The 57,671-nt window shown below is 54.5% G+C and carries 55 protein-coding genes (1 of these 55 running past the window's edge); 44 read left to right on the top strand and 11 right to left on the bottom strand.

Annotated features, from left to right (window positions below; genetic code table 11):
• The 7 genes from ACI2J2_RS18470 to ACI2J2_RS18440 all read left to right on the top strand — a co-directional run.
• Positions 1-331, top strand: partial view of a site-2 protease family protein gene (locus ACI2J2_RS18470; protein ID WP_404760586.1) — the final stretch only. The gene continues 788 nt to the left of window position 1, outside the view; only the last 331 of its 1,119 coding nucleotides appear in the window; the start codon falls outside the window, past its left edge; it ends in the stop codon at positions 329-331.
• A 10-nt stretch (positions 332-341) separates the two neighbouring features.
• Positions 342-476, top strand: coding sequence for a TglA family RiPP precursor (locus ACI2J2_RS18465; protein WP_404760585.1), 135 nt, complete (start codon positions 342-344; stop codon positions 474-476).
• A gap of 45 nt (positions 477-521) precedes the next feature.
• Positions 522-1,445: a DUF692 family multinuclear iron-containing protein gene (locus ACI2J2_RS18460; protein ID WP_404760584.1), complete on the top strand. Its 924-nt coding sequence runs from the start codon at positions 522-524 to the stop codon at positions 1,443-1,445.
• On the top strand, positions 1,435-2,226 hold the full coding sequence (locus ACI2J2_RS18455) for a hypothetical protein (protein WP_404760583.1): 792 nt from the start codon (positions 1,435-1,437) through the stop codon (positions 2,224-2,226). The genes ACI2J2_RS18460 and ACI2J2_RS18455 overlap by 11 nt, the downstream gene beginning before the upstream one ends.
• Positions 2,213-4,645 carry a lantibiotic dehydratase gene (locus tag ACI2J2_RS18450; protein WP_404760582.1) on the top strand — a complete coding sequence of 811 codons (2,433 nt, stop codon included), beginning with the start codon at positions 2,213-2,215 and terminating at the stop codon, positions 4,643-4,645. Before ACI2J2_RS18455 ends, ACI2J2_RS18450 begins: the two co-directional genes overlap by 14 nt.
• Positions 4,635-5,900 (top strand): MFS transporter, encoded by a 1,266-nt coding sequence (locus ACI2J2_RS18445; RefSeq protein ID WP_404760581.1) that lies wholly within the window; start codon positions 4,635-4,637, stop codon positions 5,898-5,900. The genes ACI2J2_RS18450 and ACI2J2_RS18445 overlap by 11 nt, the downstream gene beginning before the upstream one ends.
• A gap of 98 nt (positions 5,901-5,998) precedes the next feature.
• Positions 5,999-6,364 carry a DUF2500 domain-containing protein gene (locus ACI2J2_RS18440; protein ID WP_404760580.1) on the top strand — a complete coding sequence of 122 codons (366 nt, stop codon included), beginning with the start codon at positions 5,999-6,001 and terminating at the stop codon, positions 6,362-6,364.
• On the opposite strand, the gene ACI2J2_RS18435 is transcribed toward ACI2J2_RS18440, so the two are convergent.
• Positions 6,365-6,637 carry a DUF1145 family protein gene (locus ACI2J2_RS18435; protein ID WP_006317223.1) on the bottom strand — a complete coding sequence of 91 codons (273 nt, stop codon included), beginning with the start codon at positions 6,635-6,637 and terminating at the stop codon, positions 6,365-6,367.
• Positions 6,627-7,247, bottom strand: a complete 621-nt coding sequence (gene rsmD, locus ACI2J2_RS18430) for a 16S rRNA (guanine(966)-N(2))-methyltransferase (RefSeq protein WP_209637743.1) — start codon at positions 7,245-7,247, stop codon at positions 6,627-6,629. The genes ACI2J2_RS18435 and rsmD overlap by 11 nt, the downstream gene beginning before the upstream one ends.
• A 222-nt stretch (positions 7,248-7,469) precedes the next feature.
• Here rsmD and ftsY point away from each other — a divergent pair, with 222 nt between their 5' ends.
• From ftsY to rpoH, 4 genes are all read left to right on the top strand, one after another.
• Positions 7,470-9,125 (top strand): signal recognition particle-docking protein FtsY, encoded by a 1,656-nt coding sequence (gene ftsY, locus ACI2J2_RS18425; protein ID WP_404760579.1) that lies wholly within the window; start codon positions 7,470-7,472, stop codon positions 9,123-9,125.
• A gap of 5 nt (positions 9,126-9,130) precedes the next feature.
• Positions 9,131-9,802: a cell division ATP-binding protein FtsE gene (ftsE, locus tag ACI2J2_RS18420; RefSeq protein ID WP_020824813.1), complete on the top strand. Its 672-nt coding sequence runs from the start codon at positions 9,131-9,133 to the stop codon at positions 9,800-9,802.
• A complete protein-coding gene (gene ftsX / locus ACI2J2_RS18415) occupies positions 9,792-10,745 on the top strand; it encodes a permease-like cell division protein FtsX (protein WP_209637738.1) in 954 nt (317 codons plus the stop codon). The genes ftsE and ftsX overlap by 11 nt, the downstream gene beginning before the upstream one ends.
• Before the next feature lie 315 nt (positions 10,746-11,060).
• Positions 11,061-11,918: an RNA polymerase sigma factor RpoH gene (rpoH, locus tag ACI2J2_RS18410; protein WP_020824815.1), complete on the top strand. Its 858-nt coding sequence runs from the start codon at positions 11,061-11,063 to the stop codon at positions 11,916-11,918.
• A 59-nt stretch (positions 11,919-11,977) separates the two neighbouring features.
• Here the strand turns inward: rpoH and ACI2J2_RS18405 are convergent, their stop codons facing one another.
• From ACI2J2_RS18405 to panM, 3 genes are read right to left on the bottom strand one after another with little or no spacing between them, the layout of a single operon-like run.
• Positions 11,978-14,059: a hypothetical protein gene (locus tag ACI2J2_RS18405; protein WP_404760578.1), complete on the bottom strand. Its 2,082-nt coding sequence runs from the start codon at positions 14,057-14,059 to the stop codon at positions 11,978-11,980.
• Positions 14,046-15,263 (bottom strand): DUF3142 domain-containing protein, encoded by a 1,218-nt coding sequence (locus ACI2J2_RS18400; protein ID WP_265556390.1) that lies wholly within the window; start codon positions 15,261-15,263, stop codon positions 14,046-14,048. The genes ACI2J2_RS18405 and ACI2J2_RS18400 overlap by 14 nt, the downstream gene beginning before the upstream one ends.
• Entirely contained in the window at positions 15,260-15,652 is a 393-nt protein-coding gene (panM, locus tag ACI2J2_RS18395) for an aspartate 1-decarboxylase autocleavage activator PanM (protein ID WP_209637732.1), read from the bottom strand. Before panM ends, ACI2J2_RS18400 begins: the two co-directional genes overlap by 4 nt.
• A 406-nt stretch (positions 15,653-16,058) precedes the next feature.
• On the opposite strand from panM, the gene ACI2J2_RS18390 reads away from it, so the two are divergent.
• The 11 genes from ACI2J2_RS18390 (at position 16,059) to ugpQ (ending at position 27,811) form a co-directional block, all read left to right on the top strand.
• Positions 16,059-17,174 (top strand): branched-chain amino acid ABC transporter substrate-binding protein, encoded by a 1,116-nt coding sequence (locus ACI2J2_RS18390; protein ID WP_209637724.1) that lies wholly within the window; start codon positions 16,059-16,061, stop codon positions 17,172-17,174.
• A gap of 309 nt (positions 17,175-17,483) precedes the next feature.
• Positions 17,484-18,410, top strand: coding sequence for a high-affinity branched-chain amino acid ABC transporter permease LivH (gene livH / locus ACI2J2_RS18385; protein WP_209637722.1), 927 nt, complete (start codon positions 17,484-17,486; stop codon positions 18,408-18,410).
• A complete protein-coding gene (locus ACI2J2_RS18380) occupies positions 18,407-19,690 on the top strand; it encodes a high-affinity branched-chain amino acid ABC transporter permease LivM (RefSeq protein ID WP_209637720.1) in 1,284 nt (427 codons plus the stop codon). Before livH ends, ACI2J2_RS18380 begins: the two co-directional genes overlap by 4 nt.
• Entirely contained in the window at positions 19,687-20,457 is a 771-nt protein-coding gene (gene livG, locus ACI2J2_RS18375; protein WP_209637718.1) for a high-affinity branched-chain amino acid ABC transporter ATP-binding protein LivG, read from the top strand. Before ACI2J2_RS18380 ends, livG begins: the two co-directional genes overlap by 4 nt.
• Entirely contained in the window at positions 20,457-21,158 is a 702-nt protein-coding gene (gene livF / locus ACI2J2_RS18370; RefSeq protein WP_209637716.1) for a high-affinity branched-chain amino acid ABC transporter ATP-binding protein LivF, read from the top strand. The genes livG and livF overlap by 1 nt, the downstream gene beginning before the upstream one ends.
• Positions 21,159-21,260: 102 nt before the next feature.
• Positions 21,261-22,448: a PLP-dependent aminotransferase family protein gene (locus tag ACI2J2_RS18365; RefSeq protein ID WP_265556388.1), complete on the top strand. Its 1,188-nt coding sequence runs from the start codon at positions 21,261-21,263 to the stop codon at positions 22,446-22,448.
• A gap of 315 nt (positions 22,449-22,763) precedes the next feature.
• The gene (gene ugpB, locus ACI2J2_RS18360) at positions 22,764-24,083 is read left to right on the top strand and encodes a sn-glycerol-3-phosphate ABC transporter substrate-binding protein UgpB (RefSeq protein WP_209637712.1); all 1,320 of its coding nucleotides are present in this window, start codon (positions 22,764-22,766) and stop codon (positions 24,081-24,083) included.
• 162 nt (positions 24,084-24,245) lie between these two features.
• Positions 24,246-25,133 carry a sn-glycerol-3-phosphate ABC transporter permease UgpA gene (gene ugpA / locus ACI2J2_RS18355; protein ID WP_209637710.1) on the top strand — a complete coding sequence of 296 codons (888 nt, stop codon included), beginning with the start codon at positions 24,246-24,248 and terminating at the stop codon, positions 25,131-25,133.
• Positions 25,130-25,975, top strand: a complete 846-nt coding sequence (ugpE, locus tag ACI2J2_RS18350) for a sn-glycerol-3-phosphate ABC transporter permease UgpE (protein WP_209637709.1) — start codon at positions 25,130-25,132, stop codon at positions 25,973-25,975. The genes ugpA and ugpE overlap by 4 nt, the downstream gene beginning before the upstream one ends.
• A gap of 16 nt (positions 25,976-25,991) precedes the next feature.
• Positions 25,992-27,068 (top strand): sn-glycerol-3-phosphate import ATP-binding protein UgpC, encoded by a 1,077-nt coding sequence (locus ACI2J2_RS18345; RefSeq protein ID WP_209637707.1) that lies wholly within the window; start codon positions 25,992-25,994, stop codon positions 27,066-27,068.
• Positions 27,065-27,811 carry a glycerophosphodiester phosphodiesterase gene (gene ugpQ / locus ACI2J2_RS18340; RefSeq protein WP_209637705.1) on the top strand — a complete coding sequence of 249 codons (747 nt, stop codon included), beginning with the start codon at positions 27,065-27,067 and terminating at the stop codon, positions 27,809-27,811. The genes ACI2J2_RS18345 and ugpQ overlap by 4 nt, the downstream gene beginning before the upstream one ends.
• On the opposite strand, the gene ACI2J2_RS18335 is transcribed toward ugpQ, so the two are convergent.
• A complete protein-coding gene (locus tag ACI2J2_RS18335; protein ID WP_404760577.1) occupies positions 27,808-28,137 on the bottom strand; it encodes a hypothetical protein in 330 nt (109 codons plus the stop codon). The two genes, ugpQ and ACI2J2_RS18335, sit on opposite strands and share 4 nt — an antisense overlap.
• A 155-nt stretch (positions 28,138-28,292) precedes the next feature.
• Here ACI2J2_RS18335 and ACI2J2_RS18330 point away from each other — a divergent pair, with 155 nt between their 5' ends.
• On the top strand, positions 28,293-29,156 hold the full coding sequence (locus ACI2J2_RS18330; protein ID WP_209637702.1) for a carboxylate/amino acid/amine transporter: 864 nt from the start codon (positions 28,293-28,295) through the stop codon (positions 29,154-29,156).
• Positions 29,157-29,189: 33 nt separating this feature from the next.
• On the opposite strand, the gene metR is transcribed toward ACI2J2_RS18330, so the two are convergent.
• Positions 29,190-30,140 (bottom strand): HTH-type transcriptional regulator MetR, encoded by a 951-nt coding sequence (gene metR, locus ACI2J2_RS18325; RefSeq protein WP_265556385.1) that lies wholly within the window; start codon positions 30,138-30,140, stop codon positions 29,190-29,192.
• 90 nt (positions 30,141-30,230) lie between these two features.
• Between metR and metE the strand changes: the two genes are divergently transcribed.
• Positions 30,231-32,522 (top strand): 5-methyltetrahydropteroyltriglutamate--homocysteine S-methyltransferase, encoded by a 2,292-nt coding sequence (gene metE, locus ACI2J2_RS18320; protein WP_265556384.1) that lies wholly within the window; start codon positions 30,231-30,233, stop codon positions 32,520-32,522.
• Positions 32,523-32,616: 94 nt separating this feature from the next.
• Here metE and ACI2J2_RS18315 read toward each other — a convergent pair whose 3' ends face one another.
• Positions 32,617-33,453 carry a dienelactone hydrolase family protein gene (locus tag ACI2J2_RS18315; protein WP_209637696.1) on the bottom strand — a complete coding sequence of 279 codons (837 nt, stop codon included), beginning with the start codon at positions 33,451-33,453 and terminating at the stop codon, positions 32,617-32,619.
• 508 nt (positions 33,454-33,961) lie between these two features.
• Here ACI2J2_RS18315 and udp point away from each other — a divergent pair.
• From udp to hemB, 12 genes are all read left to right on the top strand, one after another.
• Entirely contained in the window at positions 33,962-34,723 is a 762-nt protein-coding gene (gene udp / locus ACI2J2_RS18310; RefSeq protein ID WP_209637694.1) for a uridine phosphorylase, read from the top strand.
• Between the two features lie 318 nt (positions 34,724-35,041).
• Complete coding sequence (locus tag ACI2J2_RS18305; protein WP_209637693.1) at positions 35,042-35,824, top strand: tyrosine-protein phosphatase; 783 nt, start codon at positions 35,042-35,044, stop codon at positions 35,822-35,824.
• Between the two features lie 86 nt (positions 35,825-35,910).
• Positions 35,911-36,441, top strand: coding sequence for a DedA family protein (locus tag ACI2J2_RS18300; RefSeq protein ID WP_209637691.1), 531 nt, complete (start codon positions 35,911-35,913; stop codon positions 36,439-36,441).
• A gap of 140 nt (positions 36,442-36,581) precedes the next feature.
• Entirely contained in the window at positions 36,582-38,129 is a 1,548-nt protein-coding gene (rmuC, locus tag ACI2J2_RS18295) for a DNA recombination protein RmuC (RefSeq protein ID WP_404760576.1), read from the top strand.
• 79 nt (positions 38,130-38,208) lie between these two features.
• Entirely contained in the window at positions 38,209-38,964 is a 756-nt protein-coding gene (ubiE, locus tag ACI2J2_RS18290; protein ID WP_209637686.1) for a bifunctional demethylmenaquinone methyltransferase/2-methoxy-6-polyprenyl-1,4-benzoquinol methylase UbiE, read from the top strand.
• A gap of 13 nt (positions 38,965-38,977) precedes the next feature.
• A complete protein-coding gene (locus ACI2J2_RS18285; protein WP_209638124.1) occupies positions 38,978-39,586 on the top strand; it encodes an SCP2 domain-containing protein in 609 nt (202 codons plus the stop codon).
• Positions 39,583-41,214 carry a ubiquinone biosynthesis regulatory protein kinase UbiB gene (gene ubiB / locus ACI2J2_RS18280; protein WP_037423531.1) on the top strand — a complete coding sequence of 544 codons (1,632 nt, stop codon included), beginning with the start codon at positions 39,583-39,585 and terminating at the stop codon, positions 41,212-41,214. The genes ACI2J2_RS18285 and ubiB overlap by 4 nt, the downstream gene beginning before the upstream one ends.
• Before the next feature lie 80 nt (positions 41,215-41,294).
• Positions 41,295-41,558: a Sec-independent protein translocase subunit TatA gene (tatA, locus tag ACI2J2_RS18275; RefSeq protein WP_020824842.1), complete on the top strand. Its 264-nt coding sequence runs from the start codon at positions 41,295-41,297 to the stop codon at positions 41,556-41,558.
• 3 nt (positions 41,559-41,561) lie between these two features.
• Positions 41,562-42,122, top strand: a complete 561-nt coding sequence (gene tatB / locus ACI2J2_RS18270) for a Sec-independent protein translocase protein TatB (protein WP_209637684.1) — start codon at positions 41,562-41,564, stop codon at positions 42,120-42,122.
• 3 nt (positions 42,123-42,125) lie between these two features.
• A complete protein-coding gene (gene tatC / locus ACI2J2_RS18265; protein ID WP_404760575.1) occupies positions 42,126-42,896 on the top strand; it encodes a Sec-independent protein translocase subunit TatC in 771 nt (256 codons plus the stop codon).
• Between the two features lie 51 nt (positions 42,897-42,947).
• The gene (tatD, locus tag ACI2J2_RS18260) at positions 42,948-43,730 is read left to right on the top strand and encodes a 3'-5' ssDNA/RNA exonuclease TatD (RefSeq protein WP_404760574.1); all 783 of its coding nucleotides are present in this window, start codon (positions 42,948-42,950) and stop codon (positions 43,728-43,730) included.
• 14 nt (positions 43,731-43,744) lie between these two features.
• Positions 43,745-44,767, top strand: coding sequence for a porphobilinogen synthase (gene hemB, locus ACI2J2_RS18255; protein ID WP_209637678.1), 1,023 nt, complete (start codon positions 43,745-43,747; stop codon positions 44,765-44,767).
• Positions 44,768-44,813: 46 nt separating this feature from the next.
• Here hemB and rfaH read toward each other — a convergent pair whose 3' ends face one another.
• Entirely contained in the window at positions 44,814-45,302 is a 489-nt protein-coding gene (gene rfaH / locus ACI2J2_RS18250; RefSeq protein ID WP_209637676.1) for a transcription/translation regulatory transformer protein RfaH, read from the bottom strand.
• 244 nt (positions 45,303-45,546) lie between these two features.
• Here rfaH and pepE point away from each other — a divergent pair, with 244 nt between their 5' ends.
• The 3 genes from pepE to fre all read left to right on the top strand — a co-directional run bounded on the left by pepE (position 45,547) and on the right by fre (position 48,609).
• On the top strand, positions 45,547-46,272 hold the full coding sequence (gene pepE / locus ACI2J2_RS18245; protein ID WP_404760573.1) for a dipeptidase PepE: 726 nt from the start codon (positions 45,547-45,549) through the stop codon (positions 46,270-46,272).
• 64 nt (positions 46,273-46,336) lie between these two features.
• Entirely contained in the window at positions 46,337-47,857 is a 1,521-nt protein-coding gene (ubiD, locus tag ACI2J2_RS18240; protein WP_209637672.1) for a 4-hydroxy-3-polyprenylbenzoate decarboxylase, read from the top strand.
• A 50-nt stretch (positions 47,858-47,907) separates the two neighbouring features.
• Positions 47,908-48,609 (top strand): NAD(P)H-flavin reductase, encoded by a 702-nt coding sequence (gene fre, locus ACI2J2_RS18235; protein WP_404760572.1) that lies wholly within the window; start codon positions 47,908-47,910, stop codon positions 48,607-48,609.
• A gap of 171 nt (positions 48,610-48,780) precedes the next feature.
• Here the strand turns inward: fre and fadA are convergent, their stop codons facing one another.
• Entirely contained in the window at positions 48,781-49,944 is a 1,164-nt protein-coding gene (gene fadA / locus ACI2J2_RS18230) for an acetyl-CoA C-acyltransferase FadA (protein ID WP_209637668.1), read from the bottom strand.
• A 10-nt stretch (positions 49,945-49,954) separates the two neighbouring features.
• A complete protein-coding gene (gene fadB / locus ACI2J2_RS18225) occupies positions 49,955-52,144 on the bottom strand; it encodes a fatty acid oxidation complex subunit alpha FadB (RefSeq protein WP_209637666.1) in 2,190 nt (729 codons plus the stop codon).
• A gap of 233 nt (positions 52,145-52,377) precedes the next feature.
• On the opposite strand from fadB, the gene ACI2J2_RS18220 reads away from it, so the two are divergent.
• The 5 genes from ACI2J2_RS18220 to hemG all read left to right on the top strand — a co-directional run.
• Positions 52,378-53,574, top strand: coding sequence for an MFS transporter (locus ACI2J2_RS18220; RefSeq protein ID WP_265556377.1), 1,197 nt, complete (start codon positions 52,378-52,380; stop codon positions 53,572-53,574).
• Positions 53,575-53,691: 117 nt separating this feature from the next.
• Positions 53,692-55,023, top strand: a complete 1,332-nt coding sequence (gene pepQ / locus ACI2J2_RS18215; protein ID WP_209637662.1) for a Xaa-Pro dipeptidase — start codon at positions 53,692-53,694, stop codon at positions 55,021-55,023.
• The gene (locus ACI2J2_RS18210) at positions 55,023-55,637 is read left to right on the top strand and encodes an IMPACT family protein (protein ID WP_404760571.1); all 615 of its coding nucleotides are present in this window, start codon (positions 55,023-55,025) and stop codon (positions 55,635-55,637) included. Before pepQ ends, ACI2J2_RS18210 begins: the two co-directional genes overlap by 1 nt.
• 34 nt (positions 55,638-55,671) lie before the next feature.
• The gene (gene trkH, locus ACI2J2_RS18205) at positions 55,672-57,123 is read left to right on the top strand and encodes a Trk system potassium transporter TrkH (protein WP_012004734.1); all 1,452 of its coding nucleotides are present in this window, start codon (positions 55,672-55,674) and stop codon (positions 57,121-57,123) included.
• Between the two features lie 22 nt (positions 57,124-57,145).
• On the top strand, positions 57,146-57,671 hold a 526-nt coding region (gene hemG / locus ACI2J2_RS18200; RefSeq protein ID WP_209637657.1), incomplete at its 3' end, for a menaquinone-dependent protoporphyrinogen IX dehydrogenase.

Below are 57,671 nucleotides of genomic sequence, written 5' to 3'. Positions count from 1 at the left end.
GGCGGTAGGCATTGCCATATGGGGGGCTACAGGACCCGGATCTCCGTTCCATGATATGGCGGTCGTGATGATCGTCGCTTCCTGCTTGTCATTAATTCCTACGCTGTTGCCAATTTTTAACGGTGACACTTATCTCGCATTGACGGAGTTTTTTGACCAACCCCGTTTGCGGCAACGTGCGTTGCGTTATTGCCGTCAACGGCTGGCCGGTAAACCCACTGAAAATGATAAAGATAGCTGTCTCTACTGGTTGGTAAGCCTGTTTACCGCATTTGGCTGGGTACTGGCCTGGTGCGGGATTGCCATGATGATTTTTCGTCTATTGCCCTAAGGAGAAGCTGATGAAGCCTGAAATGAAAGACAGTGAACAAAACCAAGTCGTAGAGCAACAGCCTGCGGATGAGCAGGTTGATAATGTGTTTGAAGAGTTTGATCTGGATGATATCGAAGTGATTGAAAGCAAAGTCTTTGCATAAACACCGCCGCCCTGGAAACAGGGCAGCTTTGTTCCGACGGGGATTATGGACGATATGACAGCAATGGCAAAACCCACAGCGGTTGGGGTGGGTATTCAATATAACCCAGAAATACTGGACTGGTTTCCGTTTGAAACCTTGCACGTCGATTTGTTGGAAATACTGTTAGACAACATTATGGCTCCAATGGACGGGCCGCATATTATGCGTCCGGAAGTGCGTGCGACGTTGGAAAAACTTGGCGAACGTTTCACTTTGCTGGCACATTCAAACTACGGCTGTGACTTTGGCTTTAACCCATTAGACAGTACCGCCGCGGTGCAACGTCATATCCCACTGGCCAAAATGATCAACAGCCCATGGGTCGCTAACCATTGTTTTTACGGTGATGATTCCTGGTTGGACATTTGGAGCAGCCCACTGCAGTTTTCGCAGCGAGAAGTGCTCCGCTGCGCCGATCGCGCCGCCGAATTGCAACAGCGTTACGGTATGCCGCTAGCCCATGAGAATGCCGCTTATTATCTGCCTTGTCCCGGAGCCGAAATGCGTGAAGCGGAGTTTCTGGCACGTCTGGTACAGCGCTCAGGCACCTTTCTGCACCTGGATTTACACAACATTTATACCAATTCTATCAATCTGCCGGGTTTTGATCTGGCTGATTATCTTGACACGTTACCGCTGGATCGTGTGATTTCGGTTCATTTGGCCGGGGGGAGTTGGGCGGATGGCCTGTACCACGACTGGCACGATGCCGCCGTACCTGAACCGGTATGGGATCTGTATGAAGATCTCCTGTCGCGCACCTTGCCTTCTGCGATTGTACTGGAGTACCAGGGGCAGGCGCACCACGCGTTGACGCGGGTCATGGACGCTAATGATGAATCGATGATTGTCAAAGACGTGAAGCGTGCCCAGGCTATTTGGCAGCGGGCGGTGAGCGGCCAAGAGGGGGTAAGCGATGGATGCTAAAATTGCTTGGCATACCTGGCGTAAGATCCTGCGTGATGAAGCGTTACAACAGCAGTTGGTTGACCGCCAATGGCAGCCACAGGCTTGTGATGTATTTACGCCGGAAGAGCAAACGGTGATCGCGGCCTATGCTGAGAATATTGATCGTGCGAAGTGGTTTATTGAGAACTACCAGTTTCGATTGGTGAATTCCTTTATTAATGCACTGGAAAATGGTGCCCCCTTGACGTTGCGAGCGCTGCTTAATCGTGGTGTGGAAATGCCGCAGCTGTCGCGCGACTTTTTACACGCGCATCAATGGCATGATTATGGCCCACGTGTTTATACCTATTGTCGGGATATCCTCAATTGGTTGAGAGCGGATGGGGAAAACCAGGTATGGCCCGCGCCGCTGTTGGATTTAATGGGCCTGGAATACCAAGTGGTGTCGTTGTATCTGTCACTGCAACACGGGGTGCCTGATGCTTCTGGCCCTGCGGGCTATGCACACACTGGCATGGCTCGCCTGTACCGTAGCCAGTTCCGCCTTTCACAGTGGTTGCGCGATAAAAAAACGCTGGGGCAGGTCATGCCTCCTCCCGGTGAAGAGCACCTGCTGGTAACGTTGCCGGATTTGAACAGTCGCCATAAGTACCTGTTGTTGCCACCTCGCTGTGCCGCATTGTTTAACCAGCCGCCCGTGGTCGGCGTACCTCTGGATGAAAGTGACTCACCGTTTTTGGCACGTTTGGTGGCAGCCAATGCGCTGGTGTTGCGGGAGGCCATGCATGAAGTGCGCTGATTATTTTTGGTTGCGTTCTGCGGGGTTTCCGGCCGATCACCTGATGCAGGCTTCTGCATTCTCCAGCTTACCGGCGTTCACCTCACTGATGGCGTTATATCAATGGCGTGGGCGGCTACTGCAGACGTTTGAGCAGCAGATGGCCATCGTGGGAGAAGATCAATGTCGCAAGTTCGCACGTAAACTGGCGGCTCAACAGGCGGTGAGCGTGAGTGACTTGCCGTTGCCGTTGCGTGATGTTTTGCAACAGCCGCTCGAGGAGTGGCACAGCATCAACGCGAAGATTATCGAGCAAGAGGCAGCCCTGCGCCCCGGATTTACTGCCTTTAGCGAGCAGATGCGTCAGCAGTTGATTGATTTTCTGTCACGGGCCGACGTGTCGGAGGCGATATTCATTTCTAATCCCGAGGCCGCCCAGCGAATTAATGCACTGATCACCGAACGCCATACGCCTTATGACAGCCGTAAAAAACAAAAAATTCGCCTGGGATGGAGTTATGCCCAGCGCTTTTGTACCAAGAATGATACCTGCAGCTTTTTTGGCCCGATAGCCTGGGGACGGTTTGACGATCAACAAACCATGCTAGCCGATGTTAATTGGAGCGCAGGCCCGTGGCTTTCTCAGCGGGAAACTTTTTTTGAAAGCTGGGTCATGCAGCGGCTCGTGGCCCAGGTCAACACACAGTGTCCCGAGCCGGCGTGTTTACCGCTATCGGTGAACCCTGGCTGCTATCTTCAGGGCGATGTATTGCACTATCCGCTGGATAAATCACGCCGCCTGGCAGGCCCGGTTTTGGATGTGTTGAAAGCGTTGACGTTGGAGGCTGTCAGTGAAAAACAGTTGCGTCATCGCCTAAATAGCGACCCGGGTCCGGTCGTTGAACACCTGATCGAGGCCGGTATTGTGCAACGCGGCTTCCAGCTTTCGCCACGCGATCCTGCTGCGTTAACCACGATCTTACAGGCAATGCGCACCGCCGCGTTGCCTGTCAATTTTATCGCCCACTGGTCCGAGTGTTTCCGGCATTTGGAAGGGCTGCGTGAAACCTATGCTGGCGGCGATTTACACCAACGCCAGCAGACATTGGTGGAGATGAACCAGACACTGAGTGACGCAGGGGTTTCGTTAGTGCGGGAAAGCGGGAAGATGTATGTCGGGCGTTATCCGGTTTATGAGGATTGCGCCCGCGCCAGTACCCTGACGTTTAGCCGGACGATGCAACAGGCACTTGATACGGACTTTGCTCCGCTTATGTCGTTGTATCAATGGCTCACGCGTGCCACAGGTGTTTTGTTGCACCAGGCCTGGCTGGATATCTATCAGCTGATCCCACCACGCAAGGATGGGCAAGCCATCAGTTTGTTGGCGTTCTTGCATCGATTGCATCCGCAACAGGCAGCGATTCAACAACAGGTTTGCGAACGGATCCGCGGCATGCTGAATGAAGCCTGGCAGCCGTTACTCAGCGCGGTACATACAGAAGAGCTGCAGCTCAATGCGGGACAATTGGCACAGGTGTTAGCGGCATTGCATCAACAATGTCCTGCAGCGGCTGATTTTTCGGTGTTTGGTGATGACTTCCACTCGCCGGATTTTATGTTGGCGGCGGAAGATCTGGAGGCGTTGAATCGCGGAGAGTATTTGGTGGTGCTAGGGGAAACGCACCCAGGGGTTCATACGCTGAGTCAACCGGTCGCTGCGCCATTTTGCCCCGTTACGGCGGAGATTGAACAGGAGGTTAATAGGCTACTGGGTCGGGAGCGGCTGGTATTGGCCGACTCGCCCGAGAGTTATCAGCGTTCGCATATCGATTGGCCCTTGGTACCGCATTATGCTCAGTTATTATTGCCTGGCTGCGGGGGCAGTGTGGCCGCTGAAAAACGTTATCCCGTGGGGCGTGCCCGCTTACATTGCAAGGCTGGTCGCCTGACGGTAGAGGACATGGAGGGTGCTTTTCACGAGGACTTGCTTTGTGTCAACAGCACTGCGCTGCATCAATTGCTGTTTCAACTGGCGGGAGATATGTTGCCACGCCACGAGCCACGCCGCATTCGCGTGAACCGTACCCTATACAAGCGGCGTACCTGGGCGTTTAACATCGGTGGGTGGCCTGAAGCAGTTTCCGATGAGTTTCTGGCGTTTATCCAGTGGCGTGAATGGCAGCAGCAACAGGCACTACCGCGTTGGGTATTCATCAAGTGTGACAGCGAACCTAAACCTTTATTTATCGATTTCGATAATCCGCTTTCTTTAGACACGCTGACGACGGCGCTGAAAAAAGCACGGGTGATTCACGTATCGGAAATGCTGCCGACACCTGATGAGCTATGGCTCAATGATGCTCGTGGCCGCGTCTGTTGCGAGATACGTACCACATTCTCCCCCATTAAGCAGGAGGCTTCTGAGAATGCCAAATGAACAGGTTTCTAGCGTAGCGGTACAGGAAGCGAAAAAAAGCTTCGCCATGCTGTTCTTAACGATTTTTATCCCCTTCGGTATGGGCCATTTTATCTCTTACCTGTACCGTACCGTGAACGCCGTGATTTATAACGACCTTGCCAATGAGTTACACCTGCCGGCGGAAAGTTTGGGGGTGTTGACCGGGGTCTATTTCCTCACGTTCGCCGCGGCTCAATTGCCCCTTGGTGTGATGCTGGATCGCTATGGTCCCCGGTCGGTGCAAAGCCCGATGCTGTTGATCGCGGCTGCCGGCTCAGTGATTTTTGCAATGTCACATAGCGAGGCGGGGTTGCTGATTGGGCGTGGTTTGATCGGTTTGGGGGTTGCCGGTTCCCTGATGAGTGCCATCAAGGCATGCTCAATCTGGCTGCCGGTCGACAGGCTGCCACTCAGTACCGCCTGTCTACTTTCTGTTGGCGGTTTGGGAGCCATGGCGTCGACGACGCCGTTGCATGCAGCGTTAACGTGGATTACCTGGAGAGAAGCATTCCTGCTGTTGGCTGTATTAACCGTATTGGTGAGTGCGGTGATTCATTTTTCGGTACGTGGTGCCTTTACCCCGAAAAATACGCGTTTTAGCGATATGTGTCGCGAAGTGGGACGCTTATATCGCTCATGGACTTTCTGGCGATTAGGGCTCTATTCGGTGTTTGCCCACGCGACTTACATGGCGATCTTGGCGCTTTGGATGGGCCCTTGGCTACACGATGTTGCTGGCCTGAGCAATGCACAAATGGCCAATGCATTGATGCTAGGTACGGTCGCTATGGTTGCAGGATCACTCAGTTTTGGTTGGTTGACGGATTACCTGCGTAAATATACCGTGCAGCCGATTATGATCTGTGGCTGCGGCGTAGCGATTTTTGTGCTGTTTCAGGTGCTGATGTTAAGCGGGATTTCCGTATCACCTTATGTAATCACGATGGGATTCAGTTTCTTTGGTACGGCAGCTACCATGAACTATGCCATTGTGGCTCAGTCCGTCGAACCTGCGCTAGCTGGCCGGGTAAGCGCTTCATTTAATCTGGTTGTCTTCGTGTTGGCATTTGTCGTGCAATGGCTGGTGGGCTCGGTGATCGGCAATTGGGCTACGGTGGCTGGTAGCTACCCGGTGGTGGCTTACCAGTGGTCGTTGGCCTTATTGATCGCGCTGCAATTGCCCGGTTTGCTGCTGTGGCTAACCTTTAAACCCTGGAAACTCACGCGCGCTTAATGTGTCTGGTGAGGTAATGACAAAAAACGGGTGGCACTCCAACGTGAAAGTTGTTGTTATGGTTATGCTGATACAGCTAACAGGGAATAGAAATTAGGATGAGCAAACCGCCACTGTTTTTTATTGCTGTGATTGCATTGATCGCTGTGCTGGCGACACAGCGCTATTTTCATCAGCGCCGGCTGGAAGCGGAGAACGATCGCGCGTCGGTGCGCAATCTGCAGGTCATCGTGAGCGATAAGCACGAATTTCCCGTCGCCAAGACCCGCTCGCCACAGCGTGAAACCATGGTCAACGAACCAATGCACTATGAAGTTGTGTTCAGCCCATTGGCTGGCGGTGAGGCGATTCGGCTACGGTTGAAACAGTGGCAATACAATCCGATCGAAAAGGGCGCGCAGGGCACGCTGAGCATGCAAGGAACGCGTTACCTCTCCTTTACCGCCCAGCCTGCGCCGCAATAACTATTTTCTTTTGATAGGAGGCTGTTTTTTCTGCCAGGCCAGAAGCTCGAAAACGCCAAAGATGAAGATCTTGGCTTCCTGCCAGTAGCTTATCGGTTGATCTTTCGGTTGAGTGGACTTCAACAAAACTAATTGCAGCCCGTGCATCACCACCATAAAGAACAGCGCCACGTCGATGAAGTACTTCAGCGGCTTGGGAAAAGGGTGGAACAGATTGGAGAGCAGAAAGCCCCACACGCACAGCATCAGCAGGCGACCCAGATTAATCAGCATTGTCGGTTTTCTCTTGCGAACGTATATAAAGACGGTAAGCCACCTGACCGGCGACTTTTTCACGGTGTAGCTGCCAATTGGCCGGGACGTCAGTTGCGGCGCTTTCGGCTTCGGCTTCTACGTAAATCCAGGCCTCATCGGCCAGCCAGCCTTGGTGCTCCAGCAGCGCAATAGTTTCAGCCAACAGCCCTTTGCGAAACGGCGGATCGAGGAACACCACGTCAAAGGGTTGGGCATTGCGTGCCAGCCAGGTCAGGGCGTTAGTGTTGACCACATCGCCTTTCCCTTGCAGCAGCGCCAGATTTTTCTCCAGTTGTTGTGCCACTGGGCGTTCGAACTCCAACAAGGTGACGCTGCCGGCATAGCGCGATAAGGCTTCCAGCCCGAGTGCACCGCTACCGGCAAAACAATCCAGGCAGCGTGCGCCCTGGATCACCGGTGCCAGCCAGTTGAACAGAGTTTCACGAACGCGATCGGTCGTCGGGCGCAGCCCCGGGCTGTTCGGTACGGGCAGTTTTCGTCCGCGCCATTGGCCACCGATAATACGGATCTGCCCGGCCGCAGCCTGGGACGGTTTTTTTGCCGATGCCCGTGGCGATATTCTTGTCATAGGTTTGCTTTATTTCTTTCTATGGCCGTGAGGCCTCATGATTTAACGAAAAGTTGTCTCTATTCTACCGGTGAGACGCGCCGGGGGAAACGGTAAAACTTTGTTGCCTGATTTCACAGCGGAAAGCATACCGGATGCGTGTTGCTGCGCGAGGGAAAGTGATAGACTCGGCGGAATAATTATCAGTATAAGCAAGCCTTCGGTACGGAGTAGAGTCATAACATGGCAAAAGATAAGAAACGCGGATTTTTCTCCTGGCTGGGCTTTGGCCAGAAGGAAGAAGAGCAACAGCAACCTGAGACGTCGGTAGAACCGGCGGATAATCAGGCCGTGGAGACGCCGGCTGAACCGGTTTCCCCCAAGCTGGATGACCAGCTCCCCGCCCAGGAATCTGAACCTGCCGCTTCCGTAGATACCCCAGGAGAATGGGACGGTAGCCTGACCGGTGAACATATAGCAGAAAGCGTGCCGGTTGTTGCCGAGCACCCTGCACCGGCAGACACGCTGGCGGAAGACATTGTTACCGTTACTGAACAGGTGGCCTTGGAACAGAAGCCGGCAGCAGTAGAAGAGACCGCAGAGCAGAATACTGACGTTGAGCCAGAACCGGTTGCAGTGGTTGTACCTGAGCCGGTGATTGTGTCTGAACCCGAAGTGGTTGAGCCTGAGCCGGTTATCGAGGTTGCGCCGGACGTGGTCGAGCCTGAACCGGTTATCGAGATTGCGCCGGACGTGGTCGAGCCTGAGCCGGTTATCGAGATTGCGCCGGACGTGGTTGAACCGGAGCCCGTTGTTGAGGTTAAGCCGGAAGTGACTGCATCGGAGCCAGAGCCTTTACCGGCTAAGGTGGCTTTGGAGCCGATTATCGCCGCCCCGGTCGTTGCAGAAGACGTTGAAGAAGAAAAAGAACCTGAGCTGCAGGCACCTGTAGTGACTCAGGAGCAAGAACGCCCGACCAAAGAAGGCTTCTTTGCCCGTCTGAAACGCAGCCTGGTAAAAACCAAGCAAAATTTGGGTTCAGGCTTCATCGGCCTGTTCCGCGGCAAGAAAATCGACGACGATCTCTTTGAAGAATTGGAAGAGCAATTGTTGGTGGCCGACGTTGGCGTGGAAACCACGCGTAAAATCATTACATCCCTGACTCAACATGCCAGCCGCAAGCAACTGAAAGACGCCGAGGCGTTGTACGGTAAGTTGAAGGAGGAAATGTCTGAAATTCTGGCTAAAGTTGATCAGCCACTGGATGTTGGCGGTAAAAACCCGTATGTCATTCTGATGGTTGGGGTGAACGGCGTCGGTAAAACCACCACTATCGGTAAACTGGCTCGCCAATTCCAGGCTGAAGGCAAATCGGTGATGCTGGCGGCAGGGGATACCTTCCGTGCGGCGGCCGTGGAGCAACTTCAGGTGTGGGGTGAACGTAACCGTATTCCGGTTGTGGCGCAGCATACTGGCGCGGACTCTGCCTCGGTGATTTACGATGCCGTGCAGGCCGCCAAAGCCCGTGGTATCGACGTACTGCTTGCCGATACGGCGGGGCGTTTGCAGAACAAAGCGCACCTGATGGAAGAGCTGAAGAAGATCGTCCGCGTCATGAAAAAACTGGACGACCAGGCCCCCCATGAGGTTATGCTGACTCTAGATGCCAGCACCGGACAGAATGCTGTCAGCCAGGCGAAATTATTTAATGAAGCTGTGGGCTTAACCGGTATCACACTGACTAAATTGGACGGTACCGCCAAGGGCGGGGTGATCTTCGCCATTGCCGATCAGTTCTCTATCCCGATTCGTTACATCGGCGTTGGGGAAGGCATCGAAGATTTGCGGCCGTTTAAGGCTGACGATTTTATTGAGGCACTTTTTGCCCGAGAGGATTAATACGGATGATTCGCTTTGAACAGGTCAGTAAAGCTTATCTGGGCGGACGGCAGGCACTGCAGGGGGTAGATTTCCATCTGCGCCCGGCAGAGATGGCGTTTCTGACCGGCCATTCCGGCGCGGGTAAAAGTACCCTGCTTAAACTGATTTGTGGTATCGAAAGGCCAAGCGCCGGCCATATCTGGTTTGGTGGGCACGACATCAGTCGGTTAAAAAACCGTGAGGTGCCGTTCCTGCGCCGCCAGATCGGCATGATTTTCCAGGATCACCATCTGCTGCTGGATCGCACGGTGTATGACAACGTGGCAATGCCACTGATCATCGCGGGTGCCAGCACCGAAGACATTCGCCGCCGCGTTTCCGCTGCGTTGGATAAGGTTGGGCTGTTGGATAAGGCGAAAAACTTCCCCATTCAACTTTCGGGTGGTGAACAACAACGTGTGGGCATCGCCCGTGCGGTGGTGAACAAGCCTGCCGTGCTGTTGGCGGATGAGCCAACCGGTAACCTGGACGATGCGCTGTCTGAAGGCATTCTGCGTCTGTTTGAGGAATTTAACCGTGTCGGCGTTACCGTACTGATGGCTACCCACGATACCGGGCTGATTGCTCGTCGCAATTACCGTATTCTGCGTCTGAGTCAGGGTCGCATGGCTGGAGGAGCGCATCATGGCGAATAATGCAAAAACCGCCAAGAGCAAAGCGCTGCGCGGCGGCTGGCGTGAACAATGGCGCTACGCGTGGATGAACGCCATCAAGGATATGCTGCGTCAGCCGTTGGCGACGTTGCTGACGGTAATGGTGATCGCCATTTCCCTGACGTTACCGAGTGTGTGCTACATCGTGTGGAAAAACGTCAGCACCGCGGCGACCCAGTGGTACCCAACGCCGCAGTTGACGGTGTATCTGGATAAATCCCTCGATGACGACGCGGCGGTGAAAGTGCTCGACGCCATCAAGGCGGAAGCCGGCGTAGAGAAAGTGAATTACCTGTCGCGTGAAGAGGCCCGGGGCGAATTCCGCAACTGGTCCGGCTTTGGCGGCGCACTGGATATGCTGGAAGAGAACCCATTGCCAGCGGTCGCGATTATCACGCCGAAAATGAGCTTCCAAAGTTCAGATACCCTTAATACCCTGCGCGATCGCGTGGCAGCGGTACAGGGTGTGGATGAAGTGCGGATGGATGACAGCTGGTTTGCCCGTCTGGCCGCACTGACCGGGCTGGTGGGGCAAGTGGCCGCGATGATCGGCGTGCTGATGATTGTGGCGGTCTTCCTGGTGATCGGCAACAGCGTGCGGTTGAGCATCTTCAGCCGTCGGGACACCATAAACGTGATGAAACTGATCGGCGCGACCGACGGCTTTATTCTGCGGCCGTTCCTGAATGGCGGTGCGATGCTGGGTTTCTTCGGCGCATTGCTGTCGCTGTTCTTGTCCGGTGCGATGGTGTGGCGGTTGGAGTCGGTAGTGACCGGCGTGGCCAAGGTCTTTGGTACCACCTTTACGTTACACGGTTTAGGTTGGGATGAAGCCTTGCTGCTGCTGATTGTCTCTGCGATGATCGGCTGGATCGCCGCCTGGTTAGCCACCGTGCAACATTTACGTCGATTTACACCACAATAACGTTTTTTTGGTATACTCTTCTTCTGCTGCTCTGAGCGTGTTGCGGGAGAAGAGTTACCGACAATAACTTAAGCATCATCCAGTCTCTTCTTTGCGCACAAATTCCCTATCGGCTTAAGTCTTCGTCACGTATTGTCATGCACAGCGTGATCGAAAAACTGTGAACTAATAGGGCGGAACGCGGTCAAAATCTGCAGCAAAATGTTATGGTGCCCGGCGTGTGGACCGCTTTTGCAATAGCAACTGCCGTAGAATCAATCATTTCCCCGCCGTGATAATCACCTGCATGACCTGTTTTTTCAAGAGAGGGTTTGAATGACCAAAGAAATGCAAACTTTAGCTTTAGTGCCCCAGGGCAGTTTGGAAGCCTATATTCGGGCCGCCAACACCTATCCTATGCTGACGGCAGAGGAAGAGCGGGAGCTGGCTGAACGGCTGCATTATCAGGGCGATCTGGAAGCCGCTAAGCAGCTGATCCTGTCTCACCTGCGCTTTGTCGCTCATATTGCCCGGAATTATTCTGGTTATGGCTTGCCGCAGGCGGACTTGATCCAGGAAGGTAATATCGGCCTGATGAAAGCTGTTCGCCGCTTCAACCCAGAGGTTGGGGTGCGTTTGGTTTCCTTTGCTGTGCACTGGATCAAGGCAGAAATTCACGAGTACGTACTGCGTAACTGGCGTATCGTCAAAGTTGCCACGACTAAGGCTCAGCGTAAGCTGTTCTTTAACCTGCGTAAAACCAAGCAGCGTTTGGGCTGGTTCAATCAGGATGAAGTGGAACTGGTGGCCCGTGAATTGGGTGTGACCAGTAAAGACGTGCGTGAGATGGAATCCCGCATGGCGGCGCAGGATATGACTTTCGATCCAACACCGGATGATGAAGCCCGTGATGGTCAATCGATGGCACCTGTGCTGTACCTGCAGGATAAAAGCTCGGACTTCGCCGAGGGTATCGAGGAAGATAACTGGGAAAGCAACGCAGCAGACAAACTGGCCTATGCGCTGGAAGGTCTGGACGAGCGTAGCCAGCATATCATCCGCGCCCGTTGGTTGGATGACGACAACAAGTCTACGCTGCAAGAGCTGGCCGATCAGTACGGCGTTTCCGCTGAACGTGTGCGTCAGCTAGAAAAGAACGCCATGAAGAAACTGAAAATGGCGATCGAAGCCTAATTCCGCATAAGCGTTAAAAAGCCCGGCTAGCCGGGCTTTTTTGTGCCTGAAATTCGGCGTTATCGCGTTACGGCGGAGAAGTCCGGTGCAGGGCAGTCATAACCAAATTTGTTGGCCCAGCTATACCGGGTCCCGGTAGTGATATAGCGCTGATACAACGCTCGACCCGTTTTGGCATCACGTTTGATCACCCACCCGGCAGCATTACACAGCACGGCGGCATAGGCTTGGCTCGCCGGTGGCAGTAAGTCAGCCGCCTGTTGAGCCAGATCGACCGCTTGCCAACGGTAGTGCAGGAAGCGATTGTCTTGCGACGGCAATGCCGCTTTAGCTCGCGCGGCTTCTGCGCTGCTGATCCAACTTTTATGCTTCAGCGCTCGGGTATCAAAAGCATCGCCCAGATAGGAATAACCTGCGTCATAAATGGCGTAATCCGGTGTCATTTCATAACCGGTAAACTCCAGTCCTTGGGTGCGCAGCAGCGTTGCGGCTTGATAATAGGCTTTGGCCCGCACCAGTTTGTCGGCAGTTTTGTCCTGGGCTGTTTTCAGCGTATCTGCGTACTGTTGGGCAACCTGACGGTAGTTAGGGATGTCAAAATAGCCCATTGCCTCTTGAGGGCGTTGGGCACGCATCAGCCGCCGCGCCAGCAGTTCGCGTAGTTGCACGTCCGGTGTAAGCGTTTGGCCGTTATACTCGTCCGGATTAACAGGTTTCAGCGGTGTAGCAGGTGCCGGCACATGCTTATCGACAAAGCCTTTAAGTTCGTCGACGGTAAGCACGCGCTCCGCCACGTCGGCGACGTCCGCCCAGTAAATATCTTTGCCGCGATACAAGAAGTCCATGGCTTGCAGATAGTCGCCGCGATCCAGGGCCAGGATGGCCTGTTCCCCCGCAACCCGGCACTCGGGTACGAGGGTTTCTGGCGTAAAGTCCGCATTGCGCTGTTCACCCCAGCTTTCACTGGATGGGAAAGCGGCTGCTGCTTTGGCGTAGTCTGCGGTAGCGGTTTTAACATCCCCGTCCCGCAACGCCATCTTGGCACGGAGCCACCAGGCCAGGCCGCTGTCTCCGGCGTGTTTCAGCAGGCTGGCTGCCATCGGATATTGCCCTGCGCGGTACGCGAGTGCCGCCAGTCGATCGCTGCCGCTGAAACCGCTTTTCACCGAGGCATCCAACAGCGTCAGAATTTGGCTGACAATCTGTGTAGAACGGCTGCCGGTGCCGTCAGTGTCTGCCATTTGTAAATTACTGCTGCGGGCAAACAGTTCAATGGTCACCAACTGTTGGATCAACGGATCGGTAATGGTCTGTTTAAGCACATCGAAGTGGTCAGGGTTGACCAGATAGCTGGAGACGTACTGCAACGACAACCCACCGTCTTGGTCGCCTTGTGCTGCCTGCTGCGCATACAGATGAGCCGCTTGAGCGACCTCACCCAACCACAGGTGGATACGTGCTTGCTGGCCAAGGCTGCTTAGCGCCAGTTGGTCAGGGTCAGTCGTGCCGCTTTTCACCCGCTCAATCACCTGCTGGAATGCGGCTAACGCTTGCTCGAGCTGCGGTTTACCAGGGTGTTTGACCGCCACGGCCGATGCGCCAGTTTCATTCTCTGGCGTGCCGTGATCACCCATTAGCAATCGGCCGAGTGAATATTGTGCCCGCAGTCCCCAGTCGCCCTGGTCTGCGGCGGGTAGCGCCAGTACCTGCTGGAAATACTCACCCGCGCGTGGGTCTTCACCGGCAAAAGCCACTGCGCCCAGTTGGTAAAGACGGGCGGCGTCAGATAACCCTTGAGTATTGACGGCATCGGCCTCTTCAACGGTCTTGGCCGCCCGCATTTTATCGATGATGAGGGTTTCCGGTGACAGTGGCATAGGTTTCGGCGGCATGGCCGGCGGTGGCGCTTTCCACAGCGGTAGCTGCTTATCCACGGCGACCAGACGGCCTGCTTCAAAAGCGAAGTTACCTTCCGGCATGTACAGCAGTGTGCCGTTGCGATCGACCAGCAGGCGATTAGGGAAGTCCGGCCCGCAAGCATAGCTGTTAATCGGCATCGCCAACGCAGAACCGATCAGGGCTGCCAGAGAGAGAGAACGTCCGCAGAGACTCCGTCTGGCGTGCGCATTAAGGTATGACAAGGGTGCCTCCTGGCATCAGTTGTTGGCATCGCAGCCAGCCCAGCGGCCGGGATTGTCCGGCGCGAAGCTGGTCGCTGTGAATGAGCACAAAGCGTTGCCGTTGAGGCTCGCTTTCCAGCCGGTAGTTGCCTGCCGCGTCCGCCGCCAGGCACTCACCCGCGGTGATGATGATTTCATGTGGCAATGGGGCGTCAACAGGGCCGTTATTGTGAATTATCAGATCATTTAGCCCATTTTGCTGTGGTTGAGGGCTAAATTTTACCTGCCAGCTGGCGTCGAGCGGTTGCTTTTCTATTACCGCCCGCAGCGTAGCCAGCGACCAGGCGCGGCGATCGTCAGCCAAGGGCAGTCGGAACCAGATAATCCCACGCAAGCGCGGCGTGGTCCGCGAATTCAGTTGATGCAGAAAATCAGCCACCTGTTGCGGTGCAACGGTTAACTCACGCGATGTGCCCGCAACGCGCAATGACGCTTCGCTTTCAACCTGGGCACCCTGAGCATCGACCCCCATCAGACCCATACCGTAGGCTGGTAATGCCACCCGGAAAGGTTTTGGCGTGATTTTCGCGTATTGATTTACCCAACGCAGTGCCAGCGGGCTGACGAAGAGTCCTTGCTGAGGCGACAGCACCGCATGCACTTGCAGTACCGAACTGTCGACTTGTTGCAATACACCGGGCAACGCGGCTGAGCCGATCCAGGTCGGTAATGCCGTGATGCCTAGCGCTAAGGTATGGGGCAATTGCTGACGCAGTTGCTGCAAGAAATGTTGATACGCGGGCAGTCGAGCGGTTGCGGCGTCATGATCTATTTCAACGCCGATGACCCGCAGCCCGGCGCGTTGCCACTGCTGCACTGTTTCGAGTAGACGCTGGCGAATGGCAGACTCATCCAGTTGCGCCAACTGCCCGTCCAGACGGACCACCAGCCACAACGGGCGGCCATCTTGTTTCAGTAACGGGAGGTTAACCGGGATTTCCCGCCAGCCTTCACGCGGGTGGGCCTGCATTCCCAGCACCCGCAACACGGGGAACAAATCACGGCTTTGCGCCAATGCGGCGGCATGCTGTGGGGTCCAGACCCGTTGCCAGACATAAACCTGGTTATCCCAAGGTTGTGATAACCCTAGCGCCTGATGACGGCCACCGAACCATGAGGTTAACGCCAGCGCCAGTACGAATAGCGTTATTAGCCCCCGCTTCATTGCTGCCAGAGTTCGCCTTGCTGAGTGAAACCGCAGGCGCGCATAAAGTTATCCACCTCACCGCGTTCGCGGGGCGTCAGGCCTGCAGTTGAAAGCTGCCAGTGCGTTATCTGCGGCAATTGGCGCTGCGCGTCCTGCACCAGATAGAGGCCAACCCCACGGCGGCGTGTGACTTCGCGCACCAGCAGATCCCGTAACTCGGCCTTTTCACCCTCTATCGCAATTTTCACTGCGCCTAACAGTCGCTCGTTAAAACGGGCGGCGAACAGCGCTTTGCCATCGTTCAGCCAGCTCTGCCACTCTTCCGGCTGCTGATGCGGCCAGATTTTGCCGAGGTCGATAAGATCTTGCGGGGACAGCGCGGTCAGGCGCTCAATGGTCAGTTTCATGCAGAATTTCCGCGCAGTTAAATGATGCCGACAGTGTAATAGATCTTGTGCAGAGCGTTGTGTAAGTTTTTCTGTACGATTACTGCGCAAAATGTTTTTTGCACGGACCATTTTCCGAGTAAATAGTTAGTAAATGGATTGTTAACCAGCACGATGCGCTACGCCACGGGCTAAATGGCGCGGATTTAATCCGAATTTTATCCTGTTTACACCGCTTGTTTCTGAGCAATGAAGTTGATTTGCAGAAGAAAATTCCTGTTTAATGATATGAAAAATAAAGTCTTATTAGAAAATATTGCCTGTAAAATACCTAAATCATTATTACTTATGAATAAAAGCAGTAAATAAGGGTCAGGTGCGGGTAAACACAACAGGTACGTTCACAACGACAGATGGGGATTTGCGGATGAAATTAACAAAAGGTAAGGCGCTGTTGGCGGGTTGTATTGCGATGGCTATCGGTCATACGGCAATGGCGAAAGACATTAAAGTGGCCATTGTTGGGGCGATGTCAGGCCCAGTCGCACAATATGGCGACATGGAGTTCACCGGTGCTCGTCAGGCCATTGCCGATATCAATGCCAAGGGCGGTATCAAGGGCGATAAGCTGGTGGGTGTGGAATACGATGATGCCTGTGATCCGAAACAGGCGGTCGCAGTCGCTAACAAGGTGATCAACGACGGTATTCGCTATGTGATTGGCCACCTGTGCTCGTCTTCGACGCAGCCGGCTTCCGATATTTATGAAGATGAAGGCGTGATCATGATTACCCCGGCGGCCACCAACGCCGATCTGACCACCCGTGGTTACAAGATGATCATGCGTACGACCGGCCTGGACTCCGATCAGGGCCCGACGGCGGCGAAATACATCCTCAGTGAGATCAAGCCTAAGCGCATTGCCGTGGTTCACGACAAGCAACAGTATGGTGAAGGTCTGGCACGCTCGGTGCGTGATAGCCTGAAAAAGCAGGGTACCGACGTGGTGATGTTTGAAGGTATCACGGCCGGCGATAAAGACTTCTCCACTCTGGTGGCGCGTCTGAAGAAAGAAAACGTCGATTTCGTTTACTTCGGTGGCTACTACCCAGAAATGGGCCAAATCCTGCGCCAGGCAAAACAAGCCGGCCTGACGACCCGCTTTATGGGGCCTGAAGGTGTGGGTAACTCTTCACTGTCTAACATTGCCGGCGCGGCTTCTGAAGGCATGCTGGTGACCTTACCTAAACGCTACGATCAGGTGCCAGCCAACAAACCTGTTGTTGATGCGCTGAAAGCCAAGAAGTTGGATCCGACCGGTCCGTTTGTCTGGACTACCTACGCCGCACTGCAATCTCTGACCACCGGAATGGAACGCAGTGGCAGCCAGGAACCGGCTGATATCGTCAAGGATCTGAAAACCGGTAAGCCGGTGGATACCGTGATGGGGCCGTTGAGCTGGGATGAAAAAGGCGACCTGAAAGGTTTTGAATTTGGCGTGTTTGAATGGCATGCCGACGGCACATCAACGCCGATTAAATAATATACCCGTCGTCTTTCACGTTGCAGCGTTGTTGGCTTCACGGGCGCACCCCAGTCACTTAGCTTACTAAGCTCCTGGGGATTTACCCGCTTGCCGCCTAGCTGCAACGCGAAATCCATTGGGTATAAGCGTTTTTAATGATTGTCATTTCAGGTTTGCTTTACCCAAAATAATTGGAGTTGCATCAAGGCGGCAAGGGACTGAGTCCCGATGAGCTTACTTAAGTAAGTGATTCGGGTGAGTGAGTGCAGCCAACACAGATGCAGCTTCAAGTATGATGGGTATAAAAGCGAAGCCAAGGGTCAGAGTATGTCAGAGCAGGTTCTCTATTTTCTGCAGCAGATGTTCAACGGCGTCACGTTGGGCAGCACCTATGCATTGATCGCCATCGGTTACACCATGGTCTACGGCATCATCGGCATGATCAACTTCGCCCATGGCGAGGTGTATATGATCGGCAGCTATGTCTCCTTTATTGTGATCGCCGCCCTGATGATGCTCGGTATCGACGTCGGCTGGTTGCTGATTGGTGCCGCTTTCCTGGTGTCGATCGTCATTGCCAGCGCCTATGGCTGGAGCATCGAACGAGTGGCCTATAAGCCGGTGCGTAATTCCAAGCGGCTGATCGCACTGATTTCCGCCATCGGGATGTCGATATTCCTGCAAAACTACGTCAGCCTGACACAGGGATCGCGCGATCTGGCGTTACCAAGCCTGGTCACCGGCCAATGGGTACTGGGTGAAAGCAACGGTTTCGCGGCCACTATCAGCACCATGCAGTTGATTATCTGGGGCGTGACCTTCCTGGCGATGCTGGCGCTGACGATGTTTATTCGCTATTCACGTATGGGCCGCGCCTGTCGTGCCTGCGCCGAGGATTTGAAGATGGCCAGCTTGCTGGGCATCAACACCGACCGGGTGATCTCACTGACCTTCGTTATCGGTGCGGTAATGGCAGCGGTCGCCGGTGTACTGCTCGGGCAATTCTACGGGGTGATTAACCCCTATATCGGCTTTATGGCCGGTATGAAAGCCTTTACCGCGGCAGTGCTGGGCGGTATCGGCAGCATCCCCGGCGCGATGATTGGGGGTTTGGTTCTGGGCGTGGCGGAAGCGCTGACTTCGGCTTACCTGAGCACTGAATATAAAGACGTGGTGTCATTTGCGCTGCTGATTGTCGTGTTGTTGATCATGCCAACCGGCATCCTTGGACGTCCGGAGGTTGAGAAGGTATGAAACTCAATCTGCTCAATGCGTTGATCGCCACTCTGGTGCTGTTTGTGATGGCTTCATTCCTGATGGGAATGCAGCTGAGCCTCGAGGGTACCAAACTGGTGGTGCATGGCGCGGCGGAAGTCCGTTGGATGTGGATCGGTATCGGCTGCGTCATCGTGTTTTTCTTCCAGTTGCTGCGCCCGCTGATGCAGCACGGGCTGAAAAAAATCTCAGGCCCGTCATTCGTATTACCGAGCTTTGACGGTACGACGGCACGCCAGAAACTGCTGGCGGCAGCGATTATTGTCGCTGCGGTTGCTTGGCCGTTTTTGGTGTCGCGCGGCACGGTGGATATTGCCACGCTGACGCTGATCTACGTGATGCTGGGGTTGGGGCTGAATGTGGTGGTTGGGCTATCCGGCTTACTGGTGCTGGGCTACGGTGGTTTCTACGCCATAGGCGCCTACACCTATGCGCTGTTGAACCATTACTATGGCCTCGGCTTTTGGGAAAGCCTGCCGCTGGCGGGCATTGTTACCGCTATCTTTGGTTTCCTGCTCGGCTTCCCGGTGCTGCGTTTGCGTGGAGACTACCTGGCGATTGTGACGCTGGGCTTCGGTGAAATCGTGCGTATCCTGTTGTTGAACAACACCGAGATCACCGGCGGGCCTAACGGCATCAGCCAGATCCCGAAACCGACCTTCTTTGGGCTGGAGTTCAACCGCAGCGTGCGTGATGGCGGTTGGGATACCTTCCACAACTTCTTTGGCCTGAAATACGATCCGAGCGATCGCATCGTGTTCCTGTATCTGGTGGCACTGCTGCTGGTGGTGCTGACGCTGTTTGTGATTAACCGGCTGCTGCGCATGCCGCTAGGGCGCGCCTGGGAAGCCCTGCGTGAAGACGAAATCGCTTGCCGCTCATTGGGCCTCAGCCCGACCAAAATCAAGCTGACCGCCTTTACCATCAGCGCCGCCTTCGCCGGTTTTGCCGGTACGCTGTTTGCCGCGCGTCAGGGCTTTGTCAGCCCGGAATCCTTTACCTTCGTCGAGTCGGCCTTTGTATTGGCGATCGTGGTATTGGGCGGCATGGGGTCGCAGTTTGCTGTGATCCTGGCGGCGATTCTGCTGGTTGTGTCGCGCGAATTGATGCGGGATCTTAACGAATACAGCATGTTGCTGCTGGGTGCCCTGATGGTGTTGATGATGATTTGGCGGCCGCAGGGGCTGCTGCCGATGAAGCGGCCACAGTTAAAACTGAAGACGGCGGATATCCACGCAGGTAAGGGGGAGCAAGCATGAGCATGCAACCTTTACTGAAGGTCGAAGGGTTGTCGATGCGTTTCGGCGGCTTATTGGCGGTCAATAACGTGGCGCTGGAGCTCAATGAAGGCGAGATTGTTTCGCTCATCGGCCCGAATGGCGCGGGTAAAACCACGGTGTTTAACTGCCTGACCGGTTTCTACCGCCCGACCGGCGGCACCATCAAACTGCGCGAACGCCATCTGGAAGGGTTACCTGGCCAGACGATTGCCCGTATGGGCGTAGTGCGAACTTTCCAGCACGTGCGGCTGTTCCGTGAAATGACCGTGATTGAAAACCTGTTAGTTGCACAGCATCAACATCTGAAAAGCGGCGTTTTCGCCGGGCTGTTGAAAACCCCGGCCTTTCGCCGCGCCGAAGCCGACGCGCTGGAACGTGCCTCGGTGTGGCTGCAACGGGTTGGCCTGTTAGAGATGGCTAACCGGTCTGCAGGTAACCTGGCGTACGGCCAACAACGTCGCTTGGAGATTGCGCGCTGCATGGTTACACGGCCGGAGTTGCTGATGCTGGATGAGCCGGCGGCGGGTCTGAACCCGAAGGAAACCGACGAGTTGGATCACCTGATTATCGAACTGCGTCATCAGCATAAGGTCTCGGTGTTGCTGATTGAACACGATATGAAGTTGGTGATGGGCATTTCCGATCGCATCTACGTGGTAAACCAGGGTACGCCGCTGGCACAGGGCACTCCGGCAGAAATTCGTAACAACCCGGACGTGATCCGGGCGTATTTGGGGGAAGCTTAATGTTGTCATTTAATCAGGTGTCCGCCCATTACGGCAAAATCCAGGCGTTGCATCAGGTTAGCCTGAACATCAATCAGGGTGAGATTGTCACCCTGATTGGCGCGAACGGTGCCGGTAAAACCACGTTACTCGGCACGCTGTGCGGTGAACCGCGTGCCAGCGAGGGGAGTATCACTTTTCTCGATCAGGACATTACCCAGTGGCAAACGTCGCGCATCATGCGTGAGGCCGTGGCGATTGTGCCTGAAGGGCGGCGGGTGTTTTCGCGCATGACCGTGGAAGAGAATCTGGCGATGGGCGGTTTCTTTGCCGATCGTCATCAGTATCAGCAGCGAATTGAACGGGTATTCAGCCTGTTCCCGCGCCTGTTGGAGCGCCGTACTCAGCGCTCTGGCACCATGTCCGGCGGTGAACAGCAGATGTTGGCGATTGGTCGTGCGCTGATGAGCCAGCCGAAGTTACTGTTGCTCGATGAACCCTCTCTGGGGTTGGCGCCGATCATCATTCAGCAGATTTTTGACATTATTCAGCAACTGCGCGAAGAGGGTATGACGATCTTCCTGGTGGAGCAAAACGCCAATCAGGCGCTGAAATTGGCCGATCGTGGTTATGTACTGGAAAACGGGCGCGTGGTGTTGGAAGATACGGGAGCCGCATTGTTAGCAAACGAAGCAGTTAGGTCGGCGTATCTGGGCGGTTGAAATACCCGTCAAAGCCGTAGGGGACGAATATATTCGTCCCGAGTGATTCGGGCGCAATATACAGCGCCCCTACAAAGTTTTTAACGATTACGAGAAGAAGAAATGAACACAGAAGGGTTACTCGCGCAGCGCATCGTAAAAGTAAAAAGCTCGGCAATTCGTGAATTGCTCAAGCACAGTAAGATGGAAAATGTCATTTCGCTGGCGGGCGGCATCCCCTCTGATGCCCTGTTTGATTTCGAAGGGTTGAGTATCGCAACCCATCAGGCAATCACTGAGCAACCGAAGAGTGCCTTCCAGTATGGCTTGACCGAAGGTAGCCCAGTGCTGCGCGAGCGTATCTGTGCGCTGTGCGCCCAGCGCGGTGTTTCTGCTACCGCCGACGAAGTGATGGTGACTGCGGGTTCCCAGCAGGCGCTGGATCTGGTGATGCGTGCCATCGTTAACCCAGGCGACGTGTTTGTGGTGGAGCGCCCGACGTATCTGGCGGCATTGCAGACGCTGGAACTGGCAGAGGCCAACATCATGTCGGTGTCATCCGACAGTGATGGCATGGTGGTTGAAGAACTGGCAGAACTGCTCAAGACACAGCGCATTAAAGGTGTGTATGTTGTGCCTAATTTCGGCAACCCAAGCGGCATTACGCTGAGTGCACCGCGCCGCGAGCTGTTAGTGAAGCTGGCGGCCGAGCACAACTTCCTGATTATTGAGGATGACCCGTACGGTGAGCTGCGTTTCACCGACGAGCGTAACGCCACCTTGCACCAGGTTTCCCAACAGCTGCTGGGCCATACCGATAATATTATCTACACCTCGACCTTCTCCAAGATCCTGGCACCGGGCTTGCGTTTGGGTTGGGCGATTTTGCCGCCGTTTTTGCTGCATAAAGTGGCGATCATCAAGCAGGCGGCAGATCTGCATGCCAGTGCGTTGTCACAGAGCATTGTAGAATGTTATCTGGGACTGGATCGTTTACCGGCGCAGATCGAAAAGATCCGTGCGGCGTACAAGCAAAAAGGTGAGATCCTGGCTGGCCTGGTGGAGAAAGAGTTGGGCGAGCATATCAGCTTCGATATGCCGAAAGGCGGAATGTTCCTGTGGGCACGTTTCCGTCAGCCGTTCAACGCCACCGAATGGCTGAAAACCACTCTGCAACAGGGCGTGGTATTTGTGCCAGGAGAATACTTCTTCTCTGACAACCCGGACCGTTCGACTTTCCGCCTGTCGTTTGCCACGGCCACTGAACAGCAGATGCAAGAAGCTGTAGCCCGCCTGCGTCGCTCACTGTAATTCCCGCGGCGGCGGGGGAGTATTCCCTGCCGCTGACATCAAACCGCAACCTGCACTTCACCCTCTCGTCACATTACTGTCATCTCACGGTTATTTTTCTGTCATTCGAACATGGCATGTTAGCTTCCGAACAAAAAACTGATTCTTTTCGCTCACGCGCTTATTGCCCCAATAGATTTCACGTTGCAGCAAGGCGGCAACCGCCATAATTCCCTGGAGCTTACAGAGGTAAGTGACAGGAGTGATGAAGGGAAGCCAACGCAGCGGCAACTGGAAAGATGCAGGGGATACACCAGCTTTTTTCAGGAGTTAGGCATGCTCACCTACGCTATTCGCAAAACTACGCTGTGCGTCGCGTTGACCCTGGCGGTCAGCACTCATGCACTGGCGGCGACCGAAATCCCGTTCTGGCATTCGATGGAAGGCGAACTGGGTAAAGAAGTGGACTCCCTGGCGGACCGCTTTAACCAATCGCATCCCGACGTCAAAATTGTTCCGGTTTATAAAGGTAACTACGAACAGAACCTGGCGGCGGGCATCGCAGCCTATCGCTCTGGTAAAGCGCCGGCGATTTTGCAGGTGTATGAGGTGGGCACGGCAACCATGATGGCCAGTAAGGCGATCAAGCCAGTGTATGAAGTGTTTAAAGATGCCGGTATCAATTTTGATGAGTCGGTGTTCGTGCCGACGGTGGCAGGTTATTACACCGACAACAAGAGCGGTCACCTGCTGTCTCAGCCGTTCAATAGCTCTACCCCGGTACTGTATTACAACAAAGATGCCTTCAAAAAGGCTGGCCTGAACCCGGACCAGCCACCAAAAACGTGGCAAGAGCTGGCTGCGGATACCGCTAAACTGCGTGAAGCCGGTATGAAGTGCGGCTACGCGAGTGGCTGGCAGGGTTGGATCCAACTCGAGAACTTCAGTGCCTGGCACGGTGTGCCGTTCGCCACGGAAAATAACGGGTTCGGTGGCACCAGCGCTCAGTTGACGTTCAACAAACCGCTTCAGGTCAAGCATATCCAACTGCTGGAAGACATGAACAAGAAGGGTGATTTCACCTACTTTGGCCGTAAAGACGAATCTACCGAGAAGTTCTACAGCGGTGATTGCGCCATTACTACCGCCTCCTCCGGTTCGCTGGCAGATATTAAGCACTACGCCAAATTTAACTACGGTGTAGGCATGATGCCTTATGACGCTGATGCCAAAAATGCACCACAGAACGCCATCATTGGTGGCGCGAGTTTGTGGGTGATGAACGGCAAAGATGCCGCTACTTACAAGGGTGTCGCTGAATTCCTGCAGTATCTGGCCCAACCGGAAATCGCTGCCGAATGGCATCAGAAAACCGGTTATCTGCCGATCACAACCGCAGCGTACGACCTGACCAAGCAACAGGGCTTCTATGAGAAGAACCCTGGGGCTGATGTAGCAACGCGTCAGATGCTGAACAAGCCGCCATTGCCGTTCACCAAGGGCCTGCGTCTGGGTAACATGCCGCAGATCCGTACCGTCGTGGATGAAGAGCTGGAAAGCGTGTGGACCGGCAAGAAAACGCCACAACAGGCGCTGGATGCCGCTGTGCAGCGTGGTGATGTCCTGCTGCGCCGTTTCGAGTCTCAGACTAAGTAATAACGGCTACTGCGTTTCGCCATTCTGGGATTGGGCAGTGCTCGCTTTCCTCGTGGACGTTGTGTCCGCTCCGGAAGCCGTGCGCTGTCCGTACCCAGACTGGCTTTGCTCGCGACGCCATGGGCCGAGTCGTCCGTCTTTTGTCTTCATGAGTCCCTGATTATGAGCTCACATCGTCCCGGTTTCGGCTGTAGCTGGTTGCCCTATGTATTGGTGCTGCCGCAGCTGTTGATTACCGCAATCTTCTTCCTGTGGCCTGCCGGTGAGGCGCTGTGGTATTCAGTGCAAAGCCTCGATCCGTTTGGTCTGTCCAGCCAGTTTGTCGGGCTGGATAACTTTACTCAGTTGTTCCACGACCCGTACTACCTCGATTCGTTTTATACCACGCTGATTTTCAGTTTCCTGGTCGCAGGTATCGGGCTGGTGGTGTCGTTGTTCTTCGCCGCGTTGGTGGATTATGTGCTGCGCGGCAGCCGGATTTACCGGACGCTGATGATTTTGCCTTATGCCGTGGCCCCTGCGGTGGCGGCGGTGCTGTGGATCTTCCTGTTTAACCCGGGTCTGGGGTTGATTACCCACTTCCTCAATGGGGTGGGCTACAACTGGAACCATGCGCAGAACAGCGGACAAGCGATGTTCTTGGTGGTGCTGGCGTCGGTATGGCAGCAAATCAGCTATAACTTTCTGTTTTTCCTGGCGGCGTTACAGTCCATTCCGCGCTCTCTGGTCGAAGCGGCAGCCATTGACGGTGCTGGCCCGGTACGTCGTTTCTTCAACCTGGTATTGCCGTTGATCACGCCGGTGAGCTTTTTCCTGCTGGTCGTGAACCTGGTGTATGCCTTCTTCGATACCTTCCCGGTGATCGATGCCGCGACTGGCGGCGGGCCGGTACAGTCCACGACCACGTTGATCTACAAGATCTACCGCGAAGGCTTTGCGGGCCTGGATCTGTCCAGCTCAGCGGCGCAGTCGGTGATCCTGATGCTGTTGGTGATTGGTCTGACGGTGATCCAGTTCCGTTTTGTCGAACGTAAGGTGCGTTACCAATGATTGAGAACCGACGCGGGCTGGATATCTTCAGCCACGTAATGCTGATTATCGGCGTGCTGGTGGTGTTGTTCCCGCTGTACGTGGCCTTTGTCGCCGCTACGTTGGACGATAAAGAGGTGTTTCAAGTGCCGATGACCCTTATCCCGGGGGGGCATCTGTGGGAAAACATCAGCAACATTTGGCAGGGCGGTGTGGGCAACCTTAAGGTGCCGTTTTCGCTGCTGTTGCTCAATAGCGTGATCATGGCGTTGGCCATCACCTTCGGCAAAATTGTGGTGTCGGTGCTGTCGGCCTACGCCATCGTGTATTTCCGTTTCCCGCTACGCAGCCTGTTTTTCTGGCTGATATTCCTCACCCTGATGCTGCCGGTGGAAGTGCGCATTTTCCCAACGGTAGAGGTGATCTCCAACCTCAACCTATTGGACAGCTACACCGGCCTGACGCTGCCGCTGATGGCATCTGCGACGGCCACCTTCCTGCTGCGACAATTCTTTATGACGCTACCGGACGAGCTGCTGGAAGCCGCGCGTATTGATGGCGCTGGGCCGATGCGCTTCTTTTGGGACATCGTACTGCCTCTGTCGAAGACCAACCTGGCGGCGTTGTTTGTCATTACCTTTATCTACGGCTGGAACCAGTACCTGTGGCCGATCCTGATCACCAGCGATGCCTCAATGGGTACTGCGGTGGCGGGCATCAAAAGCATGATCTCCACCTCTGGTGCCCCGACCCAGTGGAATCAGGTTATGGCGGCGATGATTCTGACTTTAATCCCACCGTTGGCGGTGGTTCTTCTGATGCAGCGCTGGTTTGTGCGCGGTCTCGTCGACAGCGAGAAGTAATGAGAGAAATGTTCACATGGCAGGTTTAAAACTACAGGCAGTCACCAAATCCTACGACGGAAAAACGCCGGTGATTAAGCAGATCGATCTCGACGTGGCGGACGGTGAATTTATCGTGATGGTCGGTCCGTCCGGCTGCGGTAAATCGACGCTATTGCGCATGGTCGCCGGGTTGGAACGTACCACCAGCGGCGATATTTACATCGACAGCCAGCGCGTGACGGATATGGAGCCCAAAGATCGCGGCATCGCGATGGTGTTCCAAAACTACGCGCTGTATCCACACATGAGCGTGTATGACAACATGGCCTATGGCCTGAAAATTCGCGGTTTTGGCAAACAGCATATCCAACAACGGGTCGAAGACGCGGCACGTATTTTGGAGCTGGAGCCGCTGTTGCAACGCAAACCGCGTGAGCTTTCCGGTGGCCAGCGTCAACGGGTGGCCATGGGGCGCGCTATCGTGCGTGAGCCCGCGGTGTTTCTGTTTGATGAGCCATTGTCTAACCTGGATGCCAAACTGCGCGTGCAGATGCGTCTGGAATTGCAGCAATTGCATCGCCGACTGAAAACCACCAGCCTGTACGTGACGCACGATCAGGTGGAAGCGATGACGCTGGCGCAGCGGGTGATTGTGATGAACAAAGGCGTGGCGGAGCAAATTGGTACACCGAGCGAGGTTTATCAGCGCCCGGCATCGTTGTTTGTCGCCAGTTTTATTGGGTCACCGGCCATGAACCTGTTGCCCGGAACGTTGAGCGCTGACGGCAGCCAGCTGCGGTTGGCGGATGGCATGATGCTGAAATTACCGCAGGCAAAAGCACAGTGGGGGGGACGCCAGTTGACGCTCGGCATCCGCCCGGAGCATATTCAACTGGCCCCTGATGAACAGGGTGGCGTGCCCTTGACGATGCAAACGCTGGAGCTGTTGGGGGCGGACAATTTGGCTCATGGGCAGTGGGGCGGGCACGGTGTGATCGCCCGGCTTTCGCATGAGGCTATGCCGGCAGCGGGCAGCACGCTATATTTGCATCTGCCTGCACAGGCGCTGCACTTTTTTGATACCGATAGCGGATTACGGATGGAACAATGACCACAGCCTGGCCTTATCCACATATTGTCGCCCATCGCGGCGGCGGTTCTCTGGCGCCGGAAAATACCCTCGCGGCGATCGACGTTGGCGCGCGTCACGGCCACAAAATGATTGAGTTCGACGCGAAGCTGGCGCAGGACGGGCAAATTTTTCTCTTGCATGACGACACCCTGGATCGCACCAGCAACGGCTGGGGTGTGGCGGGTGAGTTACCTTGGGACAAGCTGGTTCAACTCGATGCAGGCAACTGGTATAACTCCGCCTACAAGGGCGAACGTTTGCCTTTGTTGTCTGAGGTGGCTGAACGCTGTTTGCAGCATGGCATGATGGCGAACATTGAAATCAAACCCACTACCGGCAGTGACGACGAAACAGGTCGGGTGGTGGCGCTGGCAGCACGCCTGCTGTGGCAGGGGCAGACCGATCCTTTGCTCTCTTCGTTCTCGGTTGAAGCGCTTGAGGCGGCACAGCGCACCGTACCGGAATTGCCGCGTGGTTTGTTGCTGGATGAGTGGGATGACAACTGGCAAGCGCTGACACAACGGTTGGGTTGTGTGTCATTACACATCAACCATAAAGAGCTGACTGCCGAACGCGTTGCGGCACTGAAAGCCGCAGGCTTGCGCATTCTGGTTTATACCGTTAACCAGCCGGCGCGTGCGCGCCTGCTGTTGAACTGGGGCGTTGATTGCATTTGTACTGACCGGATCGATTTAATCGGGCCTGATTTTCCAAACGGTTAACCTCTGTTGACAGGCGTCGGCAGCGGCGCCTGGGGTACCGAAGGTGTGGTGCGATCGAACGGGTTGCGCGGTTGGTTACCATTTGGCAGCAGTTGGCCACCGTTCGGCGATTTTCGCAGCAATTGTTGTTGGTTGTTGTCAAATTGCCGCTGTTGCTGCAAACGGCGCTGATCCAACTGCTGGTTATTCAGCATACGCTGTTGTTGTACGTGTTGATTACGTTGGTTGAGAAACTGCTGCTGCGAGCTGAGATCGGTGACACCGTTGGCCGCAGTGGCCAATCCTGACAGTAATAACAGGCTGTACAGCATGTGATAGCTTTTCATGGTATTTACCTCGACTTCGTTTTCATTAAGCCTAACCTATTGGTGAAAACTTGCTGATAGTTTGTATTTTGCGCAGATGTAAACTGCCTTTTCGTCGCGACCTATCCCGCCTTCCGTTACAATCGCCCTTTCCGACTTTCTAGGGTGAACCCATCGTGCTGCTTCTGGTAATTACTACCATCCTGTGGGCGTTCTCTTTCAGCCTCATTGGCGAATATCTGGCGGGCCATGTCGACAGCTGGTTCTCGGTGCTGATGCGCATTGGCCTGGCTGCACTGGTGTTCCTGCCTTTCCTGCGTTGGCGCAATATAAAACCGAAAGTAATTCTGATGTACATGCTGGTGGGGGCCTGTCAGCTTGGCATCATGTACCTGTTCAGCTTCCGTGCGTACATGTATTTAACTGTGCCAGAATTCTTGCTGTTTACCGTACTGACGCCGCTGTATGTCACGCTGATTTACGATCTGATCAGCGGTCAACGCTTGCGCTGGAGCTATGTGCTCAGTGCATTGCTGGCGGTATTGGGGGCGGCGATCATCCGCTACCATCAACTGAGTGAACATTTCTGGTGGGGATTACTGCTGGTGCAGGCGGCGAATATCAGCTTTGCCATCGGCATGGTGGGTTATAAGCGCTTGATGGAAGTGCACCCGTTACCACAGCATACCGCGTTTTCCTGGTTCTACCTGGGGGCGTTAGTGGTGGCGGTGGTAGCCTGGTGCTTGTGGGGCAACCCAAATCAGTTACCGACGACCAATCTGCAATGGGGCATTCTGGTGTGGCTGGGCGTGGTGGCCTCCGGGCTGGGTTATTTCATGTGGAACTACGGCGCAACGCAGGTGGATGCAGGAACCCTGGGTATCATGAATAACATGCATGTGCCTGCTGGGTTGTTGGTAAATCTGGCCATCTGGCAGCAACAGCCACACTGGCCAAGTTTTATTATCGGTGGGGCAGTGATTGTTGCTTCGCTGTGGGTACATCGCCGCTGGGTGGCGCCCAAAATAATCAGTAAATAGACAGGGCTCCCCAAGCGCAGGAAGCCCTTATCGTCAAGGTTGTGAAGCCAGCGGTTTAACGCTGGCGACACCGGCGCCTGGGCGTTCGGCATCACGCACGAAAGGCAGATGATTACAGGCGTGCTGGCGTGCCGAACGGATAAAGGCTTCCGTTACTGCCTGCCGTTGCTCCCCGTCGCGCACGGCGGCATACAAGCGGCTCCACAGACCGTCGCCCAGGGTTTTGGTCACAACCAATCCCTGGCGCTCAAAGCTTTCCACCACCCAGTGCGGCAACGCTGCAATCCCCATCCGTGCTGACACCATCTGGATAAGCAACAGGGTGTTATCCACGTTTTTCAATGCCGGGTTAATGCCTGCCGGTTGCAGGAAATGGCGCCAGATATCCAACCGTTGGCGCTGTACCGGATAAATCATCAACGTTTCGTCGCTCAAATCCTCAGGCGTAATGTGCAACTTGCTGGCCAGCGGATGATCCGGTGCCAACACCAGTCGCACTTCGAAATCAAACATCGGCGAATAGTGCAGACCGCTGCGCGGCAGAATATCGGAGGTCAGTACCAGATCCAGTTCACCCTGTTGCAAGGCGGGTTGAGGATCAAAGGTGACGCCAGACTTGAAGTCCATCACGACCTGCGGCCAGCTCTGACGGAAATTATCCAACGCTGGCGTCAGCCACTGAATACAACTGTGGCACTCGATGGCGATACGCAACGTTGTCTGATGAGGTTCGTGACACGCCTGCAACGCCTGCTGAATTTGCGGCAGCACCTGTTCTGCCAGCTGCAACAGGATCTCTCCCTGCGCGGTAAAGCGCAGCGGTTGGCTCTTGCGAACGAACAGTTTGAAGCCCAGACGTTGCTCCAGATCGCTGAACTGATGTGACAGTGCAGACTGTGTCTGATGGAGTTGGGCCGCAGCGGCCGCTAGCGAACCGGTATTGCGCAGAGCCTGCAGCGTCCGTAAGTGTTTCAGTTCGATCATGAGAGTCCTTCACAGTGACAGTGAATAAATTGCGCTTGTGGTGAATACAGTACCTGCGGATTATGGATGTGTAAACATCTGGACGGCTAAATGGGGAATATGACGATGGCAATTTTAAATCACACACTGGGTTTTCCTCGCGTTGGGCTACGACGTGAACTGAAAAAAGCACAGGAAAGCTACTGGGCAGGCAGCTCAACGCAGGAAGAACTGCTGGCAGTTGGCCGCGAGCTGCGTGCTCGTCATTGGCAACAGCAACAGCAGGCCGGGGTGGATTTGGTGCCGGTCGGCGATTTCGCTTGGTACGACCATGTATTAACCACCAGTTTACTGCTGGGGAACGTACCGGCGCGTCATCAGAATCAAGACGGTTCCATCGATCTCGATACCTTGTTCCGTCTTGGCCGTGGTCGCGCGCCGACCGGGGAACCGGCAGCAGCGGCGGAAATGACCAAATGGTTTAATACCAACTACCACTACATGGTGCCTGAGTTCCATAAAGGCCAGCAGTTCAAATTGGGTTGGACTCAATTACTGGACGAAGTTGACGAAGCCTTGGCCTTGGGCCACAAAATTAAACCGGTGCTGCTGGGCCCGGTAACCTACCTGTGGTTGGGCAAAGTGAAGGGCGAGCAGTTTGACCGCCTGTCGCTGCTGAAAGAGATCCTGCCGGTTTATCAGCAGGTGTTGGCGGAACTGGCAAAACGCGGCGTTGAATGGGTGCAGATCGACGAACCTGCGCTGGTGCTTGAACTGCCACCAGAATGGCTAAATGCCTTCAAACCGGCTTATGACGCGCTGCAGGGCCAGGTCAAACTGTTGCTGACGACCTACTTCGACAGCATTGGTCACAACCTGGATACCGTCCGTGAACTGCCGGTACAGGGGCTGCATGTTGATCTGGTTGCCGGGCACGATGATATCGCCGCCTTAAACCAGGCTCTGCCAAAAGAGTGGCTATTATCTCTGGGCGTCATTAATGGGCGCAACGTTTGGCGCGCCGATCTGAGCACCTGGTTCGAACGCCTGCACCCCTTGGTTGGCAGCCGCCCGTTGTGGATTGGTACCTCTTGTTCACTGCTGCACAGCCCAATCGATCTCAGCGTAGAAACCCGCCTGGATGAAGAAGTGAAAAGCTGGTTTGCCTTCGCCCTGCAAAAATGTGCCGAAGTGGCTCTGCTGAGCGCGGCACTGAATGCGCCTGGCGCCGCCAAACAGGCTGAGCTGGACGCCTACAGCGCGCCAATCCGTGCCCGCCGTCAATCCAGCCGCGTGCACAATGCGCAGGTAGGCCAGCGTCTGGCTGCGATTACCGCACAGGACAGCGAACGCCAGCGCCCTTACGCCGAACGTGCTCAGGCACAGCGTGAGCGCTTCAATCTGCCGGCCTGGCCGACAACCACTATTGGTTCATTCCCACAAACTACCGAAATTCGTGGCCTGCGTTTGGACTTCAAGCAGGGGCGCCTGGACGGCAGCAACTACCGCACCAGCATCAGCGAACACATCAAACAGGCGATCGTTGAACAAGAACGTCTGGGTCTGGATGTGTTGGTACACGGCGAAGCCGAGCGTAATGACATGGTGGAATATTTCGGCGAGAACCTCGACGGCTTCGTCTTCACGCAAAACGGCTGGGTGCAAAGCTACGGTTCCCGTTGCGTGAAGCCGCCAGTCATTATCGGAGATATCAGCCGACCGCAAGCCATCACCGTTGAGTGGGCGAAGTATGCCCAGTCGCTGACAGACAAGCCGGTAAAAGGCATGTTGACCGGTCCGGTGACCATTCTTTGCTGGTCATTCCCGCGTGAGGACGTGACCCGTGAAGTGATTGCCAAACAGATCGCTCTGGCGCTGCGTGATGAAGTGGAAGATCTGGAAAAGGCCGGTATCGGTATCATCCAGATTGATGAACCTGCACTGCGTGAAGGTCTGCCGCTGCGTCAATCTGACTGGGCAGCTTACCTGAACTGGGCGGTAGATGCGTTTAAACTGAATGCCGCTGTGGCGCAAGATGACACGCAGATCCACACCCACATGTGTTACTGCGAGTTTAACGACATCATGGATTCGATTGCCGCGTTGGATGCTGACGTGATCACCATCGAAACCTCGCGTTCCGATATGGACCTGTTGGAAGCCTTCAAAGAGTTTGAGTATCCAAACGAAATCGGCCCGGGCGTGTATGACATTCACTCGCCAAACGTGCCAAGCGTGGAATGGATCGAAGCGTTGTTGCGTAAGGCCGCGCAGAACATCCCGGCAGAGCGCCTGTGGGTTAACCCAGACTGCGGCCTGAAAACCCGCGGTTGGCCGGAAACCCGCCAATCATTGGCCAACATGGTGTTGGCTGCACAGCGCTTGCGTGAGCTGCAGGATTAATCGTCGCAAAAAATGGAGTGAGGGGTTGATGTGATGATTCAGGGCGCCTCGGCGCCCTTTCTTATGCCCTCAGCCGTTGCTGAGGGACTGGGCGTTATTTAATGCCAGGTACGCCATGCTGAGCAAACCATGCCAGCATGCGCTGCCAGCCATCTTCTGCCGCTTCGGCGTCATAACTTGGACGGTAGTCGGCATTGAAGGCGTGGCCGGCTTCAGGGTAAACCACGATTTCTGCGCTGGCGTTAGCCGCACGGATCGCCTGGCGCATGCTCTCTACGGTATCCAGTGGGATACTGCTGTCCTGACCGCCGTACAGCCCAAGCACGGGGGCGGAGAGCTGCGTGGCGATATCGACCGGAAACTTTGGCGAGTTAAGCGTTTTTTCACCCACCAGTTTGCCATACCAAGCGACGGCAGCCTTTAACTGCGGGTTATGGGCCGCATACAGCCAGGTAATACGCCCGCCCCAGCAAAAACCGGTAATGGCCAACTTGCCTGCGTCCCCGCCGTGACGGGTCGCCCAATGTGCTGCATGATCCAAATCCGCCAATACCTGGCGATCTGGCACTTTGTTCACCAGCTTTTGAAACAGTTCACCGATGTCGGTGTAATCTTTGGCATCCCCCTGACGGAAATACAGCTCAGGTGCAATCGCCAGATAGCCTTGCTTTGCCAAACGACGGCACACGTCCTGGATATGTTCATGGACGCCAAAAATTTCCTGTACCACCAGCACAACCGGGAATGGGCCACTGTGATCTGCCGGTTTGGCGATATAGGCCGGCAGATTGTCGCCCTGCGAAGGAATGGTGGTTTCCCCTGCATGAATGCCTTGTTCATCGGTAAGAATGGTTGAGGCAGCCAACGGTGTTACGGCAGGGGTGAATCCCCCCTGAGCCTGTTTTAATGTCATCACATGATCGGTTTTCATTGCGGTCTCCGTGCAATAGAGAAAAGCGCTGAGATTAACTATAGGAAAGATTACGCGTTATTGGCATCGAGTTGAGCATTTTCGGTCAAGTCTGTAAAAAATGGTTAATTATCTGGCTTTACTGCATTTTTGTTGTCTTTTTATCATGCTATTACGCATGTTGACACCTAGGAGTGCCATAAGGTGCGTTAGCTGCCGTTTATATGGCTAAGTTGCCGATAAACGGGGCGTATTTTCTGAGGTCGCGTAAATAGTGGGCTAGAGTACAGGCCTTTGTGATCGGAGACGCACCGCGGGAAACGGCCGTACAGTTTGTCAGCTAGACTTGTGGCAACTGAGGCGCACATATCGGCCTTTTGGCTTATTTTTGTGACTATAGTCACGAAAATTATGTAGATTGCATTTTGTTTCTTTATTCAAAGTGATGGTCGTCACTAAATTGAGTGGCGATTTTCAGTAGAGTACTTTTTTGTTCCTCCCAATAAACATGATCTATGAGGAGTCTCGCATGTCTCAATCTGACGTTTTTCATCTCGGCCTCACTAAAAACGATTTACAAGGGGCCCAGCTTGCCATCGTTCCTGGCGATCCACAGCGCGTAGAGAAAATTGCCAAGCTGATGGAAAATCCGGTGCATCTGGCTTCCCATCGTGAATTTACCTCATGGCGTGCAGAGCTGGACGGTAAGGCCGTTATCGTCTGCTCCACCGGTATCGGTGGCCCGTCTACGTCTATCGCCGTTGAAGAGCTGGCGCAGTTGGGTATCCGGACCTTCTTGCGTATCGGCACCACGGGCGCGATCCAGTCAAACATCAATGTCGGTGACGTGCTGGTGACCACTGCGGCAGTTCGCCTTGATGGCGCAAGCTTGCACTTTGCACCGATGGAATTCCCGGCCGTGGCCGATTTCACCTGTACCACGGCATTGGTCGAAGCGGCTAAAGCTGCGGGTGCGACCACGCACATTGGCGTTACCGCGTCTTCCGATACCTTCTATCCAGGTCAGGAACGTTACGATACCTACTCCGGCCGGGTTGTTAGCCGTTTCAAAGGCTCGATGGAAGAGTGGCAGTCGATGGGTGTAATGAACTATGAAATGGAATCGGCCACGCTGCTGACCATGTGTGCAAGCCAGGGCCTGCGTGCGGGTATGGTTGCCGGTGTGATCGTTAACCGCACCCAGCAAGAAATCCCGAACGCGGAAACCATGAAAAACACCGAAAGCAAAGCGGTGCAGATCGTGGTTGATGCGGCACGCCGCCTGCTGTAATTCCTCTGCAATTCAACGGGCCGTCCCGCGGCCCGTTTTGTCATTCAGTCGTAATCTGTTACGGTTATAACCCATCGTCTTTCACGTTGCAGCGTTGTTGGCTGCCGTCAGTTATGTGGCCCGTTCTTGGGTCAAACCCCTTACGGGGCCGCTGCGAGCAGCGTTCAAGTCTGCTCCCGGCAGATTTGTCACCCCAGTGACTTACCTGAGTAAGCGCCTGAGGGTGCCCGACCTGGCCACCTCTTTAATCCGTTGAGCCCGGTTCTACCGATGCTATCAGAGGTTGCGTTTTTTCAGACAGTAACAACGAGGACGTCTATGACCGCTCAGATCCTGCTTCATCCTTCATTGGCACCGCTTGATGGCGGCATTAATTTTCGTGATCTTGGGGGCAATAGCGTCACCGATGGTCGCCGTATCAAACGTGGCCTGTTGTTTCGTTCCGGCTCGCTAGAGCGCCTGACGGAAAATGACTGCACTTTCTTGGCCGGCGTGCCTGTTCGTTCGGTGCTGGATTACCGTGATGCCGATGAAGTGCAGGCCAAGCCTGATGTTCTGTGGCGCGGTGCCGATTACCATCATTTCCCGGCCAACCCGCTGAGCAATGAAGTCAACGCCAATTTGGAAAAGCTAAACAGTGAAACGCTCGCCGGTTTCGATGCCCAAATGTTTATGCTGGAACTGTACCGCCGATTACCGTTCGGCAATGCGGCGTATAAACAGTTGGCACAACTGCTGAGCAAGGCGGATCACGGGGCGATCGTCCAGCATTGTGCGGTCGGCAAGGATCGCACGGGGATAGGATCGGCGTTGGTGTTATTTGCACTGGGAGCTGATGAAGCGACGGTTGTGGAAGATTACCTGTTAACTGAAACCACGCTGGCAACGTTCCGTGAACACATGCTGGATCAACTGTCGATTCGCCTGAATGATTCTGCGTTGAAACAGTTTGCTTACGTGCTCAGCGCCCGTGAAGAGTTCCTGATGACTGCACTGAGTTGTATTCGTGAGCAACATGGCTCTACCGATCGTTGGCTTGAAGCGGAATACGGCTTGGGCCAGGAACAGCGTGAAGCGCTGCAGGCGTTTTACCTCGAGTAAACCGTGCTGATGTTTAACCGGGGTTTAATCTGCCCCGGCTGGCATTCAGTATTCTTGGGGGATAAATCCCATATCAGGAGCCTGTATTGAGCCTCAATGACATTATCCACTGGGTCAGCGAAACCGTGCGCCAGCACGAAAACTGGGCCATCCCGATTATCTTCTTCTTGGCATTTGGCGAATCGCTGGCTTTCTTGTCGCTGTTGTTACCGGCTACGGTGATTTTGCTCGCCTTGGGGGCGCTGATTGGCGAAAGCGGCATCGCATTTTGGCCGATTTGGGCTGCTGCGGCTGCCGGTGCATTCTTCGGCGATTGGCTTTCTTACTGGATTGGCTACCACTATCAGGATCGCGTTGCGCACATGTGGCCGCTATCGCGCAATCCGCAATTATTGACGCGGGGCCATGCGTTTTTTGAACGTTGGGGTGTCCTGGGTATTTTCATCGGTCGCTTTTTCGGCCCATTGCGTGCCGTGGTACCGCTGGTTGGTGGCATTTGCGGCATGCCCCAGCGTTATTTCCAGGTGGCCAATGTCACGTCGGCGATGATCTGGGCGTTCGGTATCCTCGCGCCGGGTGCGTTTGGCATTAAATGGTTAAGCCAGTGGTTTAGCTAATCTTTAGCTGAGTTGCGCAGCGTTTCGCAATATTACGCCATCGAGACACAATCAAGCTGGACATCCATACAGCCTCCCCTTAACGTGACGGGCAATAGGCGTATAAAAAGCCGGAACAGTCAGGTGTAACAGGAGGCAGGGTGGATACCAGTTTAATTTACGGTATAGGTGGGGTAGCTATCGGTCTGCTATTGGGGTGGCTTATTGCCAGCTTGCGCGTGCAACAGACACAGGCACTGCATGAAACCGAGCTACGACTGCTGGAACAATCGCTGCAACAGGCACAGCAGGAAACCGCATCCCGACAGGAAGTACTGCAGCGTAATGAGCAACATATGCGCCAGACTGAGCTGGAATTACGCAATCTGCACAGTCAGTTGGCGGCCGGGCATGAAAAGCTTCAGCAGCTTAATCACTGGCGTACCGAATGTGAGCAGTTGAACCAGGAACTGCGAGCCCAACGTGAAGTGAACAGCGCTCAGGAAGCCGAGTTGCGTGAGGTGATAATCCGTCTGGAAGAAACCCGTATGGCGGCGGAGGAAAAACAGCGTCTATTGATTAACAGCGAACAACGCCTCACCACCCAATTCGAAAATTTGGCCAACCGCATTTTTGAACATAGCGGGCGCAAGGTGGACGAACAGAATAAGCAAAGCTTGGATCGCCTGTTGCTGCCGCTGCGTGAGCAACTGGACGGTTTTCGCCGTCAGGTGCAGGACAGTTTCGGCCAGGAAGCACGCGAACGCCATACTTTGACCCACGAAATACGTAATCTGCAGCAGCTCAATGCGCAGATGGCGCGCGAAGCCATCAACCTCACCAAGGCTTTGAAAGGGGATAATAAAACTCAGGGTAACTGGGGTGAGGTGGTACTGAGCCGGGTGCTCGAAGCCTCTGGCCTGCGTGAGGGACATGAGTATGAAACCCAGGTTAACGTGCGGGTGGATCACCAGAGCCGCATGCAACCCGATGTGATCGTGCGTTTGCCTCAGGGCAAGGACGTGGTGATCGATGCAAAAATGTCGTTGGTGGCCTACGAACGTTACTTCAATAGTGAAGATGAAGCAGAGCGTGAGGCGGCGTTGAATGAACATATTGCTTCGTTGCGCGGCCATATCCGCCTGCTTGGACGCAAGGATTACCAGCAATTGCCTGGCCTGCGTTCGCTGGACTACGTGCTGATGTTTATTCCAGTGGAGCCGGCCTTCCTGTTGGCTATCGACCGTGAGCCGGAGCTGATTAGCGATGCACTAAAACACAACATCATGCTGGTCAGCCCAACCACGCTATTGGTGGCATTACGCACCATCACCAATCTTTGGCGCTATGAGCATCAGAGCCAGAATGCACAACGCATTGCTGACCGGGCGGCACGGCTGTATGACAAAATGCGGCTGTTCGTTGATGATATGTCGTCGCTGGGACAGAGCCTGGACAAGGCCCAGGGGAGTTATCGTCTGGCAATGAACAAACTGAGCGAAGGCCGTGGTAATCTTATCGGGCAGACCGAGGGGTTCCGCGCACTGGGGGTTGAGGTGAAAAGGCCGATCAATCCGCTGCTGGCTCAGCAGGCCAGTGCGCAGCATGATGAAGAATTTGAGGCGGCGGACGACGATAACGTTGACGCGCTGCCGGAGGCGGAAGGCGACGACGCCGTCGAGGAGCCACGCTCCGCATCGCAGGGATGACAACCGCTGCGAGGTGGGGTATTCCGTGGGGTTCTGGTACACTCCACCACACTAAATTGACTGAATAGCAGGCAGGACAATGGCAGATCAACCGCAGGAAACCACCGATTTCGGTTTTCGCACCGTAGCTCGAGACGAAAAGCAGGCCATGGTGGCAGACGTTTTTCATTCGGTAGCCGCAAAGTATGACGTGATGAACGACCTGATGTCGTTTGGCATCCACCGTATCTGGAAGCGTTTTACCATTGATTGCAGCGGCGTGCGCCGTGGGCAGCGGGTGTTGGATCTGGCCGGTGGCACCGGTGACCTGGCCGCCAAGTTCTCTCGCATGGTCGGTGAACAGGGGCAGGTGGTGCTGGCGGACATTAACGATTCCATGCTGAAGATGGGGCGCGAGAAACTGCGCGATCGCGGCATTGTCGGCAACATCAGCTACGTACAGGCCAATGCCGAAGCGTTGCCGTTCCCTGATAACTATTTTGACTGCATCACCATTTCCTTTGGCCTGCGCAACGTCACCGACAAAGACAAAGCGCTGCGCTCGATGTTCCGTGTGCTCAAGCCAGGTGGCCGTCTGTTGGTGTTGGAGTTCTCCAAACCCTTGCTGGCACCACTGAGCAAAGCCTATGACGCCTACTCGTTCCACGTGCTGCCGAAAATCGGCGAGCTGGTGGTCAAGGATCCGGAAAGCTACCGCTATCTGGCCGAGTCGATCCGCATGCATCCCGATCAGGAAACGCTGAAGGGCATGATGGGGGCCGCCGGTTTTGACAACGTGACCTATTTTAACCTGACCGGCGGTATTGTGGCCCTGCACCGTGGCTTCAAGTTCTGATATGGATATGCCGATGCTGTTAACCCCGTTGTTGACCGGCGTACTGGAAACATCCCTCAACAGCCTGCTGTTCCGCGATCGCAGCATGAAGGCGGCCCGTCAGCGGCTGGCCGGCAAGGTTTTGCGTATTGAGCTGCAGGAACTTGCCTCTCCGCTGGTGTTGATCTTCAGTGAACAGCGTGTGGATGTGCTTGGCCAGTCTGATGACACTGCCGACTGCACGGTGCGCAGCCGTATTTCGGTGCTGCTTAAATTGCGGGATCGCCAACAGCTTTCGCCATTGATGCGCAGCGGCGACTTGATTGTCGAAGGCGACATTCAGGTCGTGCAACAACTGGTTGGGTTGCTTGATCTGGCAGAGTGGGATCCGGCGGAATGGCTGGCACCTTACATTGGCGATATTGCCGCGCAGGGTGTCACGCAGGTTCTGGGCAAGGGCGCGAACCTGTTGAAAGCCGGCTTACAGCGTCAGCAGCATTATGTTGCTGAAACACTGACGGAAGAGTGGCGTGTGGCACCGGGCCCATTGGAAGTTGTGTGGTTCAATGAAGAGGTTGATGCCACCGTTCGCAACGCCGATGCGCTGATTGCCCGTATGGACAAGTTGGAGGGTAAACGATGACCCCTGGCGAACTACGCCGCCTGTATTTGATCGTCCGCGTTTTTCTCAGCTATGGCCTGGATGAACTGATCCCCAAGATGCGTTTGACGTGGCCACTGCGATTTGGCCGCCGTCTGCTTTTCTGGATGCCAAACCGCCATGCAGATAAACCCTTGGGTGAGCGTCTGCGTCTGGCTTTGCAGGAGTTGGGGCCGGTATGGATTAAGTTTGGTCAGATGATGTCTACCCGTCGCGACCTGTTCCCACCACAGATCGCCGATCAACTGACGTTGTTGCAGGACCGGGTTGCTCCTTTCGACGGTGCGCTAGCGCGTAAGCATATTGAATTGGCGATGGGCGGCCCGCTGGAAACTTGGTTTGATGATTTTGACCAACAGGCGCTGGCCTCGGCATCGATAGCCCAGGTGCATACCGCGCGGCTAAAAACGACCGGGCAGGAAGTGGTGCTGAAGGTGATTCGGCCGGATATCGGGCCAATCATCAAGGCCGATGTGCGCCTGATGTATCGTTTAGCGGCTTGGGTGCCCAAGCTGATGCCGGATGGTCGACGTCTGCGTCCGCGAGAAGTGGTGCGCGAGTATGAAAAGACTTTGCTGGACGAGCTGAATCTGCTGCGTGAAGCGGCTAACGCCATCCAGTTGCGTCGCAATTTCGACGGTAGTCCTATGTTGTACGTGCCGGAAGTGTATTCGGACTACTGCCGCGAAAGCGTGCTGGTCATGGAACGCATTTACGGCATCCCTGTTTCGGATATTGAGACGCTGGAAAAGCAGGGCACCAACATGAAACTGTTGGCTGAACGCGGGGTTCAGGTATTCTTTACCCAGGTCTTCCGTGACAGCTTCTTCCATGCAGACATGCATCCCGGTAATATTTTCGTCAGCTATGAACATCCTGAAGATCCCTGCTATATCGGCATCGACTGCGGTATTGTTGGCTCGTTGAACAAGGACGATAAACGCTATCTGGCGGAAAACTTTATTGCCTTCTTCAATCGTGATTACCGCAAGGTTGCGGAGTTGCATGTTGATTCTGGCTGGGTACCGCGCGATACCAACGTCGAGGATTTTGAGTTCGCTATCCGTACCGTGTGTGAGCCGATCTTCGAGAAGCCGTTGGAGGAAATTTCGTTTGGCAACGTGCTGTTGAACCTGTTCAATACCGCGCGTCGATTCAATATGGAAGTGCAACCGCAACTGGTGTTATTGCAGAAGACCTTGCTGTATGTTGAAGGTCTGGGCCGACAGCTTTACCCACAGTTGGATTTGTGGACGACGGCCAAGCCGTTCCTGGAAAGCTGGATGCGTGACCAGGTCGGTATACCGGCAGTGATCCGCGCCCTGAAAGAAAAAGCGCCGTTTTGGGCAGAGAAACTGCCTGAACTGCCTGAATTATTTTACGATAGTCTGCAACAGCATAAGCTGTTGCAACAAAGTGTTGATAAGCTGACTAATCAGATGCAGGCCCAGCGTGTTCGTCAGGGACAATCGCGTTATTTGTTCGGCGTTGGCGCTACACTGATAGTCAGCGGTACGATTTTGCTATTGGGCGAGGTTGCTGTATTCCCCGCATGGCTGATAGCAGCCGGCATCGTTTCCTGGCTGATAGGCTGGAAGCGAACTGCCTGAATTGGTTAGAAACTCTGGTAAAATCTGCCGTATAATGCGACGGATTTTGAAAAAACCCTGTAAAAATAGAGGTAATTGCAATGGGCGGTATTAGTATTACGCAATTGTTGATCATCGCAGTGATCGTGGTGCTGCTGTTTGGTACCAAAAAGCTCCGTACCTTGGGGTCCGATCTCGGTGCATCAATCAAGGGTTTCAAAAAGGCGATCGGCGATGACAACACGCCGCCGACCAACACGGCTGAGAAAAGCAGCCTGGATGACGCTGACTTCACGGCCAAGCCTATTACCGATAAGCAGCCGGAAGTGAAAGCGGAAGAGTCGAAGAACAAAGAGCAGGTATAAACCGTGTTTGACATTGGGTTTAGTGAACTGTTGCTGGTTCTGGTTATTGGCCTGGTGGTACTCGGGCCGGAACGGCTACCGGTAGCGGTAAGAACAGTTTCGGGCTGGATCCGCGCGCTGCGTTCGTTGGCGGCTTCGGTGCAGAACGAACTTACTCAGGAACTGAAACTGCAGGAACTGCAGGACAGCCTGAAAAAGGTAGAGAAGGCAGGCATGCAGAATTTGTCGCCAGAGTTAAAGGCGTCAATGGATGAGCTGAAAGACGCGGCGGAATCGCTGAAACGTTCTTATCAGGGCGACAGCAAGACCGAGCCAGCACACACTATTCATAACCCTCTGGTCACCGACCCGGAAGCCATTCATGACGGCGTGACGCCGGCAGAGGCTGCGGCTGTTGCGTCGTCTCCGGCTGCAGTACCGGAGCCGGCGGTTACGGCAACGCCGCAGGTTGAACAGCCGGCAATCACGCCCGCTAAACAACCGGTAGCGTCAGCCGTTCAGGCAAACCCAGAACCTGTTGCGGATAAAACCCCCGCGTCTCACCAACCTAGTGGCGATCGTTAAAACATGGCTGTTGAAGATACCCAACCCCTTATCAGTCATCTGATAGAACTGCGTAAGCGGTTGTTAAACTCAATTATCAGCATACTGGCGATCTTCCTGGTGCTGGTGTTTTTCGCCAATGACATCTATCAACTGGTGTCTGCACCGTTGATCAAGCAGCTACCTGCCGGCGCGAGCATGATCGCCACCGACGTGGCCTCACCGTTCTTCACGCCGATCAAGTTGACCATGATCGTTTCGGTGTTTGTCGCTGCACCCGTGATTCTGTATCAGGTCTGGTCATTTATCGCACCGGCGTTATACAAGCATGAACGCCGATTGATGATGCCCTTGTTGGTGTCGAGCAGCCTGCTGTTTTATCTCGGCATGGCGTTTGCCTACTTTATCGTGTTCCCGTTGGCGTTTGGTTTTTTTGCCAAGACCGCACCCGCCGGGGTGATGATTGCGACCGACATCAATAACTACCTTGATTTCGTCATGGCGCTGTTTATGGCGTTTGGCGTTGCGTTTGAGGTGCCTGTTGCCATTATTCTGCTGTGTTGGAGTGGCGTCACTTCACCGGAAGATTTGAAAAAGAAACGTCCGTACGTGTTGGTAGGGGCTTTCGTGGTTGGCATGTTGTTGACGCCACCGGATGTGTTCTCGCAAACCCTGCTGGCGATACCGATGTATCTGTTGTTTGAAGTGGGTGTGTTCTTTGCCCGTTTCTATACGGGTAAACGTCGTCCGCAGCCGGAAGAAGAAGATGAGGGCGATGAGCCCCCTGCATCTTGATTTCTGTTTGTCTAAAGCCGCCCGCTGGGCGGCTTTTACTTTGGGAAAACCATGTTTGATATCGGCGTCAATCTCACCAGTTCACAGTTTGCCAAAGACCGCTCAGCCGTGCTGGAGCGCGCACGCGTCGCCGGCGTGAAAGGGATGCTGATTACCGGTACGGATCTGCCGGAGAGTCAGGCCGCCAGTGAGCTGGCCCTGTTACATACCGGCTATTGTTGGTCCACCGCGGGCGTGCATCCACATCATGCCAGCAGTTGGGACGAGCGGGTTGCTGAACACATACATGAATTGGCCTCTCGGCCGCACGTCGCGGCAGTGGGTGAATGTGGTTTGGATTTTAACCGTAACTTTTCCACGCCAGAGCAACAAGAAAAGGCATTCAGCGCTCAACTTGCGTTGGCCGCAGAGCTGGCGATGCCGGTATTTCTTCATTGCCGCGATGCGCACGCACGTTTTGCCGCGCTGTTGGCATCCTGGTTAGATAAACTGCCCGCGGCAGTGGTGCACTGTTTTACGGGTACTGCTGAAGAATTAGAAGGCTGTTTGTCGCTAGGCTTGTCGATCGGTATTACCGGTTGGGTCTGTGATGAACGGCGTGGCTTGGAATTGCGTGCACTGCTACCGCAGATCCCGGCTGAGCGTCTGTTGTTGGAAACCGACGCCCCCTATCTGTTGCCCCGAGATTTACATCCGAAACCTGCATCTCGCCGCAACGAACCCTGTTTTTTGCCTCATATCGTCCGGCAGGTGGCCACCTGGCGACACGAAGACCCCGAATGGCTGGGGCAGAAAACTGATGAGAACGCCCGCCGGCTGTTCCGGCTGGAATGAGTTAGGAGAAAACTATGAGCTATGCATTTCCGGGTACCTTCCCAGGTCGTCGTATGCGCCGCGTGCGCCGTCATGATTTCAGCCGTCGCCTGGTGGCGGAGAATCAACTGACGGTTAACGATCTGATCTACCCGGTATTTGTCATGGAAGGCAATAACCGTCAGGAAGCCGTATCATCCATGCCCGGTGTATCACGCATGAGCATCGATCTGCTGATTAAGGAAGCGGAAACCATCGCCAAGCTGGGTGTGCCAGTGATCTCCCTGTTCCCGGTTATTGAGCCAGGCCTGAAGTCACTGCATGCGGAAGAAGCCTATAATCCAGATGGTTTGGTGCAACGTACGGTACGCGCGTTGAAAGACGCGGTGCCTGAATTGGGTATTTTGACCGACGTAGCGCTTGATCCTTACACCACTCACGGTCAGGACGGCATCATTGATGAGCAGGGTTATGTCATCAACGATATCACCAAAGAGATTCTGGTCCGTCAGGCATTGTCTCATGCGGAAGCCGGGGCAGAAATCGTGGCGCCAAGCGACATGATGGATGGCCGTATTGGTGCGATTCGCGATCGGTTGGAGCATCAGGGCCTGATTAATACTCAGATCATGGCTTACTCAGCAAAATATGCCTCTTGCTACTATGGCCCATTCCGCGATGCACTGGGCTCAAGCGGCAATCTGAAAGGCGGCAACAAGAAAACCTACCAGATGGACCCTGCCAACAGCGACGAAGCGTTACAGGAAATTGCGCAAGACCTGCAGGAAGGCGCGGATATGGTCATGGTTAAGCCGGGTATGCCTTATCTGGACGTTGTGCGCCGAGTGAAGGATACCTTTGGTGTGCCGACTTTTGCCTATCAGGTGTCTGGTGAATATGCGATGCACATGGCAGCGATTCAGAATGGTTGGTTGCAGGAACAGCCAGCGGTGATGGAATCGCTGATGTGCTTTAAACGCGCTGGGGCTGACGGTGTGCTGACCTACTTTGCCAAGCGAGTCGCTCAGTGGATGCATGACGACGCGATGCAACGCTAAGACAGCAGTAAGCAAAAAACAAAGGCGCCCTGGGCGCCTTTTTGCATTACAACTTTTGAAACTGCCGGTTATCGATACTCTGGGTAACCTGCTTGTTTATCAGGTTCAGTAGCAACATTGAACGTGCCTCGCCGTCAGGCTCAGTGTAAATGGCTTTGAGCCCTTCAAACATGCCGTCGACGATCAACACGCTATCGCCCGGTTGCGGTGTTTCCGGATCAAAGTAGGTTTCGCAGGTATGCGTCTGCAGCTCTTCGATGACCTTCTTCGGGATGGTGGCCGGCATTGAGCCAAAGCGCACGAAGTGGCTGACACCACGTGTTGCGCTGATGGTCGTGGTATGGATGCATTCCGGATTGAATTCCACAAACAGGTAGTTGGGGAACAGGGGTTCGCTGACCGCAATGCGTTTGCCGCGTACGATCTTTTCCAACGTAATGATTGGGCTCAGGCACTTCACTTCCTGCCGCTCCAGATGTTCCTGCGCCCGTAAAAGTTGGCCGCGTTTACAATACAGTAAGTACCAAGATTCCATAATTTCACATGCCTTTCTGCCAGCCGGTAAGCATATCAAAAGCCATTACGGATACATAGTGGTGCAAGTTTCAGCATGTAACTGCCGCTATCTACATGAATCATTAGCAATTAGCGAAGAGTCACACACTTATTCGCACGGCTCGGGTATAACAGAGGGCTAAAAATTTGTTACCGTCGCAGTATGCCTTGGCATGAGATTGCCAGATGTGACGCTATTCATCGTTTTTGATTGAGGGGGAGAAATGGAGTTGTTTCTGTTGAGTAACGGCAAGCTGTCCGGTGAGGATGAGCTGCTGGGCTATGCCAAGAACCACCTTTTGGCGATGATCGCACGTCGCGGTATCACGTCTGCCGTATTTATCCCTTATGCCATGATCCGCAGTGATTACGATCAGCGTGCGCAGGAGCTGTCGCAAACGTTGGGTATCAAAGTGACCAGCATTCACCATGCCGAGTCTCCCGCTGCCGCGGTTGAACAGGCGGAGTGCATTTTGGTCAGCGGCGGCAATACCTGGATGTTAAACCAGATGTTGCACGAGAAGGGTTTGATCATCCCGATCCAACGGGCTGTGCGTGAACGTAGCATACCCTATGTGGGCTGGAGTGCCGGTTGCAACGTTGCTACGCCGAGCATTCGTACCACCAATGACATGCCGGTGCGCAACAGCGTCGTGCTGCCGGCATTGAACCTGTTCCCGGTGCAGATCAACCCGCACTACATTGATGCCCATATCAGTGGCCACATGGGCGAAACGCGTGATGAGCGCCTGGCGGAGTTTTGCGCGGTCAATCCAAGTGAGTCTGTCGTGGCGTTGCGTGAAGGCAGTCTGCTGCACATTGAGGGGAATGATTTACGTTACTTCAGTGCTAGAAATCAAGGTTTCAAGGTGTTCCGCCACGGCGTGGAGACCCAGGAGCATCATGATACGCAGGCGTTACAACCGTTGGTGCCGTTCACGTGTCACTGAGAACCGGCGATGTCTTTACCGGTGTTTAACAAAAGTGCAGCAACAACCGTGAAGAGGGCTTATAATGCCCTCCTCACTGGCCGTTATAATGATCAGCATGAAATACCGTGACTTACGCGATTTCCTCTCGTTGCTGGAAAAGAGAGGGGAACTAAAACGCATCAGCCAGCCGATTGATCCCTATCTGGAAATGACAGAAATTGCCGATCGTACTTTACGTGCGGGCGGCCCGGCGCTGCTATTCGAAAACCCCAAGGGGTACGACATGCCGGTGTTGTGCAATCTGTTCGGCACCGCCAATCGCGTTGCGATGGGTATGGGGCAGGAGGATGTCAGCTCGTTGCGCGAAGTCGGCAAATTGCTGGCGTTCCTGAAAGAGCCAGAGCCACCAAAGGGCTTTCGCGATCTGTTTGATAAGCTGCCGAAGTTCAAGCAAGTGTTGAACATGCCGACCAAGGTATTGGGTTCAGCACCTTGCCAGGAACAGGTATGGCAGGGCGATGATGTCGATCTCAGCCGTATCCCGGTGATGCACTGCTGGCCGGAAGATGCTGCGCCGCTCATCACATGGGGATTGACCGTTACCCGCGGGCCGCAGAAAGAACGGCAAAACCTGGGTATCTATCGCCAACAGGTACTGAGCAAGAATAAAGTCATCATGCGCTGGTTGTCGCATCGCGGCGGCGCGCTGGATTATCTTGAATGGTGCCAGGCGCATCCCGGGGAGCGTTTCCCGGTTGCCGTTGCCTTAGGTGCGGACCCTGCCACTATTCTCGGTGCAGTGACGCCAGTGCCGGATACCCTGTCTGAATATGCCTTTGCCGGGCTGCTGCGCGGCAATAAGACCGAAGTGGTCAAGTGTATCTCTTGCGACCTGGAAGTACCTGCCAGTGCGGAAATCGTGTTGGAAGGTTATATTGAGCCGGGTGAAATGGCACCGGAAGGTCCCTATGGCGATCATACCGGTTACTACAACGAGATAGATCACTTCCCAGTCTTCACCGTCACCCACATCACTCAACGCCGCGACGCTATTTATCACTCGACCTACACTGGCCGTCCGCCGGATGAGCCAGCGGTGTTAGGCGTGGCGTTGAACGAAGTATTTGTGCCTATATTGCAAAAGCAATTCCCGGAAATTGTCGATTTCTATCTGCCGCCTGAAGGCTGTTCTTACCGCCTGGCGGTGGTGACTATCAAGAAACAGTATGCCGGTCATGCCAAACGCGTAATGATGGGGGTCTGGTCATTCCTGCGGCAGTTTATGTACACCAAGTTCGTTATCGTCTGTGACGATGACGTCAATGCACGCGACTGGAATGATGTGATCTGGGCAATTACCACCAGAATGGATCCGGCAAGGGATACCGTTATGGTGGAAAATACGCCGATCGACTATTTGGACTTCGCCTCGCCGGTTTCCGGTTTGGGATCGAAGATGGGGCTGGATGCCACGAATAAATGGCCGGGTGAAACCCAGCGCGAATGGGGCCGTCCGATTCAGATGGATGAAAAGGTGCGTGCGCGTATCGATGACATCTGGGATGAGCTTGCAATTTTCAGTGACAGAGAACCGACGCTATAGCGACAGGCTTTGTTCTCAGTTTTGCATTGATGACCCGACAGAGGGAACGCATGACAATATTGAGCTGTAAAGTGACCTCCGTAGAGGCCATTACCGATACGGTTTATCGGGTACGTTTGGTGCCAGAGGCGCCGTTTTCTTTCAAGGCAGGGCAGTATTTGATGGTGGTGATGGATGAGCGTGACAAGCGTCCGTTCTCACTGGCATCGACCCCGACAGAGCAGGACTATATTGAGCTGCACATCGGCGCTTCGGAACTGAATCTGTACGCCATGGCGGTGATGGATCGCATTCTGAAAGAACAGGCGATTACCGTTGATATGCCACACGGTGACGCGTGGTTGCGTCAGGAAGGCAGCCGTCCGCTGGTGTTGATTGCTGGTGGTACAGGCTTCTCCTATGCTCGCTCGATTCTGTTGGCCGCGTTGGAGCAACAGCCGAACCGCGATATCTCTATCTATTGGGGCGGACGTGAGCTCAAGCACCTGTATGATTTGAGTGAGCTGGAAGCACTGTCGGTGCAACACCCGAATCTGAAAGTGATCCCGGTAGTTGAGCAACCGGAAGAAGAGTGGCGTGGCCGTAGTGGCACAGTGCTCAGCGCGGTATTGCAGGATTTCGGTACTCTGGCGGAGCACGATATTTATATTGCCGGGCGTTTCGAAATGGCAAAAATCGCTCGCGAGCGTTTCTGTGCCGAACGTGGCGCGTTGGAAGCGCACATGTTCGGGGATGCTTTCTCGTTTATCTGATCTGCGGGATAGGCGGAAAGCGGGGTGGCCGGTGGCCGCCCCGTTTTTATTTGGGGGCCGGTGAATAACAGGCATAAAAAAACCCGCCCCTGACAGGCGGGAAGTACGGCAACTAAACGTGGTGGGATGCTGCGGTTTAAAAAGTGACGCAGTCATCCCAAGTAGACACAGCTAAACGCGTTCAAAGACGGTAGCGATCCCCTGGCCCAAACCAATACACATGGTCGCCAGACCAAACTGCACGTCACGGCGTTCCATGTTGTTCAGCAGGGTGGTCGAGATGCGTGAGCCCGAGCAGCCGAGCGGGTGGCCTAAAGCAATGGCACCGCCGTTCAGGTTAATCTTGTCGTCGATGCTGTCCAATAACCCCAGATCCTTGATGCAAGGCAGCGACTGGGCGGCAAAGGCTTCATTCAGTTCGAACAAATCAATGTCCTGCACGGTCAGTCCAGCGCGTTTCAGCGCCAGTTTGCTGGCAGGCACTGGCCCATAACCCATGATGGATGGGTCGCAGCCGACGACGGCCATCGAACGTATACGGGCACGGGCTTTCAGACCGAGCGCTTTGGCACGTGATTCGCTCATCAACAGCATGGCGGATGCACCGTCGGACAATGCCGAAGAGGTACCGGCCGTCACTGTACCGTTGACGGGATCGAATGCCGGGCGCAATGCAGCAAGGCTGGCGACGGTCGTTTCTGGACGAATCACTTCGTCGAAGTCATAACGGGTCAGTACACCGTCGGCATCATGCCCGGTAGTTGGGATGATTTCATTCTTGAAATAGCCGGCTAAGGTGGCGGCATGCGCGCGTTGGTGCGAGCGTGCGGCGAACTCATCCTGCATCTGGCGGCTGATATTGTGTATCTTGGCCAGCATCTCGGCGGTCAGGCCCATCATCCCGGCAGCTTTTGCCACGCTGCGGCTCAAACCTGGGTGGAAATCCACACCGTGGTTCATGGGTACGTGGCCCATATGCTCTACGCCGCCAATCAAACTGACATGCGCGTCGCCCACCATAATGGCGCGTGCTGCATCGTGCAGCGCTTGCATGGAAGAACCACACAGCCGGTTAACGGTAACCGCAGGTACAGTATGCGGGATCTCGGCCAGCAATGAGGCGTTACGGGCGATGTTAAAACCTTGCTCCAGGGTCTGCTGTACACAACCCCAATAAATATCGTCAATTTCGGCCGCATCCAGTGACGGATTACGGCTCAGTACCGCGCGCATCAGGTGGGCGGAAAGATCTTCGGCACGTACCTGGCGGAAGGCGCCGCCCTTAGAGCGGCCCATCGGTGTGCGTACGGCATCAACAATAACTACGTTTTCCATCTTTATGACCTCATGCCGGTTGGCCAGTGGAGACATCAGACAGCGGCGCTGCCACCGGGTAGTAGCTTTCATTGCGTTCAGCTTTGGCGCGCAGGCCGGCAGGCACCTGATACAGGGCGCCAAGATGTGCATAACGTTGCGCCAGTTCTACATAATTGCTGGTGCCCAGCGTATCCAGATAACGGAACGCCCCGCCGTGGAATGGAGGGAAACCGATACCGTAGACCAATGCCATGTCGGCCTCGGCCGGGCTGGCGATGATGTTTTCTTCCAGGCAGCGCACGACTTCATTGATCATTGGGATCATCATCCGAGCGATAATTTCTTCGTCGCTGATGGTCTGGCGCGGTTGGCTGACGGTCGCCAGCAACGCATCAGTTTGCTCATCGTTGTCTTTACGCGGCTTGCCTTTGTTGTCCTGGCTGTAGCGATAGAAGCCCAACTGGTTTTTCTGACCGAAACGCTGGTTATCGAACATTACATCGATGGCGTCGCGGTAATCTTTACTCATGCGCTCTGGGAAGCCTGTGGCCATGACCGCTTGAGCGTGGTGTGCCGTATCGATACCGACGACGTCGAGCAGATAAGCTGGGCCCATCGGCCAACCAAACTGTTTTTCCATCACTTTGTCGATTTGACGGAAGTCCGCACCGTCGCGCAGCAGCATGCTGAAACCGGCAAAATACGGGAATAACACGCGGTTGACGAAGAACCCTGGGCAGTCGTTAACCACAATTGGCGTTTTGCCCATGCGGCTGGCGTAAGCCACTACGGCAGCGATGGTGCTGTCACTGGTCTGCTCGCCACGGATGATTTCTACCAGTGGCATGCGATGTACCGGGTTAAAGAAGTGCATACCGCAGAAGTTTTGCGGGCGCTTCAAGGATTTTGCTAAGTGGTTAATTGGAATGGTCGACGTATTAGACGCCAGGACGGCATCTTCGCCGATCAGGCCTTCCACTTCGGACAGTACCGCAGCCTTAACCTTCGGATTCTCGACAACGGCTTCGACGATCACCTGCGCACGTTCGATACCCGCATAATCCAGCGTCGGTTGAATGGTCGACAGCACCTGAGCCATCTTCATGCCGTCCAGCTTGCCACGTTCCAACTGCTTGTTAAGCAGCTTGGCGGCTTCATTCATGCCGAGCGTCAGGGATTTGTCGCTGATGTCTTTCATGATCACCGGTACGCCTTTCAGCGCGGACTGGTAGGCGATACCGCCACCCATGATACCGGCACCCAACACTGCAGCTTGCTTCGGTGCTTCAACGTTCTTCGCGAGCTTCTTCGCCTGGCTTTTTACAAACTGATCATTAAGGAAAATACCGACGAGCGCACGAGCCTCTTTGGAACGCGCCAATGGCACAAAGCTGGCGGTCTCCAGTTTCAGCGCTTCATCGCGGCCCAGCTTGGCCGCAGCCTCAATGGTTTTGACCGCAGTCATCGGGGCCGGATAATGTTTACCGGCAGTTTGCATCACCATGCCTTTGGCGGTAGTAAAGCTCATGGCAGCTTCGATTGGGCTGAGTTTCAGCGGCTCAAGCTTAGGCTGACGATAGGCGCGCCAGTCCAGTTTGCCGTCAATCGCCTGCTGCAACATTTTAAGGGCAGCGTCGACCAACTTTTCCGGTGCGACCACCGCATCCACCAGGCCGACTTTCAGTGCGTCTTTGGCACTGACATCTTTACCCGCGGCGATGATTTCCAGTGCGCTGTCGTTACCCAACAGGCGCGGCAGACGAACAGAGCCGCCGAAGCCCGGCATAATACCCAGTTTGGTTTCTGGCAGGCCGATGCGTGCATCCGGTGAAGCGATGCGGAAGTCCGTAGCCAGAATGCATTCGCAACCGCCGCCGAGCGCATAGCCGTTAATGGCCGAAAGGGTCGGTACCGGCAAATCTTCCAACCGGTTAAAGATGCTATTGGCAAAGACCAACCATTCCTGCAGCTTTTCAGCCGGGGCAGCAAACAGTGAAAGGAATTCGGTGATATCGGCGCCGACAATAAATGCGGCTTTTGTGGAACGCAGCAGCAGGCCTTTCAGCTCAGTCTGCTTTTCCAGCACCGCGAGCGCTTCGCCCAGGCTGGCAACGGTGCGAGTATCAAGCTTGTTTACAGAACCTGGGGCATTGAACACCAACTCGGCGATGCCGTTGTCGAGCCAGTGCAGTTGTAATGTTTCGCCTTGGTAGAGCATGTCTATCTCCTGAATCAGCGTTTGATCTGGTATGACCAGATGATGAGGAGTGTGGTTTTTATGTTAACAATATGCAAATGAGAGATTGCATATTTGCAGGGCGGATCACATGGCTCTGAGGTAGGTTGATGATTTAAAAATAAATTATATTTTATGCATTATGGTGATTTGTCGGAGTGTAAAAGCCCTCATAGACTTGCCGGTGCAGGGTGTTATCCAAGCAGAGGTGAGAAATGAGTAAAGCGGTATGTGTAAAACACAGTGGTTTCTGGAGTATTCCTGCCAGAACCATGACGCTGGCCTGTCTGCTGGTGTTTATGGCGCAAATGGCGACGACGGTGTATTTGCCTTCATTACCGACGGTGATGCAGGAACTGGCGATGACGCGCCGCGCCACCGAGCTTTCGATATCCATATTCGTGCTTGGTGCTGCCCTGCCGGTATTGTTCTGGGGCGCTGCGGCCGATCGCTTTGGCCGACGTTTACCGCTGACATTGTCTTTGGGGATATTTATCAGTTGCAGCGTACTGCTGGCGTTTTGCAGTAACGGCACTCAGTTATTGGTGCTGCGGGCGCTGCAGGGGGTTGCCGCCGGTGGTGCTGCGATCATTGCGCGCATTATCGTTCGTGATAACTGGAGTGGTGATGAGTTGGCAAGGCGCCTCTCGGTACTGTCGATAGCCTTTATCGCCGCGTTGGGTGGCGGGCAGTTTATTGGCGGGTTGCTAAGCGAGTATTCACACTGGCAAATGGGCTTTATCTTGATGGGGCTGACCGGGCTGGCGATCCTGTTGCTGATGGTGACGTTACCGCTGGAAGCGGGTCGTTCTGGGAGCCAGCGTCCGGTTATGGCGGCAACCTATTGGCACATTCTGCGTCGCCCAGGGTTCTTGTGGCCAGCCATTGTCGGCGGATTGGGGTTTGCTACCACGGTAACGTTGCAGGAGGTGAGCCCGTTCATCATGCAGCAGGGGTTTGGTCTGAACGTTACCGCTTTTGGCGCGTTGGGGTTGGTGGTCGGCGTGGCTTACTTTACCGGAGCAATGGCAGTAAACCGGACGGTAGCACGCTTTGGCGGTAAACGGCTGATGCAGGTGGGGACGCGCATCGTCGCCGTAACAACCGCCGCGATTATGCTGCTGTGGTGGAGCGATGTGCTGATTGGGCTTTCCGGTATGACGATCTTCATCGCGCTGTATTGCCTGACGATTTTTGGCCAGGCGGTGCTGTTTCCTAATAGCATGGCGATGGCCGTCAGCGATGCCAAAGAACAAGGTGCCTATGCCATGGCGTTGTGTGGTTTTCTACAGCAGTGTCTGGCGGGTATTGCTGCTGCCGGCGCGGTTTTTCTCGAACATCACGGCCTGTGGACTATGGCGATCGCGTTGCTTGGTCTGATCGCCTGGCTAATTGTTAAGCTACGGATGTAACGACGTTTACAACGATTTGCGAACCGCCCCGCATGCCCGAAGTGATGAGGTTGGTGCGTTGGAACGGTGTGCTAAGATGAGGCATTCCGTTCTAATGGTATGTAAAAGGGTATTGTGATGGAAACATTGGCTTCTTTGTATAACGACCACCTGGCAGAGCTGCAAAAACGGGCACGTGAAGTGTTAACGCGCAATAAACTGGACGCGCTGCTGATCCACTCTGGAGAACTGCAACGGATTTTCCAGGATGACCGCAGTTACCCGTTCAAAGTGAATGCGCATTTTAAAGCCTGGGTGCCGGTTACCTCAGTTCCAAACTGCTGGCTGTGGGTAGACGGCGTTAACAAACCGAAGCTGTGGTTCTATTCGCCGGTCGATTATTGGCACAGTGTTGAGCCATTGCCTGAGAGTTTCTGGACCAAATCCGTTGAGTTGATGCCGCTGGCCAATGCCGATGACATCGGGCAGCAACTGCCTGCCCAGCGTGAACGTGTCGGTTATATTGGCTATGCACAACAGCGTGCTCGCGATCTCGGCATCTCTGCGGAAAACATCAACCCGAAAGCCGTGTTGAACTACCTCGACTTCCATCGTTCAATCAAAACCGGTTATGAACTGGCCTGCATGCGTGAGGCGCAGAAAACCGCAGTGATGGGGCACCGCGCTGCCCATGAAGCTTTCCTTTCGGGTATGAGCGAGTTTGATATCAACCTCGCTTACCTCACGGCAACTGGGCATCGTGACACCGATGTACCTTATGACAACATTGTCGCGTTGAATGAACATGCGTCTGTGCTGCATTACACCACGCTGGATCACCAGCCTCCGGCCGACGTGCTGAGTTTCCTGATTGACGCCGGTGCGGAATATAACGGCTACGCCGCTGATCTGACGCGAACTTACGCAGGCCAGAGCGGCAGTGACTTCGCTCAGCTGGTAAAAGATCTCAACCACGAACAACTGGCGTTGATGGATACCATCAAAGCGGGCGTACGCTACACCGATTACCATGTTCAGATGCACCAACGCATCGCCAAATTACTCAAGAGTCACAAGCTGGTGAGTGGCATAAGTGAAGAGGCCATGGTAGAGCAGGGGCTGACTACGCCGTTCTTGCCACATGGTTTGGGCCATCCACTGGGTCTGCAGGTACATGACTCTGCGGGTTTCATGCAGGATGAACAGGGCACTCATTTGGCTGCACCATCCAAATATCCGTACCTGCGTTGCACCCGTGTATTGCAACCGGGCATGGTATTGACCATTGAACCGGGCATGTATTTTATTGAGTCACTGTTAGCGCCATGGCGTAGCGGCGAATTCAGCCAGCACTTTGCCTGGGATCGCATCGATGCTCTGAAACCATATGGTGGTATCCGTATTGAAGACAATATCGTGATCCACGAAAAGCGTATCGAGAACATGACACGTGATCTGAACCTGGCCTGATGCAGCCTTATCCGATCCCTGCAGGCCCCGTTAGCGTCAGCGAAGAAATAAAGAAGAGTCGTTTTATCACCCTGCTGGCACCGACTGGCGGGGTTGATGAGGCCAAGGCGTTTATCCAGCAGGTTCGTGATGAACACCCGACAGCCCGTCATCATTGTTGGGCATTTGTCGCCGGGCCTCCGACTGACTCACAACAGTTAGGGTTTTCCGACGACGGGGAACCTTCCGGTACTGCGGGTAAACCGATTCTTGCGCAGTTGATGGGCAGTGGTATAGGGGAAATCACCGCTGTGGTAGTACGTTATTATGGCGGTATTAAGTTAGGTACGGGGGGGTTGGTACGCGCCTACGGCAGTGGTGTGCAGCAAGCATTAAAGCAGTTAGCCGTCAGTTACAAGATCCCGCAGGCCGAATATACTTTGCAATGCGACTATGCGCAGTTGGCATTGGTAGAGAATCTGTTGCAGCAATTTGAAGGGCGGATTGTGCAGGGGGAGTATGGTGCTTCCGTCCTGTTGCATTTGACCTTACCGGTAACCGTGGTTGAAGCGTTTGGGAATAAATTACGTGATCTCAGTCGCGGTAATTTGCAATTAACCCCCATTTCGCAATAATTCCCCCAACTGAATTGCTAAGGATCGTGCTGAAATGCATTTTCGCGCTATAACCCGTATCGTTGGTCTGTTGGTCATCCTGTTCTCCGGGACGATGTTTATTCCTGGTCTGGTGGCATTGATTTACCGCGATGGGGCAGGGCGGGCATTCAGCCAGACCTTCTTTGTGGCGGTGACCATTGGGTTGATGCTGTGGTGGCCCAATCGCAAACAAAAGCATGAGTTGAAGCCACGCGAAGGCTTTTTGATCGTGGTGCTATTCTGGACCGTGCTGGGCAGCGTGGGGGCATTACCATTTTTATTCTCGGAACGGCCTAACCTGTCGTTGACCGATGCTTTCTTTGAATCCTTCTCCGGCTTAACAACGACAGGTGCCACCACGCTGGTGGGGCTGGACTCACTGCCAAAAGCCATTTTGTTCTACCGCCAGATGCTGCAGTGGATGGGTGGGATGGGGATCATCGTGTTGGCAGTCGCGATACTGCCAATCCTTGGCGTCGGCGGCATGCAGTTATACCGTGCAGAAATGCCCGGCCCGCTGAAAGACAACAAGATGCGTCCGCGTATTGCAGAAACAGCTAAAACTCTGTGGCTGATCTACGTGTTACTGACTATCGCCTGCGCATTGGCGTTGTGGGGGGCGGGCATGTCGGTATTCGACGCCATCGGCCACAGCTTCTCTACTATCGCCATTGGGGGGTTTTCTACCCATGATGCCAGTATCGGTTATTACGCCAGTCCTACCATTAACACCATTATTGCTATTTTCCTGCTTATCTCTGGTTGTAACTACGGTTTGCACTTTGCCTTACTGAGTGGTCGCAGCCTGAAAGTCTATTGGCGCGATCCTGAGTTCCGTATGTTTATTGCTGTGCAACTGACGCTGGTGGTGGTGTGTACCGCGGTGCTATGGGGGCATGGTGTATACAAAACCGGTATGGAAACGGTCAACCAGGCGTTCTTCCAGGTCGTGTCGATGGCGACAACGGCGGGTTTCACCACGGACAGCATTGCCAAATGGCCGTTATTCCTGCCGATGTTGTTGCTGTGCTCTGCATTTATTGGTGGCTGTGCCGGTTCAACAGGTGGCGGGCTGAAAGTGATCCGTATTTTGTTACTGTATCTACAAGGTTCACGTGAGCTCAAAAGGTTGGTGCATCCCAATGCTGTTTACACCATCAAGTTGGGTAACCGGGCGTTGCCGGAACGTATCCTTGAAGCGGTATGGGGTTTCTTCTCGGCTTATGCGTTGGTCTTTATCGTCAGCATGCTGGCCATCATTGCTACCGGCGTTGATGATTTCTCTGCTTTTGCTGCAGTAACCGCGACGTTGAACAATCTGGGGCCGGGGTTGGGGGTGGTGGCGGATAACTTTACGACTATGCCTGCGCCGGCGAAGTGGATCCTGGTTCTGACAATGCTGTTCGGGCGCCTTGAAGTCTTTACACTACTGGTTCTGTTTACGCCGACGTTCTGGCGCGAATGATCCTGATAGAAGGAGTAACGCCGTGAAGGCACTGATTCTTTATTCCAGCCGCGATGGGCAAACACGCTCTATCGCTTCTTATATAGCAAACAAATTGCAGGACACCTTGCGCTGCGACGTGATTGACTTGCAACAAGCGGATGATGTTGACCTTAACCAGTATCAGCAGGTGTTGATTGGTGCCTCAATACGCTATGGCCATTTCCATCCGACGTTGGCTAAGTTTGTTAAGCAACATGCCGAGCAGCTGAACCAGATGCCAAGTGCATTCTTTAGTGTCAACCTGACAGCGCGCAAGGCGGACAAGCGTTCGCCTCAGACCAATGCTTATACCCGCAAGTTTCTGTTGTCCTCACCCTGGCAGCCAAAACAGTGTGTCGTGTTTGCCGGTGCACTACGCTATCCGCGTTATCGCTGGTTCGATCGCGTCATGATCCAACTTATTATGCGTATGACAGGCGGCGAAACAGATACCAGTAAAGAAGTTGAGTATACCGATTGGCAGATGGTGGACCGTTTTGCTCAGGAGTTTGGGCAAATTCAGTATG

This window comes from Serratia sp. NPDC087055 (genome assembly GCF_044900985.1).
Classification (GTDB): domain Bacteria; phylum Pseudomonadota; class Gammaproteobacteria; order Enterobacterales; family Enterobacteriaceae; genus Serratia.
The sequence above is the reverse complement of the archived record's forward strand: the minus strand, read 5'-3'. Positions and strand labels throughout refer to the sequence as shown.

Bases quoted from the DNA above. Each gene is read 5' to 3' on its own strand.
- ACI2J2_RS18465 (WP_404760585.1), top strand. From the start codon at position 342: ATGAAGCCTGAAATGAAAGACAGTGAACAAAACCAAGTCGTAGAGCAA.
- ACI2J2_RS18460 (WP_404760584.1), top strand. From the start codon at position 522: ATGGACGATATGACAGCAATGGCAAAACCCACAGCGGTTGGGGTGGGT.
- ACI2J2_RS18455 (WP_404760583.1), top strand. From the start codon at position 1,435: ATGGATGCTAAAATTGCTTGGCATACCTGGCGTAAGATCCTGCGTGAT.
- ACI2J2_RS18450 (WP_404760582.1), top strand. From the start codon at position 2,213: ATGAAGTGCGCTGATTATTTTTGGTTGCGTTCTGCGGGGTTTCCGGCC.
- ACI2J2_RS18445 (WP_404760581.1), top strand. From the start codon at position 4,635: ATGCCAAATGAACAGGTTTCTAGCGTAGCGGTACAGGAAGCGAAAAAA.
- ACI2J2_RS18440 (WP_404760580.1), top strand. From the start codon at position 5,999: ATGAGCAAACCGCCACTGTTTTTTATTGCTGTGATTGCATTGATCGCT.
- ACI2J2_RS18435 (WP_006317223.1), bottom strand. From the start codon at position 6,637: ATGCTGATTAATCTGGGTCGCCTGCTGATGCTGTGCGTGTGGGGCTTT.
- rsmD (WP_209637743.1), bottom strand. From the start codon at position 7,247: ATGACAAGAATATCGCCACGGGCATCGGCAAAAAAACCGTCCCAGGCT.
- ftsY (WP_404760579.1), top strand. From the start codon at position 7,470: ATGGCAAAAGATAAGAAACGCGGATTTTTCTCCTGGCTGGGCTTTGGC.
- ftsE (WP_020824813.1), top strand. From the start codon at position 9,131: ATGATTCGCTTTGAACAGGTCAGTAAAGCTTATCTGGGCGGACGGCAG.
- ftsX (WP_209637738.1), top strand. From the start codon at position 9,792: ATGGCGAATAATGCAAAAACCGCCAAGAGCAAAGCGCTGCGCGGCGGC.
- rpoH (WP_020824815.1), top strand. From the start codon at position 11,061: ATGACCAAAGAAATGCAAACTTTAGCTTTAGTGCCCCAGGGCAGTTTG.
- ACI2J2_RS18400 (WP_265556390.1), bottom strand. From the start codon at position 15,263: ATGAAGCGGGGGCTAATAACGCTATTCGTACTGGCGCTGGCGTTAACC.
- panM (WP_209637732.1), bottom strand. From the start codon at position 15,652: ATGAAACTGACCATTGAGCGCCTGACCGCGCTGTCCCCGCAAGATCTT.
- ACI2J2_RS18390 (WP_209637724.1), top strand. From the start codon at position 16,059: ATGAAATTAACAAAAGGTAAGGCGCTGTTGGCGGGTTGTATTGCGATG.
- livH (WP_209637722.1), top strand. From the start codon at position 17,484: ATGTCAGAGCAGGTTCTCTATTTTCTGCAGCAGATGTTCAACGGCGTC.
- ACI2J2_RS18380 (WP_209637720.1), top strand. From the start codon at position 18,407: ATGAAACTCAATCTGCTCAATGCGTTGATCGCCACTCTGGTGCTGTTT.
- livG (WP_209637718.1), top strand. From the start codon at position 19,687: ATGAGCATGCAACCTTTACTGAAGGTCGAAGGGTTGTCGATGCGTTTC.
- livF (WP_209637716.1), top strand. From the start codon at position 20,457: ATGTTGTCATTTAATCAGGTGTCCGCCCATTACGGCAAAATCCAGGCG.
- ACI2J2_RS18365 (WP_265556388.1), top strand. From the start codon at position 21,261: ATGAACACAGAAGGGTTACTCGCGCAGCGCATCGTAAAAGTAAAAAGC.
- ugpB (WP_209637712.1), top strand. From the start codon at position 22,764: ATGCTCACCTACGCTATTCGCAAAACTACGCTGTGCGTCGCGTTGACC.
- ugpA (WP_209637710.1), top strand. From the start codon at position 24,246: ATGAGCTCACATCGTCCCGGTTTCGGCTGTAGCTGGTTGCCCTATGTA.
- ugpE (WP_209637709.1), top strand. From the start codon at position 25,130: ATGATTGAGAACCGACGCGGGCTGGATATCTTCAGCCACGTAATGCTG.
- ACI2J2_RS18345 (WP_209637707.1), top strand. From the start codon at position 25,992: ATGGCAGGTTTAAAACTACAGGCAGTCACCAAATCCTACGACGGAAAA.
- ugpQ (WP_209637705.1), top strand. From the start codon at position 27,065: ATGACCACAGCCTGGCCTTATCCACATATTGTCGCCCATCGCGGCGGC.
- ACI2J2_RS18335 (WP_404760577.1), bottom strand. From the start codon at position 28,137: ATGAAAAGCTATCACATGCTGTACAGCCTGTTATTACTGTCAGGATTG.
- metR (WP_265556385.1), bottom strand. From the start codon at position 30,140: ATGATCGAACTGAAACACTTACGGACGCTGCAGGCTCTGCGCAATACC.
- metE (WP_265556384.1), top strand. From the start codon at position 30,231: ATGGGGAATATGACGATGGCAATTTTAAATCACACACTGGGTTTTCCT.
- ACI2J2_RS18315 (WP_209637696.1), bottom strand. From the start codon at position 33,453: ATGAAAACCGATCATGTGATGACATTAAAACAGGCTCAGGGGGGATTC.
- udp (WP_209637694.1), top strand. From the start codon at position 33,962: ATGTCTCAATCTGACGTTTTTCATCTCGGCCTCACTAAAAACGATTTA.
- ACI2J2_RS18305 (WP_209637693.1), top strand. From the start codon at position 35,042: ATGACCGCTCAGATCCTGCTTCATCCTTCATTGGCACCGCTTGATGGC.
- ubiE (WP_209637686.1), top strand. From the start codon at position 38,209: ATGGCAGATCAACCGCAGGAAACCACCGATTTCGGTTTTCGCACCGTA.
- ACI2J2_RS18285 (WP_209638124.1), top strand. From the start codon at position 38,978: ATGCTGTTAACCCCGTTGTTGACCGGCGTACTGGAAACATCCCTCAAC.
- ubiB (WP_037423531.1), top strand. From the start codon at position 39,583: ATGACCCCTGGCGAACTACGCCGCCTGTATTTGATCGTCCGCGTTTTT.
- tatA (WP_020824842.1), top strand. From the start codon at position 41,295: ATGGGCGGTATTAGTATTACGCAATTGTTGATCATCGCAGTGATCGTG.
- tatC (WP_404760575.1), top strand. From the start codon at position 42,126: ATGGCTGTTGAAGATACCCAACCCCTTATCAGTCATCTGATAGAACTG.
- tatD (WP_404760574.1), top strand. From the start codon at position 42,948: ATGTTTGATATCGGCGTCAATCTCACCAGTTCACAGTTTGCCAAAGAC.
- hemB (WP_209637678.1), top strand. From the start codon at position 43,745: ATGAGCTATGCATTTCCGGGTACCTTCCCAGGTCGTCGTATGCGCCGC.
- rfaH (WP_209637676.1), bottom strand. From the start codon at position 45,302: ATGGAATCTTGGTACTTACTGTATTGTAAACGCGGCCAACTTTTACGG.
- pepE (WP_404760573.1), top strand. From the start codon at position 45,547: ATGGAGTTGTTTCTGTTGAGTAACGGCAAGCTGTCCGGTGAGGATGAG.
- ubiD (WP_209637672.1), top strand. From the start codon at position 46,337: ATGCCCTCCTCACTGGCCGTTATAATGATCAGCATGAAATACCGTGAC.
- fre (WP_404760572.1), top strand. From the start codon at position 47,908: ATGACAATATTGAGCTGTAAAGTGACCTCCGTAGAGGCCATTACCGAT.
- fadA (WP_209637668.1), bottom strand. From the start codon at position 49,944: ATGGAAAACGTAGTTATTGTTGATGCCGTACGCACACCGATGGGCCGC.
- fadB (WP_209637666.1), bottom strand. From the start codon at position 52,144: ATGCTCTACCAAGGCGAAACATTACAACTGCACTGGCTCGACAACGGC.
- ACI2J2_RS18220 (WP_265556377.1), top strand. From the start codon at position 52,378: ATGAGTAAAGCGGTATGTGTAAAACACAGTGGTTTCTGGAGTATTCCT.
- pepQ (WP_209637662.1), top strand. From the start codon at position 53,692: ATGGAAACATTGGCTTCTTTGTATAACGACCACCTGGCAGAGCTGCAA.
- ACI2J2_RS18210 (WP_404760571.1), top strand. From the start codon at position 55,023: ATGCAGCCTTATCCGATCCCTGCAGGCCCCGTTAGCGTCAGCGAAGAA.
- trkH (WP_012004734.1), top strand. From the start codon at position 55,672: ATGCATTTTCGCGCTATAACCCGTATCGTTGGTCTGTTGGTCATCCTG.